The organism is Jannaschia formosa (assembly GCF_003340555.1).
In the GTDB taxonomy this organism is placed as follows: Bacteria; Pseudomonadota; Alphaproteobacteria; order Rhodobacterales; family Rhodobacteraceae; genus Jannaschia; species Jannaschia formosa.
In genome coordinates, this window is record NZ_QPLJ01000014.1 from 56,124 (window position 1) to 109,692 (window position 53,569).

Sequence of the window (53,569 nt, forward strand, 5' to 3'; positions counted from 1 at the left end):
CCCAGATCGCGCCAGAGCCGCGCCGGATGGCGCGCATGCACCGCCCAGGTCAGGACATAGCCCTTCATCCAGCGCGACCGCTGGCGGATCCATCCGAGGGGATGGGCATTCGCCTCCTCCAGAGTGGTCGTGTCGAGGATCTCGGTGCGGAAGCCGCGCCGCGCGAGGCGGATGCCGAGATCGGCGTCCTCGGTGACATTGTGGGCGTCCCAGGCGCCGATGGATTCGAGCGCCGCGCGCCGGAAGAACAGCGTGGTGCCGCCCAGCGGCACCACCAGGCCGAGGCGCGCGATGCCGGGCAGGACCAGCCGGAACCAGTTGGCGTAGTCGATCGTGAAGCAGCGCGACAGCCAGTTGCGCGTAGGGTTGTAGTAGTCGAGCAGCCCCTGCAGACAGGCGACGTCGGGCGGTGCCGTGCGGAAGCGGGCGGCGACGCGGCGCAGCTGGTCGGGCGCGGGCGCGTCCTCGGCGTCCCAGACGCCGACGATCGAGCCGCGCGCGAAGGTCAGCGCGTAGTTGAGCGCCCGCGGCTTGGTGCGGGGCTGGCCGTCGGGCACGGGGATCACCCGCATCCAGGGAGGCAGGCCGGCGGCGGCCAGCGCGGCGCGGGTCGTGACGTCCCCGGCCTCGACCGCCAGGATGACGTCCAGCCGCTCCCGCGGGTAGTCGATGCGCGACAGCCGCGCGGTCAGGGCGGGCGCGATGGCCGGCTCGTCGTGGAGCGGGACCAGCATCGAGATCGTCGGCAGGTGCCGCGCCGCCCCACGCGCGGGACGGACCGAGACGAAGGCGCCCCCCTCCCGCCGCGCCCGGCGCATCGCCAGCCCGGCGGCGAGCCGGAGCCCGGTGTTGCAGACCAGCACGACGACGCCCACCGCCGTGGCCCAGCGCAGCGCCGCCGCCGGCTGCGCCAGCACCAGCGCCAGCAGCGCGATCAGCCCCAGAGCCAGCATCGTCGCGCCGCCCCGCGCGGTCAGGCTCCGACAGCTCTCGCCGCGGGCGACGCGGCATTCCGCGGCGCGCGCCAGGGCCGCGCCGTGAAGCTGGCCCAGCCGCGCGTCGAACTCTGTATCCGAGACGATGGCGAAGAGGCACGGGCCATAGCAGTCCGGCAGCGCCGCGCGGAGCGGGTCGATCCGGTCGGGGCGGGTGACGGCGATCAGGCTGCGCCCGCCGACGCGCGCCCAGGGCAGGGCGCGATGGGCCAGCACCGTGCGCAGGGGCAGCCGCGCGGCCCAGGCGTCCAGCCCCGGCTGGTCGGAGGGGACGGGGCCGACCTCGCCCATGCCGTAGCGCGCGCCGCGCGCCCGGGTGACGCGCGCCTCGGTGACCTGCCCGGTCCGGACCAGCAGCGCGGCGAGATCGACATTGGTTTCGCCCAGCGCCAGCCGGGCGCGGGCCAGCGCCGTATCCGACAGCGCCTTCTGGGCTTCCAGCACGCTGGCGAGCGAGGGTCGGCGCGCCGGGGGCGTCTCCGGCGCCGTGGGGCGGGCCAAGACGTTGGGGCGGCGCGGCTCGGCCGGGAAGGAGAAGACCGCCCGCTTGCCCGCGTCGCCGGTGGGCGCGTCATTTGGCGGCCCGGAGGGACCGCGGGGGGCGGTGAAGGACGGCGAGGACATGGGCGCCCTGCGGTTGAGACGGCGCCACTATCCCGCGAGCAGGGTTAACCGCCGGTTAACGCCCCCGGTTCAAAAGGTGGAAGCGTCAGCCCTTCGCCGCCGCCATCGCCGCGGCGAACTCGTCGAACAGGTAGGCGCTGTCATGCGGCCCCGGACTCGCCTCCGGGTGGTACTGGACCGAGAAGACCGGCCTGCCCGACAGCCGGATCCCGCAATTCGACCCGTCAAACAGCGAGACATGCGTCTCCTCCACGCCCGCGGGCAGGCTCTGGGCATCGACGGTGAAGCCGTGGTTCATCGAGGTGATCTCCACCTTGCCGTCGGCGCGCCGCTGGACCGGGTGGTTGGCGCCGTGATGGCCGTGGTTCATCTTCACCGTGCGCGCGCCCAGCGCCATGGCCAGCATCTGGTGGCCGAGGCAGATCCCGAAGACCGGCAGCCCGCTCTCGACCATCTCGCGGATGGCGGGCACGGCGTATTCGCCGGTCGCCGCCGGGTCGCCCGGTCCGTTTGACAGGAACAGGCCGTCGGGTTCCAGCGCCTTGATATCCTCGGCGGTGGCGGTCGCGGGCAGGACGGTCACGTCGCAGCCGACATGGGCGAGCGATCGCAGGATGTTGCGCTTGGCGCCGTAGTCGATGGCGACGACCTTGAACTTCGGCGCATCGAGCGTGCCGAACCCGTCGGGCCAGGCCCATTTCGTCTCGGACCAGCGATAGGACTGCGCGGTCGTCACCTCGCGCGCCAGGTCCATCCCCTCCAGCCCCCGGAAGGCGCGGGCCTGCCGGACCAGATCCTCGATGTCGAACCTGCCATCCGGGTCGTGGGCCAGCGCGACATGCGGCGCACCCTGCTGGCGGATGGCGCGGGTCAGGCGGCGGGTGTCGACGCCGCCCATCCCGATCCGGCCGCGCGCGGCCAGCCAGTCCTCCAGATCGCGGGTGGCGCGCCAGTTCGACGGCTCGGTCGGATCCCACTTCACGACCATGCCGGCGGCGACCGGGTCGGCCGTCTCGTCGTCCTCGGGGGTGATGCCGGTATTGCCGATATGCGGGAAGGTGAAGGTCACGACCTGCCCCGCATAGGAGGGGTCGGTCATGATTTCCTGATAGCCGGTCATCGCGGTGTTGAAGCACAGCTCCGCCACCGCCGTGCCGGCCGCGCCGAAGCCTCGGCCGAGGAAGATCGTCCCGTCGGCGAGGGCGAGGCAGGCGGTCGGGGTCTTGGCCATGGTCGGATCCTGTAGGCAGCGGGCGGGCAAACGCCCCCGCGTTTAGGAGCGTGGCCCGGGGGCGTCAAGGCGCCGCCGCCTCGCGGAGATTGCGGGCCGGGCGCGCTTCGGGTAAGGCGGCGTTTCGATCCGCGTCATGAAGGACGATCCATGGAACTGCGCGACAGGCTGAATTCCGGGCTCAAGGCCGCGATGCGCGACAAGGACGCGCTGCGTCTGGGTACGCTGCGGCTGATCAACGCCGCGATCAAGGACCAGGACATCGCGCTTCGGCCGCAGTCGCAGACGGTGGGCAATGCCGAGATCACCGCGATCCTCGCGAAGATGGTCAAGCAGCGGCTCGAAAGCGCCCGCGCCTACGAGGAGGCCGGCCGGCTGGAGCTCGCCCAGCAGGAGCAGGACGAGATCAAGGTCATTGAGGAGTTCCTGCCCCGGCAGCTCTCCGAGACCGAGGTCGAGGCCGCCGTCTCCGGCGCCATCTCCGAGACCGGCGCGAGCAGCCTGCGCGACATGGGCCGCGTGATGGCGGTGCTGAAGGACCGGCATCCGGGGCAGATGGATTTCGGCAAGGTCGGTCCGATGGTGAAGGCACGGCTGGCCTGAGGCCCGCGGCGGGTGCGCCCGCCGGGCTTGCGTCCCGTTCCGAACGTCGCCATCTCCTTGCGGGGACCACGGAGGACAGGGTCATGGCGCTGCCGGTTCGGCAACAGGTGACGTATTGGGGGCTGGCGGCGGTAGCCTTCCTCGCCATCCTCTGGGTGCTGGGCCCCATCCTCCTTCCCTTCCTCGTCGGCGGCGCCATCGCCTACATCCTCGACCCGCTTGCCGACCGGCTGGAGCGGCTCGGCCTGCCGCGCTGGGCCGCGACGGCGGCGATCACGCTGGTCGCCGTCATGGGGCTCGTCCTGCTCGTGGCCTTCGTCATCCCGACCCTGATCCAGCAGGCCTCCGCGCTGGTGCGCGCCGCCCCGGACTACTTCGAGGCGCTGCGCGACTGGCTCACCCTGCGCTTCCCGGACCTCGTCGAGGAAGGGGGCATCGTCCGCACCGGCCTGGCCGACCTGGGCGAGACCCTGCGCGCCCGCGGCGGAGAGCTGGCGCAGCAGCTGGTCGCGGGTGTCTTCGGCGTCGTCAACGCGCTGCTCTTCATCGTCGTCGTGCCGGTCGTGGCCTTCTACCTGCTGCTCGACTGGGACGACATGATCGCCCGCCTCGACGAGATGCTGCCGCGCGACCATGTCCAGACGATCCGCGCCCTCGCGCGCGAGGTGGACGACACGCTCGCCTCCTTCGTGCGCGGGCAGGGGACGGTCTGCCTGATCCTCGGCACCTTCTACTCGGTCGCGCTGATGGCGGTGGGCCTGCAGTTCGGACTGGTCGTCGGCGCGGTCGCGGGGCTCATCACCTTCATCCCCTATGTCGGGGCGCTGGTGGGCGGCGGGCTCGCCATCGGGCTCGCGCTGTTCCAGTTCTGGGGCGAGTGGACCTCGATCGGCATTGTCGCCGCGATCTTCGTCGCGGGCCAGTTCCTCGAAGGCAACGTCCTGACCCCCAAGCTGGTCGGGGACAGCGTCGGGCTGCACCCCGTCTGGCTTCTGTTCGCGCTGTCGGTCTTCGGGTCGATCTACGGCTTCGTCGGCATGCTGGTCGCCGTCCCGGTGGCGGCGGTGCTGGGCGTGCTGACGCGCTTCATGATCCGGAACTACAAGGAGAGCCTGCTCTATCTCGGCCAGGACGTCCCGCCCGACCCCCAGGCCGACCTGCCGCCCTCCGCGCCTCGCGCCGAGACGAGGGACGCTGCCGAGTGACCCCGCGCCAGACCGCCATCGACCTGCCGCGGCTCAACGCGCGCGGGCGCGCGGACTTCATGTCCTCGCCCGCCAACGAGACGGCGCTGGCGCTCGTCGACCGTTGGCCGGACTGGCCCGACGGGCGGCTGGCGCTGACCGGTCCCGAGGGCGCGGGCAAGTCCCATCTCGCCGCGGCCTGGGCCGAGACCGCGGTCGCCCGGCTCGTTGCCGCGCAGGCTCTGCGCGTCGCCGACGTGCCCGCCCTGGCCGAGGCGCCCGTGGCCGTCGAGGATGTGGACCGCGCCCTGTCCGACGAGGCGGAGCGCGCGCTCTTCCACCTCTGGAACGCGCTGGCCGCGGCCGGCCAGGGCCTGCTCGTGACCGGCCGCCGGGCGCCGTCCGACTGGGGCGTGCGGCTGCCGGACCTCGCCTCGCGGCTCGCCTCGCTGACGCCCGCCCGGCTGGGCGAGCCGGACGAGGCGCTCCTGCAGGCGGTGCTGCTGAAGCTCTTCGCCGACCGCCAGATCGCGCCGCGCCCGGCGCTGGTGCAGTATCTCCTGCCGCGCATGGAGCGCAGCTTCGCCGCCGCCCACAGCCTCGTCGACCGGCTCGACAGCGAGGCACTGGCCCAGGGGCGCGAGGTCGACGTCCCGGTGGCGCGGCGCCTGCTCGAGGGCGGCTAGCCCGACGCACCGGTGCGAGCGCCCGCGCCCGGCGCTCTAATGCCGGACCTGGCGCTTCGCGAAGCCAGACCCCCGACCGGGCCGCCTCTCAGGTGCCGACCCGCCCGGACATCCGGCCCCGACGGCCATCGACCCGTCCGGCAGGCGGGCTAGCTCCGCCCCATGACCCGCCGCGACCTCCTCACCTTCGCCGCCGTCTCGACCCGGCCGGGCGCCGTGCCCGCCGCCGAGGCGACGACACCCCTCGCGCTCGACTGGGGCTACGTGGCCGACGGCGTGATGGGCGGCGTCTCGACCGGACGGATGACGCGCGAGACCCTGGCGGGGGTCGACGCCACCCGCCTCACCGGAGATGTCTCGACGGAGAACGACGGCGGCTTCATCCAGCTCGCCGCCGACCTGCCCGACGGCTCGGACCCCGCCGCCTGGGCGGGGCTGGAGATCGACGTGCTCGGCAACGGCGAAGGCTACGACCTCCGCCTGCGCACCACGGCCCTGACCCGGCCGTGGCAGAGCTTCCGCCTCGCCTTCGACGCGTCGCCCGAATGGCGCACCCTCCGCGCTCCTTGGTCCGCCTTCGCGCCTCACCGGACCGAAGCCGCGTTCGACCCGGCCCAGCTCCGCCGCCTCGGCATCCTCGCCGTCGGCCGGGCCTTCAAGGCGGACATCGCGGTGGGCGCCCTGCGCCTCTGGCGCTGACCCCCAGGATCGTCTCGAACCGCGCGTCCCTTCCTGTGGCCGAAAATACTCCGGGGTCCGGGGCGGAGCCCCGGCGCCCGACCCGTGCACCGCAGCAGGCGGCCGCGCGCCAACGGTCTAATAGGGCGCCGGATGCGCCCGATGCAACTCGTCGATGGCCGCGACAAGCTCCTCCGACAGATCCATGCCGGCGGCCTTCAGCCCGTGCTCCAGCTGCGCCACCGTCGTCGCGCCGAGGATCGCCGAACAGACGAAGGGCCGGGTCTGCAGCCAGGCCAGCGCCATGTGGACCGGGTCCAGCCCATGCTCCCGGGCGAGGTCGAGATAGGCCGCCACGGTCGGCTCCACCCGCTCGGACCAGCGCCCGCCCAGCCCCTCGTTGATCGACCTGCGTGACCCCTCGGGGATCGCGCCGCCCTGGTACTTGCCCGTCAGAAGCCCGGTGGCGAGCGGCGAGAAGGCCAGCATCGTGACCTGGTCGTGATGCATCAGTTCGGCCAGGTCGGTATCGGCGAGGCGGCAGAGCAGCGAGTATTCGTTCTGCACCGCGACGGGCCGCGCGCCGCCATCCCCGGCGAGCCGCAGCCATTGCGCGAGCCCCCAGGTGGTCTCGTTCGACAGGCCGAAGGCGCGGATCGTGCCGCGCGCGACCTCCCTCTCCAGGGCGCCCGTGCAGTCGGCGAGGTTCTGCAGGATCGCGTCGCGGTCCCCCTCGGGCCGGTAGCTCCAGTTCTGGCGGAAGTGATAGGAGCCGCGATTGGGCCAGTGCAGCTGGTAGAGGTCGATGGTCTCGGACTGCAGGCGCTTCAGACTGCCCTCGATGGCGGCGGGAATGGTCTCGGCGGTGATCTGGCCTGCATAGCCGCCGGGCCCCAGATGCTTCGTCGCCAGCCGCAGCCGCCCGGCCCCGCCCTGCGCGCACCAGCGGCCGACGATCTGCTCGGTCAGGCCGAGCGTCTCCTTCGTGACGGGGTTGACGGGATACATCTCGGCGGTGTCGAGCCAGGTCACGCCGGCCTCGGCAGCCATGTCCATCTGCCGGTGAGCATCGGCCTCGGATGTCTGCGTGCCGAAGGTCATGGTGCCGAGCATGATCTCGGAGATGCTGTCGTTCGGGCCCAGGGGGACGATGCGCATGCGGTGCCTCGGAAGGTTGCGGTCGCGCGCACAGTAGGGGTCTCGCGCCCGAGGTAAACCCGCCGTCAGCCCCGGGGCGCCAGGGGGCGCCCCCCTGACCCCCGTCGAGTGCCGGAACGCCTGCGAGGCGGCCGATGCGCCCGGCCCGACGGCGCTGCGCGGCCGATCCCGGCTTGCCGGCGCGCGCTGGGGGCAGGGGCCTTCCGGACGGAAAATACCTTCAACGACTCGCGCGAGTCGGAGCCGCCGCGATCGGGAAACGAGCGTCCTCCCACGGGAGCGCAGAAGCGGAACCCGTCGCGCCCGGCTCCGAGCGCCGGGGGACGCCCCCGGACCCCCGGCCGCAGGCTGGGCGCTCTGCCGCGTCGGGACGCGCCCGGTCGGGAACAAGCTTGCGTATCCCGGACACCGCCACGTCAGCAGGGCGCACGGATTGTCCGGAGCTCGACCGGGATCGGATGGTGCGGCGTCCTCGCGCGTCGCGGGGCCAGCCTGGGCCGGGTCTCGGGGCCGCCGGACGTCGGCGCCGGTCTCCGCGACTTGATCTGCCGCTTCGGGGGCGGCGGAAATCGGACGTCTGCTCCCCGCTCGGGGCCTTGCGCCCCTGGCGCGGCTTCGTTATGGCCGGACCCGTGCCGGCGTAGCTCAGTTGGTTAGAGCGCCTGATTGTGGATCAGGAGGTCCCCCGTTCGAGCCGGGGCGCTGGTACCATCCCCCTCCGCAGATGCGGGCTCAACAGGGCCGCGACGTCCACCCGGGCGCGCAGCTTCGTGCAGATCAGGAACAGCCCCGCGATCTTGCGCTGCAGGAACAGCGCGTCGACCGGCAGGGGCGGGGGGACGAAGCCGCTCTCGGCCAGGGCCATGCCGTCGCGCTGCAGCTGCCGTGACAATGTCGGATCGGCGAAATCGTAGCTGCCGGCGCGCAGCGGCGCGAAGACCGTCTCCATCATCCCGAGGATATGCGCCGCGTCCGCGGGCCGCACGGTGTCGTCTAGGAACCCGATCCCGCGCGCCGCGACCTCCAGCGCCGCCGCGTCGCCCGCAAGCCCGGCGCCGAGCAACTCGCCGTAGAGCGCGACCGTCCGTGGCCCCAGCGCCCGCGTCGCCCCGAAGTCGAGCAGCGCGATCCGGCCCCCGTCCGGCTCGACACGGTAGTTGGCAAGGTTCGGGTCGGTCTGCATCAGCCCGAACTCGAACAGCTCCCGGAAGAGCAGGTCGAGCAGCGCGCCCGCCGCCGCGTCCCGCGCCGCCTGCGGCGCCGTCTCGAGCGTCTCCAGCGGACGGCTGTCGAGATAGGACATCGTCAGCACGCGCCCCGTCGTCCAGTCCTCGTGCCGCTCGGGCACGACGAAGCGGGAATCGCTGGCGAGCAGACCGGCGAAGCGCGCCATATGCGCTCCCTCCGCCCCGTAATCGGTCTCGGCATGGAGCTGCAGCCGCGCCTCCTCGACGTAAGGACCGAGGTCGAACCCCTTCGGGACGAGGCCCGACATCCGGACCAGCGCCGCGACATTCGCCACGTCGCTGTCGATGCTGCGGGCGACGCCGGGATACTGCACTTTCACCGCCACGTCGCGCCCGTCCTTCAGCCGGGCGCGGTGGACCTGGCCGATCGACGCCGCCGCGATCGGCCGCACGTCGAACCGCGCGAAGTGCCGCAGCCAGTCCGACGGCCACTCGGCCGCCAGCGCGCGCTTGAGCTGCGCGGGCGGCATGAAATCGGCCTCGGCCCGCAACCGGGCCATGATCTGCGCCAGCTCGGGCGGCAGCATCTCGCCGGTGTCCATCGACAGCAGCTGCCCCATCTTCATCGCCGCTCCGCGCATCCGCGCCAGCTCGTCGGCGATGCGCCGCAGATTGGCGGGCGTCAGCAGCAGCTCGCGCGAAACGGGGCGCCGGCCGCGCGCCAGCTCTGCGGCACCGCCCGCCGCCATCGCCCCCGCCACGCCGAGCGTCATGCGCCCCAGCCGCCCCATCCGGCTCAGCCGGCCCGAGGGCACGGCGACGGGCTTTCCGAAATCGGGCGTGTCGGGCAAGGCAGGCTCCTCCGGGCGGGTGCCGGAGAACTAGGCCTGCGCGCGACCGAACCCAGAGGAGGCGCGGCGTAAAGGCGCGGTCATTGCCGAGTCCGGGGCGATTGGCATGGCCCCTATTGCAGGTCGCCGAACGCCCTCTGCATCCGCGCCACCGCCTCCTCGACCCGGGCGCGGGGCGTGGCGATGTTGAACCGCAGGAAGCTGTCGCCGCCCTTGCCGAAGGTCGGCCCGTGGTTGACGGCGATCTTCGCCTCCTTTTCGACCCGGGCGGTGAAGTCCTCGCGCGGCAGGCCGGTGTTCTCGAAATCGACCCAGCTCAGATAGGTCGCCTCCAGCGGGACGGAGCGCAGGCCGGGGATCGCGCCGATGCCTTCGTCGAACAGCTTCCGGTTGCCGTCGAGATAGACCATCAGGTCGTCGACCCAGGCCGCGCCCTCGGGCGAGTAGGCGGCCATCGTCATGAACAGCCCGAAGGAGTTGGGCGAGAGCCCGAGCCCCAGCATCTTCTGCGCGAACTGCGCCCGCAGCCGCTCGTCATGGACGATGACCTGGCCCGTGTGCGAGCCGGCGATGTTGAAGGTCTTCGTCGGCGCCGTCAGCATCACCAGCCGGTCGGCGATGCCCTCGATCCGCGCCATGGGGATATGGGCCTGGCCCGGATAGGCCAGATCGTGGTGGATCTCGTCCGAGACGAGGGTCAGGTCGTGCCGCTTCGCCAGCGCGGCGAAGCCCTCCAGCTCGTCGCGCGTCCAGACCCGGCCGTTCGGGTTGTGCGGCGAGCAGAGGATCGCCATCGTCGCGCCCTCGCGCGCGATCACCTCGTCCCAGGCGTCGAAGTCCGGGGTGTAGCGCCCGTCCTCGTAGGCAAGCTCGCATTCGACGACGCGGCGCCCGTTGCCGCGGATCACCTTGGCGAAGGCGTGGTAGACCGGGGTGAACAGGACGACCCCGTCCCCCGGCGCGGTCCAGGTATCGACGCAGAGCGCGGTGCCGTTGACCAGCCCGTGGGTGGTGAAGATCGCGTCACGGTCCACCTCCCAGCCGTGCCGCTCCTTCATCCACCAGCGGATCGCGTCGCGATAGGGGACGTCATTGCCGAAATAGCCGAAGATCCCGTGCTCGGCCTGCTTCTGCACCGCCTCGATCACGCAGTTCGGCGGGCGGAAGTCCATGTCCGCGACCCACATCGCCAGCCCGTCCTCGGGCGAGACGCCGTAGATCGTCTCCATCCCGTCCCACTTGACGCAATGGCTGCCGCGGCGGTCGATGATCTGGTCGAAACGGGGATCGGCGGTCATGGGGCTCTCCTGCGCTTGCCCGGAGGGTTTGGCATCGCCGCGCCGGGGTGACAAGCTGGCATGGTCCGCGCCCCGTTGCGCCCCCGGCCCGGCGCGACTATCTGGCCCGCACGATGAAGCGCCCGATCCTGATCCATCCCGACCCGCGCCTGAAGCAGGTGGCGAAGCCCGTGCCCGACCTGTCGGACGAGCTGCGCAGGCTTGCCGCCGACATGCTCGAGACGATGTACGACGCCCCCGGCATCGGCCTCGCCGCGCCGCAGATCGGAGTCGACACACGTCTGATCGTGCTCGACTGCGTCAAGGAGGAGGGGGCCGCGCCGCGCCCGCTCGCCATGTTCAACCCCGAGATCCTCGCGTCCTCGGACGAGACCAGCACCTACGAGGAAGGCTGCCTCTCGATCCCCGACCAGTATGCCGACGTGACCCGCCCTGCCGAGGTCACGGTGCGCTGGATCGACCCCGAGGGGCGCGAGCGGACCGAGGACATGGCGGGGCTCTGGGCGACCTGCGTCCAGCACGAGATCGACCATCTCCAGGGCAAGCTCTTCATCGACTACCTCAAGCCGCTCAAGCGCCAGCTCATCACCCGCAAGATGGTGAAGCTGAAGCGGGAGCGCGCCCGGGGCTGAGCCCCAGGCGTCCCGGCGCGCCGCCTGACAGCCCCCCGGCACAGGCTCGGGCGATCGCGGGTCGACCCGCGATCCGCCTCCGGTCGACCGGAGTCTTGCCGACCCCATCGCGATGCGCCACGATCCGGCCCATGCGCCCCATCCGCCTTCTCCCCGACCCGATCCTCCGCGCGACCTGCGCGCCCGTAACCGGCGACCCGACCGCGCTCGCCCGCGAGATGCTGGACGCGATGTATGCCGCGCCGGGCCGCGGCCTCGCCGGGCCCCAGATCGGCGAGAGCCTGCGGATCTTCGTGATGGATGCGAGCTGGAAGGACGGGCTGCCCGACCCCCGCGTCTTCGTGAACCCGGAGATCGTCGCCCGCGAGGGCCGGCAGGTGAACGACGAGGCCTGCCTCTCGATCCCCGACACCACCCGCCGCGTCGCCCGCGCCGCGACCGTCACCCTGGCCTTCGACGGCCCCTCCGGCCGTCGGGAGGAGCGATTCGCAGGCTTCGCCGCCGCCTGCATCCAGCACGAGATGGACCATCTCGACGGCGTGCTGATCCTGGATCACGATCCCGCGCCCTGAGAAAGCGGCGAAGTTCGGGCGAATTGTCGGCTTTCTCACGGCGGTCTTAGGCGTTCGTTATCATCCGATCCGCTATCCCCGTGGCCGAGGCAGGCGGAGATGAGGGCGGCGATGAGGACGCGAGGACGCATCACGGGCGGCGACGCGCGCACGCGCGGGCTGATCGTGACCGTCCTGATCGCGACCATGGCCATCGTGCTCGCGGTCGACATGCTGTTCGGAGGGATGATCTCCGCCGCGCTCGAGCGCGATGCGAAGGCCGATGCGCGGCGCTGGGCCGACGCACTCGCCGCCGAGGCCACGATGCTCGACGGCGTTGACCCGGCCGACGGACCGGACCCCGCCGGGGCCGTCGCCGCCGCGGCCTCGCGGGCGCTGCACCTGGACATCCGCTTCTTCGACGCGGCGGGGCGCCCGGTTCCGGCCCCGGGCGCCACCCCGCCCGCCATCCTCCCGCCAGTCGAGTCCCATGCCCGCCGCGCCGTCGAGACCGGCCTGCGCAGCGTCGCGCTGACGGGGCCGGAGCAGGGGCAGGGCGGCGGCCTGCGCCATGCCGTGGCCTACATGCCTCGGCGCGACGCCTCGGGCGCCGTCGTCGGCGCGGTCGCGGTCTCGGTCGACCAGCCGGGCCAGCGCGCCGCGATCACGCGCACGGTCCGGCTGATCGGGCTCGGCCTGCCGATCCTCTGCGCGCTGCTTTTCCTGCTGCCCGCCCTCGCCGTGCTGCTGAGCGCGGAGCGCGCCCGCGCGCGGAAAGTGGCGGCCGGCCGGCTCGCCCGGATCGACCCGCTCACCGGAACGCTGAACCGCGCCAGCCTGCAGGAGGCCTTGGCGCGCGCGCTCGGTGCGGCGGGCGTGACGGGCGATCTCGTGGGCATCCTCGCCATCGACGTGGACCGGCTCAAGGCGATCAACGACGAGCATGGCGCCGCCGCGGGCGACCGGCGCCTGCGCGAGGTGGCCGACATCCTGCGCGGCAGCCTGCGCCCTGGCGACGCGCTGGGGCGCATGGCCGGGGACAGGTTCGTCGCTGTGCTGCCCGCCATCGAGGCGCGGCGGCTGGCCGCCATCGCGGGCGACGCGCTGTCGGCCGCGCGCCGCCCCGCCGGGGCCCGCGACCGGGCCGAGCCCGGAAGCCTCAGCATCGGCAGCCATCTCGCCCATCCCGCGGAAGAGGCGGTCCGCAGCCTCCGCGCCGCCGACCTGGCGCTGCGCCAGGCCAAGATGCAGGGCCGCAACCGCGTCGTGTCCTACAGCCCGTCCTTCGACGAGGAAGACCGGCGGCAGCGACTGGTCGCCTGCGCGCTGCGGAACGCCTGGTCCTCGGGTCGGATGGAGCTGCATTTCCAGCCCCTCGTCGCCGCCCGCGACGGCCGCGTTCTGGGCCACGAAGCGCTGCTGCGCCTGAACGCCCCCGACGGCAGCCCGATCTCTCCGGCGGAGTTCATCCCCGTGGCCGAGCGGACCGGCCTGATCCACGACCTCGGCATCGAGACGCTGGAGCGGGCGCTACGCACCGCCGCCGGCTGGCCCGCCGACCGCTTCGTGTCGGTCAACCTCTCGCCCGAGCAGTTCCGCCGCCCCGACCTGGCCGACCGCATCGCCGCCGTGCTGGACGCGACCGGCTTCCCGCCGGGCCGGCTGGAGCTGGAGGTGACCGAAAGCGTCCTGATCGGCGAGCAGGAGAGGGTGGCCGAGCAGCTCATCCGCCTGAAGGCGCTGGGCCTGGCGCTGGCGCTGGACGATTTCGGCACCGGCTATTCCAGCCTCGGCCACCTGTTCAGGTTCAGCTTCGACAAGCTCAAGATCGACCGCGTCTTCCTCGAAGGCTACAGCTTCGACAGCCCCAAGCACCGCGAGATCATCGAGATCATCGTCCTGCTGGGCCACAAGCTCGGCATGAAGGTCGTCGCCGAGGGTGTCGAGACCGAGGCGCAGCGCGCGATGCTGGCCCGGCTCGACTGCGACCAGCTCCAGGGCTTCCTCTTCGGCCGCCCCGTCCCGGCGGAGGAGGTGGCGGGGGCCGAGCGCCGCAACCCCTCGGCCGCCTGACCCGCCGCGGGGGCTGGACCCGGACGGCCGCCTGGCGCAGACCGGGGCCATGGCCCACCGTCCCTTCCTCCTCTGGCCCGACCCGCGGCTGACCCGCCCCGCCGACCCGGTGGCCGAGGTCACCGACGAGACCCGCGCGATCTGGGCCGAGATGGTCGAGGCGATGCGCGCCATGCCCGGCGTCGGCCTCGCGGCGCCGCAGCTCGGCATCCCGCAGCGGCTCGCCATCGTCGACGACGGCAGCGGCGTCACCTACCTCGCCAACCCCCGCATCCTCCACGCCTCGGGCCAGCTGCGCGAGCACGAGGAGGCGTCGCCCAACCTCCCTGGCGTCAGCGCGAAGGTCAAACGCCCCCGTGCCGTCACCGTCGCCTATCTCGACGAGACCGGCGCCGAGACCGAAGGCGAGTTCGTCCTGCTGCGCGCCACCTCGGTGCAGCACCAGATCGACCATCTCGACGGCAGGCTCTACATCCACAGGCTCAGCAGGATGCGGCGCGAGATGATCCTGAAGAAATACCAGAAGCTACGAGGGGCCTGAGATGCGCGTGATCTTCATGGGAACGCCGGAGTTCTCGGTCCCTGTGCTCGACGCCCTGGCCCGCGACCACGAGATCGCCGCCGTCTACAGCCAGCCCCCGCGCCCCGCCGGGCGCGGCAAGAAGCTGCGCCCGTCCCCCGTCCAGGCCCGCGCCGAGGCGCTGGGGCTGGAGGTGCGCACGCCGACCTCGCTCCGCTCCGCCGAGGCGCAGGCGGCCTTCGCCGCGCTGCAGGCCGACATCGCCGTGGTCGTGGCCTATGGCCTGATCCTGCCGCAGCCCGTGCTGGACGCGCCGCGCCTCGGCTGCGTCAACGTCCATGCCTCGCTTCTGCCGCGCTGGCGCGGGGCGGCGCCGATCCACCGGGCGGTGCTGGCGGGCGACGCCCGCACGGGCATCTGCCTGATGCAGATGGAGGCCGGGCTCGACACCGGCCCGGTGCTGATGCGCGAGGCCACCGATATCGGCCCGACCGACACGACCGGCGACCTGCACGACCGCCTGTCCGCGATGGGCGCGCGGATCGTCGCGCAGGCGCTGCCCGACATCGAAAGCCTGTCGCCCGTGGCCCAGCCGGCCGAGGGCGTCACCTATGCCGACAAGATCGACAAGGCCGAGGCGGCGCTCGCATGGGACCGCCCGGCCGAGATCGTCGCGCGCCAGATCAACGGCCTGTCGCCGTTCCCCGGCGCCTTCGTCCAGCACGACGGCGCCCGGCTGAAGCTGCTGCGCGCCCGCGCGACCGAGTGGCAGGGCGCGCCCGGCACGCTGATCGCTACCGAGCCGCCCACCGTCGCGGCCGGGCAGGGCGCCGTCGAACTGCTGGAGGTCCAGCCCGCCGGCCGCCCCCCGATGGCGGCCGAGGCCTGGCTCAACGGCGCGCGGTTGGGCTTGGGCGAACGATTGGGCGAGGCGGGATAAGCCCTTGACACGCGCCCCGCTCTCCTCATCCAAGACGTTGACAGAAAACACATGTTTCGCATGCGAAACGCTCCCAGGCGCGGAGGTTCCATGTTCCCGGTCCTGATCGGCACCGTCGTCGTTGCAGGCCTCGTCGGCTACGTCTCCGAACGGACGGGCTTCACCCATAACGGCTATCTGCAGAGCATCATCATCTGCGTCGGCGGCGCGTTCCTGTTCTACTTCGTCACGCTGATGTTCGGCATCGGCTTCCGCGCGCCGGGGCTGAACGCGATCCTCGCCTCGATCGGGGCGCTGATCATCGTGCCGACCCATTGGCGGCGGTAGCCACCCTTTACCGCCCGGGGCCCGGCGCATAGATCGGAGGCGACCCGGACGGAGCCTGCCCCATGACCAAGCCGCCCCTGACACTCCACCTCGCCGCGCCGCGCGGCTTCTGCGCGGGCGTGGACCGCGCCATCAAGATCGTCGAGATGGCGCTCGAGAAATGGGGCGCGCCGGTCTATGTCCGCCACGAGATCGTCCACAACCGCTACGTGGTCGATGGCTTGCGTGAGAAAGGCGCCGTCTTCGTCGAGGAACTCGACGAATGCCCCCCCGACCGCCCCGTCATCTTCTCGGCCCATGGCGTTCCGAAATCCGTGCCGCAGGCCGCGAAGGCGCGCGAGATGGTTTATGTCGACGCGACCTGCCCGCTGGTGTCCAAGGTGCATATCGAAGCTGCGCGCCATCACGAGAACGGCCTCCAGATGGTGATGATCGGCCATGCCGGCCATCCCGAGACCGTGGGCACGATGGGCCAGCTGCCCGAGGGCGAGGTCCTGCTGGTCGAGACGTCCGAGGACGTGGCCAGGCTCGCCCCCCGCGACCCGGAGCGGCTGGCCTTCATCACCCAGACGACGCTCTCGGTGGACGACACGGCCGATATCGTCGCCGCGCTGAAGGCACGGTTCCCGGCCATCGTCGGGCCGCACAAGGAAGACATCTGCTACGCCACCACCAACCGGCAGGAGGCGGTGAAGGCGATGGCGCCCGACTGCGACGCGATCCTGGTCGTGGGGGCGCCGAACTCGTCCAACTCGAAGCGCCTCGTCGAGGTCGGTGCGCGCGCCGGCTGTGCCTATGCCCAGCTCGTGCAGCGCGCCGCAGACATCGACTGGCGCGCGCTGGAGGGAGTCCGCTCGGTCGGCATCACGGCGGGCGCCTCGGCGCCCGAGGTGCTGATCGCCGAGGTCATCGACGCCTTCCGCGCCCGCTACGAGGTGACCGAGGTGCCGGTCGTCACGGCCGAGGAGACGGTCGAGTTCAAGGTCCCGCGCGTCCTCCGCGAACCCGCGTGACGCAGGGTGAAACGCGCCCCCGTTCGTGGTAGTCTGTGCAGGCGATCGAACGGAGGAGGGATGCGATGACCAAGGTTCTCGAATGCGGCACGCTGGTGCCCGGCTGCACCTGGCGGGGCGAGGCGGCGACCGAGGACGAGCTGCTGGCCAAGGCCGCCGTCCATGCGCAGGAGGCGCATGGCATGGAGGTGACGCCCGAGCTCGCCGAGAAGGTGCGCGGGGCGATCCACGACCAGCGCGCCTAGGGCGGCTCCGCCCGTCGCGGCGTCGCGATCCGTCCCTGCCGGTCCGGACGGTGGATACCGGGAGCCGGGGTCCAGATGGCCCGTCTCCCGCGCCCATGCGCGCGCGGCCCGCGTCCACGCGCCCCCTTTCGCAATGCGCCCGCGCGTGGCATCCCCCGGCCCATGTTCGACGCGCGCATCCCGACCTCCGCCCTGGCGCTGGGCCTCGCGGGGCTTCTGCCCTTCGCCTGGGGCCTGGTCACGATCTGGGTCCCCGCCGCCGCCGGGCTGACGGCGGCCTATGTCGGGCCGCGATTCGTCGGGCCCTATGTCGGTCTCTCCTACGGAACGGTGATCCTTTCCTTCATGTCCGGCGTGCTCTGGGGGTTCGCCACGAAGGCCGAGGGGCGGGTCGCGGCTTCGGGCTACGCGCTCTCGGTGCTGCCGGCGCTCTGGGCCTTCTTCATGGTCGGCGGGGGGCCGGTCGCGGCAGCAATGGCGCTGATCGCGGGGTTCGTCGGGCTTCTCGCGCTCGACTGGATGTTCTGGAACCAGGGGCTCGCGCCCGACTGGTGGATGAAGCTGCGCCTGATCCTGACGGCGGGCGTCGTGCTCTGCCTGCTTCCGGTGACGCTGTGAGCGACCCGGAGACCCTGCGCGTCTATGCCGAGAAGGCGGGCGACTATGCCGCGGCCTTCGACGAGAAGGTCCCGCGCGACCTGCGGGATTTCGCGGCGCTGCTGCCGCCGGGCGGGCGCGTGCTGGACCTCGGCTGCGGTCCGGGGGGCATGGCGGGATGGCTGGCCGCGCAGGGCTTCGAGGTCGAGGCCTGGGACGCTTCGCCCGAGATGGTCGCGATCGCCGCCCGCCAGCAAGGGGTGCGCGCCCGGGTGAAGGCGTTCGAGGATCTGGACGGAGAGGCGCTGTTCGACGGCATCTGGGCCAGCTTCTCGCTGCTCCATGCCCGCCGCGCCGAGCTGCCCGATCTCGTCGCCCGCATCGCCCGTGCGACCCGGCCCGGCGGCGCGGTCCATATCGCGATGAAGCTGGGCGAGGGCGAGGGGCGCGACGCGCTCGGCCGGTTCTATGCCTATGTCTCCGAGGCGGAACTGACCGGCTGGCTGGAGGCGGGGGGCCTGACCATCCACGTGCTGCGCACCGGCAAGGCGAAGGGCCTGGCCTGGACCGAGGATCCCTTCGTCACGGTGACCGCGCGTGCCTGAGCTTTATGCCTATACCGACGGCGCCTGTTCGGGAAACCCGGGCCCGGGCGGCTGGGGCGCGCTGCTCGTCGCGCGCGAGGGCGATGCGGTCGTCAAGGAGCGGGAGTTGAAGGGCGGCGAGGCCGACACGACGAACAACCGGATGGAGCTTCTGGCCGCGATCAACGCGCTGGAGGCGCTGGAGCGGCCTTCGAAGCTGACCGTCATCACCGACAGCGCCTATGTGAAGGGCGGGATCACGGCCTGGCTCTATGGCTGGAAGCGCAACGGCTGGAAGACCTCGACCCGCAAGCCGGTGAAGAACGAGGACCTGTGGCGCAGGCTCGACGCCGCGCAGGCGCGCCACAAGGTCGTCTGGGAATGGGTCAAGGGCCATGCCGGCCATCCCGAGAACGAGCGCGCCGACGAACTGGCCCGCGCCGGGATGGCGCCGTTCAAGAAGAGGCGCTGATGGTCACGCTGTCGGTGCCCCTTGTCGCTGTCTTCGCCCTGCGGGGCGTGGGGGAGGCGACCGAGGTGCTGCTGATGCGCCGCACCGCGCCGCCCGCCGGAACCTGGGCGCAGGTCTCGGGCAAGATCGAGGCGGGGGAGACGGCGTGGCAGGCCGCCCTGCGCGAGCTGGTGGAGGAGACGGGGCTGGTCCCCGATTCGCTCTGGGCCGCGCATTGCCAGGAGATGTTCTACGAACCCGAGGCGGACAGGCTGACCGTCGCGCCCTGCTTCGTCGCGCGCGTCGCGCCCGCGGCCGAGCCGCGGCTGAACCCGGAGAACGACGCCTTCCGCTGGCTGTCCTTCCCCGAGGCCGTGGCCGCCGTTTCCTTCGCGGGGCAGCGCCGGGTGCTGCGCGCCATCGCCGAGGAGTTCGCCGAACACGATCCCCACCCGTATCAGCGCTGCTGGCCGTGACTCTGGTCCAGGCGTTCGACCTGGCGGCGGTGCTGGTCTTCGCGGTGACCGGGGCGCTGGTCGCGGCGCGGGCGCTTCTGGACGTGGTGGGCTTCGTCTTCGTGGCCTGCCTCACGGCGGTCGGGGGCGGCACGGTGCGCGACCTGATGCTGGGGCGGGAGCCGGTCTTCTGGATCGCGGAGCCCGCGCCGGTCGCCGTCGCGGCCTCGGTCGCCTGCGTCGTCTTCTTCACCCATCACCTGATCGCCTCGCGACTGACCGCGATCGTCTGGCTGGACGCGGTGGCGCTGTCCGTCGCGGTGGCGGCGGGGGTCGCGGTGGCCGACGGGCTGGGCCATCCGGTCTGGGTGCAGCTTGTCATGGGGATCGTGACCGGCTGCGTCGGCGGGCTGATGCGCGACGTGGTCTGCAACGAGGTGCCGCTGGTGCTGAAGGCCGGCGAGCTCTACGTGACCGCCGCCCTGGCCGGGGGCGCGGCGGCGGTGCTGGCGCGGGAGGCGGGCGCGCCCGGTCTCTGGCCGCTGGCGGCCTGCGCGGGCGTCACCTTCCTGCTGCGCGCCGGGTCGATCCGGTTCGGCTGGCGGTTGCCCGCGTTCCGGCCGAGGCCGCCGCGGGCCTGACCCTCAGCTGGCCACGACCTGCGCCTCGTCCTCGCGTTCGCGCGGCTCGCGCGGGGGGCGGCCGATGACTTCGCGCAGCTCGTCGAGCTCGATGAAGTTGTCGGCCTGGCGGCGCAGATCGTCGGCGATCATCGGCGGCTGCGAGCGGATCGTCGAGCAGACCGAGACGCGCACGCCCCGGCGTTGCAGCGCCTCGACCAGCGGGCGGAAGTCGCCGTCGCCGGAGAAGAGCACGATGTGGTCGACATGGGCCGCCGTCTCGAGCGCGTCGACGGCGAGCTCGATATCCATGTTGCCCTTGACCTTGCGGCGGCCCTGGCTGTCCGTGAACTCCTTCGCGGGCTTCGTCACCATGGTGAAGCCGTTGTACTGGAGCCAGTCGACCAGCGGCCGGATCGGCGAGTATTCCTCGTTGTCGAGCAGCGCCGTGTAGTAGAATGCCCGGAGCATCTTGCCCCGGCGCATGAATTCCTGACGCAGCAGCTTGTAGTCGATGTCGAACTGGAGCGCTTTCGCGGCGGAATACAGATTCGACCCGTCAATGAAGAGCGCAAGGCGCTCGTCCCGGTAAAACATCTAATTTTCCTTTCGGGAGGGGCGCCTGATGAGTGCGAGAACCGGCGGCTGACTTCCGTGCCCCGATATGTAATCCGATTTGAAATGGGCGCAATATAGAGACATTCATGACGATGACGTTACACCTCGTCGCACTGGGCGCAAATGCCGGCGTCAGCCGGGCCGCCAACGCGAGGCGGGTCTCACGGGCGATGGGGGTGCTGGCGGCGCTTTTCCCCGGCCGTGTCGCGGGCTCCGCGCTCTATGCGACACCGGCCTGGCCGCCCGCCTCGGGACCGGAATTCGTCAACGCCGCCATGTCGATACGCGCGCCGCTGCCGCCCGCGCGGATGCTTGCCCTGCTGCACCGGGTCGAGGCCCGGCTGGGCCGTGTCCGGGGCCGGCGTTGGGGGGAACGAAAGTTGGATCTGGACCTGCTGGCGAGCGGCGCGGCGGTGCGCCCCGACGAGGTGACGCAGTCGCGCTGGCGGCGGCTTGCGCCGGACCGGCAGCGCGTCGAGACCCCGCAGCAACTGATCCTGCCGCATCCGCGCCTGCAGGACCGCGCCTTCGTGCTGATTCCCCTGGCCGAGATCGCGCCCGGCTGGCGCCATCCGCTGACCGGGCGCAGCGTGGCGGAGATGGTGGCGGCGCTGCCGGCCGCGGCGCGGCGGGACATCCGGCCGCTGCCTGCTGCGAAAAAGGCACTTGTCAAGAGGTCAGGCGTCGCCTAGGTCACGATTTCCCCTCACACCAATGCCCGAGGTGCGCTCATGGCCCGCGTGACCGTAGAAGACTGCGTCGACAAGGTTCCGAATCGTTTCGATCTGGTGATGCTCGCCGCGCATCGCGCCCGCGAGATCGCGACCGGCTCGCCGCTGACGGTGGACCGCGACAACGACAAGAACCCGGTGGTGGCGCTTCGCGAGATCGCCGAGGAGACGCAGTCCGCCGAGGAGCTGAAGGAACGGCTGATACAGTCGAACCAGACCCAGATCGAGGTCGACGAGCCCGAAGAGGATCGGATGCCGCTTCTGATGGGCGCCGAGAAGGACGCCCCCGCCGAAGACGATCTGAGCGAGGAGAAGCTGCTGCGCGCCCTGATGGAGGCGCAGGGCCAGCGCTGACATGGGCGGCCCGGCGGCGATGATCGGGGCGGACGACCTCGTCGATCTGGTCCGGGCCTACAACCCCCGAACGGACGCGACGTTGCTGCGCGAGGCGTATGCCTACGCGGTGCATGCGCATGAAGGGCAGTTCCGGCGCTCGGGCGAGCCCTACATCACCCACCCGGTCGCCGTCGCCCGCCTGCTGACCGAGCAGCGGCTCGACGACTCGACCATCGTGACCGCGCTGCTGCACGACACGATCGAGGATACCGGCTCGACCTATTCCGAGATCACCGCCCTTTTCGGGCAGGAGATCGCGGAGCTGGTCGACGGCGTCACCAAGCTGACAAACCTGGAACTCACCTCGCACGAGACCAAGCAGGCGGAGAATTTCCGCAAGCTGTTCATGGCCATGTCCAAGGACATGCGGGTGATCCTGGTCAAGCTGACCGACCGGCTGCACAACATGCGCACGATCAAGCACATGGCGCATCACAAGCAGGCCCAGAAGGCGCACGAGACGATGGAGATCTATGCCCCGCTCGCCGGGCGCATGGGCATGCAGTGGATGCGCGAGGAGCTGGAGGATCTGGCCTTCTCGGTGCTCAACCCCGAGGGGCGCACTTCGATCCTGCGGCGGTTCGTCAGCCTCCGGCAGGAGACGGGCGATGTCATCGCCCGCATCCAGACCGACATCCAGAAGGAACTGGCGCGCGCGAAGGTCGAGGCGGAGGTCTTCGGCCGCGCAAAGCGCCCGTTCTCGATCTGGCGCAAGATGGAGGAGAAGGGGGTCGGCTTCTCGCGGCTGTCGGACATCTACGGCTTCCGCATCCTGACCGGATCCGAGGCGGACTGCTACCGCGCGCTGGGCGCGGTGCACCAGCGCTGGACCGCGGTGCCGGGGCGGTTCAAGGACTATATCAGCCAGCCGAAGTCGAACGGCTACCGCTCGATCCACACGACCGTTTCGGGGCGCGACGGCAAGAAGGTCGAGATCCAGATCCGCACCCTGGAGATGCACGAGGTGGCCGAGCGCGGGGTCGCCGCGCACTGGTCCTACCGCGACGGGGTCCGGGCCGAGAACCGCTTCGCCGTCGATCCGGTGGAATGGCTGCGCTCCATGACCGAACGCTTCGAGGAAGCGGAGAACCACGCCGAGTTCATGGAAGCCGTGAAGCTGGAGATGTATACCGACCAGGTCTTCTGCTTCACGCCGAAGGGAGAGGTCATCAAGCTGCCCAAGGGTGCGACGCCGATCGACTTCGCCTATGCGATCCACACCCGGCTGGGCCACCGGACGGTCGCGGCGCGGGTCGACGGGATGCGCGTGCCGCTCTGGACGCGGCTGCGCAACGGGCAGTCGGTCGAGATCGTCACCGCCGAGGGGCAGACCCCGCAGGCGACCTGGATCGACATCGCCACGACCGGGCGGGCCAAGTCCGCCGTGCGCCGCGCGCTGAAGGCCCAGCGGCGGTCGGGCCATATCCGCCTCGGGCGGGAACTGGCGCGCGCCGCCTTCGCGCAGATCGGCAAGCGCGCCACCGAGAAGGCGCTGGCCACGGCCGCGAAGGCCCACGGGCTGGACAGCGAGGAGGACCTGCTGGCCGCCATCGGCGCCTCGGAGATCAGCGCGCGCAGCATCGTCCGCACCCTCTATCCCGAGCAGGTCGGGGCCCATCCCGATCCCGATGTCAGCGCCGACCATGCCATCGTCGGCCTCGACCCCAAGGCGCATTACGACCGCGCGCCCTGCTGCCAGCCAGTGCCCGGCGAGCGCATCGTCGGCATCACCAATCGCGGCCACGGCGTCACCGTCCACGCCATCGACTGCCCCCGCATGATCGAGTTCGAGGATCAGACCGACCGATGGGTCGACCTGTCCTGGAGCCCCGGCCACCACGCGCCGCGCAACGCGGTGACGCTGGAGATGACCATCTCGAACAACCCGGGCGTGCTGGGACGGATTTGCACGTTGATCGCCGAGCAGAACGCCAATATCTCCGACCTGCGTTTCGTCGACCGGAAGCCGGACTTCTTTCGCCTTCTTATCGACGTGGATGTGCGCGATCGAGAGCATCTGCACGCGGTCGCGATGGCCGCCGAGACCGACAGCGACGTGGCCCAGCTGCGCCGCCATCGAGAGGAAAGACCCGCACGGGTCCCGGCCTGACCGGGACCGGATAGGAAGGAAGGCGGCCAGGTGTTCAAGCGCCGCGACAGATTGCCGATATGGCAAAGTGCGCTGCGCTTCCTCTGGCCCCGGGGCGGCTGGGGCCGGGCGGCGATCTACGTCAAGCACCGGCTGCGGCGCCTGCCGGACACGCCGCGCAAGATCAGCCGCGGCATCATGGTCGGCGTGTTCACGACCTTCACCCCGCTCTATGGCGTGCATTTCGTGCTGGCCGCGCTGCTGGCCGTCCTGGTCCGCGGCAACGTCATGGCGGCGCTGCTTGGCACGTTCTTCGGCAACCCGCTGACCTATGTGCCGATCGCGGTCGTGTCGCTGAACCTCGGCCACTGGATGCTGGACACCGAGATCGACCCCGAGGTGGACGAGACCATCTTCGACAAGTTCTGGGGCGCGGGTGAGGACCTGCTCTGGAACAGCTGGTACGCGGTCACCGGCCAGCCGGTGAACTGGCAGGCGACGCAGACCTTCTGGTCGGACGTGTTCCTGCCCTGGACGGTCGGCGGGCTGCTGCCCGGCATCTTCACCGGCATTGCGGCCTACACGATCAGCCTGCCGCTGATCGAGGCCTATCAGCGGCGCCGGCGCGGGGCGATCAAGAAGAAGCTCGACGCGATCCGCGCACGCGCCGCCGAGAAGGCGGCCGCCAAGAAGGCGGCGGGCCAGACGCCGCAGGTCGGACCGGGGCGGCGGCAGGACCAGACCTGATATGGTCAGCGCCGGCGCGATGCCCTAGCTACGTCACCGACAGGGAGGTCGCCGATGGAAAAGCTGCGTCTGGGCGTCAACATCGATCACGTCGCCACGCTCCGGAACGCGCGGGGCGGGGCCGCGCCGGACCCGGTGCGCGCCGCGCTTCTGGCCGAGGCGGCGGGCGCCGACGGGATCACCGCCCATCTGCGCGAGGACCGGCGCCACATCCGCGACGCCGACATGGCCGCCCTGCGCGCGGCGCTGTCGATCCCGCTGAACTTCGAGATGGCCGCAACCGAGGAGATGGCGCGAATCGCGCTCGACATCCGCCCGCATGCCGTCTGCCTCGTGCCCGAGAAGCGGGAGGAGCGGACGACCGAGGGGGGGCTGGAGGTCGCGGGCGACCAGAACCGGCTGGCTGACTACATCACGCCCCTGCGCGAGGCGGGGGCGCGGGTGTCGCTGTTCGTGGCGCCCGATCCGCGCCAGATCGAGGCCTCGGCCAGGGTCGGCGCCGCCGTGGTGGAGCTGCATACCGGGACCTATTGCGACGCCGTCGACGCGGGCGAGACAGACGCCGCCGCAGCCGAACTTGCGCGGCTGGAGGCTGCCGCGGCGCAGGCCGCGGGGCTCGGGCTGGAGGTCCATGCCGGCCACGGGTTGAGCTATGACAGCGTGACGCCCATCGCCGCGATCCCTGAGGTGGTGGAGCTCAATGTCGGCCATTTCCTGATGGGCGAGGCGCTGTTCCGCGGCCTGCCCGCCGCGATGGCCGAGATGCGGCGGCTGATGGTCCTGGCGCGGGGCGCGGCCTGATGAAGCGAGCCGGTCCGGCACTGGCGCTGGCGCTTTGCCTCGCGCAGGCGGCGCAGGCGCAGCAGATCGGCGATTGCGACAGCTGGCAGGCCAGCGCCCGCAACGTCGACTGGTCCGACCCGACGCGGACCTTCGCCAATGACGAGGTCCGGCTGGTCGGGCTCCGCACCGGAGAGCCCGCCTCCGCCGCCTTCCACATCCTGCTGACCTTCCCGCATCCCGAGGACCCGGTATCGGGCTGCCACCTGATCTCGGCCGGGGAGGGGCTGGGCTATGGCTCGATCTCGCTGCGCCGGGCCACGGCGCGCTACGACAGCCTGCGCGGCCTGACGATCGGGGTGCCGGGCACGGATCCGGCGGGGGACCCGGTGCTGATCGAGTTCGTGCTGAACCGCACCACCGGAGAGGTCACGCTGCCCTGACGCTGGAAAGGAGCCTGCAATGGAGACCTTGCTGATCGGATTGGCCACCTTTGCCGTGGTCTGCGCCTCGCCCGGGCCGGCGGCCCCCGGCTTGATCTGCGACGGGTTGCTCTCGGCCCTGCGGCGGAGCCCGGCGTCATGATCCTCGGCATCGGCACCGACCTTGCCAATATCGACCGGGTCGCGGGCGTGCTCGACCGCTTCGGCGACCGCTTCCGCAACCGCGTCTTCACCGAGCGCGAGCAGCGCAAGGCGCTTCACCGCGCCAAGGCCGAGGGCGGCGAGGCCTCGACCTACGCCAAGCGCTGGGCCGCGAAGGAAGCCTGCTCCAAGGCGCTGGGCACGGGGCTGCGCATGGGCATTGCCTGGAAGGACATGGCGGTGAGCAACCTGCATACCGGCCAGCCCGTCATGACCGTCACCGGCTGGGCCGCCGAGCGGCTGGAGCGCATGACACCTGACGGGCACGAGGCCATCATCCACGTCTCGCTGACCGACGATCACCCCTGGGCGCAGGCCTTCGTCGTGATCGAGGCGCGCCCCTTCGCCTGAACCCCGTCCGGCGACCCCGGAGCGCCGGTTGACAGCATCCGGGGCAGGGTCCACAGCACGAAAAAGCCGGAACACGAGGCAGACGGGCATGGCGTCGAAGGTCGAGAAGAAGGAAGGCCCCTGGGAAACCGTGAAGACGGTATTCTGGGCGCTGCTGATCGCGGGCATCTTCCGCACGCTCTTCTTCCAGCCGTTCTGGATCCCGTCCGGGTCGATGAAGGACACGCTGCTGATCGGCGATTTCCTCTTCGTCAACAAGATGGCCTACGGCTACTCGCGCCATTCCTGCCCGTTCTCGATCTGCCCGATCTCGGGTCGCATCCTGGGCCAGCAGCCCGAGCGCGGCGACGTCATCGTCTTCCGCCACCCTGTCACCAACGACGACTTCATCAAGCGGCTGATCGGCCTGCCCGGCGACACCGTGCAGATGCGCGACGGCCGGCTGTGGCTCAACGGCGCGCCTGTGCCGGTCGAGGAGGTCGCGCCCTTCGTCGAGACGATGGAGCCGCAGGGGCCGCAGCAGATCCTGCCGCGCTGCGAGAACTCTCCGGTGGGGCAGGGGGCCGACTGCATCAAGTCGCGCAGCCTGGAGACGTTGCCCAACGGCGTGACCCATTCGGTGCTCAACATCGGCAGCTTCCGCACCGACACGACGCCCGTCTTCACCGTGCCCGAAGGGCAGTACTTCTTCATGGGCGACAACCGCGACAACTCCTCCGACAGCCGCGTGCCCCGGTCGATCGGCGGCGTGGGCTTCGTGCCCTTCGAGAACCTGATCGGGCGCGCGGACCGGGTGATCTTCTCGTCCGCGGGGTCGCGGATGCTGTTCTTCTGGACCTGGCGCCTCGACCGCTTCTTCGAGGAGATCGTGTGACGGAAGACGCACTGCGCCGCCCCTTCACGCTGTCGGGGACCGGCGGGCGGCGGGGGCTGCTCGGCTGGACGGTGGTCTATCATGTCGCCGCGCTGGCGATCCTGGCCTGGGGACCGCTCGAAGCGTCCCCGACGTGGATCCGTCTCCTCTGCTACGCGGCGTTCGGGCTGGCCTCGGCGGCCTGGCTCTGTGCGATCGTGCGGCGGCTGCACGACATGGGGCGCAGCGGCTGGTTCGCCCCGCTCTTCGCGATCCCGGTCGTGGGGCTCGCGCCGCTGGCCTGGGCGCTGACGGCGCCGTCCCGGCCGCTGGACCCGGCGCGGTTCAGCCCCGCGCCGCGCTACACCATCGCCACCGCCTTCCTTCTGATCCTGGTCGCGCTGTTCGCGTCGCGCGCCTTCTGGACGCCGCACCGCATGGTCTCGGTCGCCATGGCGCCGACGCTGGACCAGGGCGCCCCGTTCCTGAGCCATCGCATCGGCCTCGGCCGGATCGACCCCGGAGACGTCGTGCTCGTCGGGACACGCGGGGCCGATGGCGAGATGCGGCGGCTGGTGGCGCGGGTCGTGGCGACCGGGGGCCAGACCGTCGCGCTGGAGGACGGCGTGCCGATCTTGGATGGCACCCCTGCGGCGCACGCGCCCTGTCCCGAGGCGGCCTGTACGGTCGAGCGGCTGCCGGGCGGCACCGCCTACCGCGTCCGCCTCGACCCGGCACGGACCGAGATGGCAGCGGTGACGGTGCCGGAGGGCATGCTGTTCCTGCTGGCCGACAATCGCTCCGCCCCGCGCGACAGCCGCCTGCCGGTCGACGAGGGCGGGCTGGGCCTTGTCCCGGTCGCGGCGGTCGAGGGCCATGTGCTGGCTGCCGGGTCGCTGCACGAATGAAGCTGTCCCGCGACCTCCAGGCGTTTCAGCAGCGCATCGGCCATGTCTTCGCCGATCCGGAGCTGCTGATCCGGGCGATGACCCATTCCTCGCTCGGCTCGGCCACCCGGCCCGACAACCAGCGGCTGGAGTTCCTGGGCGACCGGGTGCTGGGCCTCGTGATGGCCGAGGCGCTGATGTCCGAGGATCGCACCGCCACCGAAGGGCAGCTCGCCCCCCGCTTCAACGCGCTGGTCCGCAAGGAGACCTGCGCCGATATCGCGCGCCAGATCGATCTCGGCGCCGTGCTGAAGCTCGGCAAGTCCGAGCAGGTCACCGGCGGGCGCCGGAAGGAGGCGCTGCTGGGCGACGCGATGGAGGCTCTGATCGCGGCGATCTACCGCGACGCGGGGCTGGAGGCGACGCGCGCGGTGGTGCTGCGGCTCTGGGCGGAGCGGCTCGACCGGGTCGAGGCCGATGCCCGCGACCCGAAGACGATGCTGCAGGAATGGGCACAGGCCCGCGGAATGGCCCCGCCCCGCTATGTCGTGCAGGACAGGTCCGGCCCCGATCATGCGCCCGTCTTCCGCATTGAGGCGCAACTCGAGGACGGCCGCGCCGCCTCGGGCGAGGCCCGCGCCAAGCGCGCCGCTGAACAGGAGGCGGCCCGGGCGCTGCTGGCGAAGGTCCAGGGCTGAGGGCCGGGCCGGCGGTCCCCAAGCGGGGGCCGCGGCTTCTCGCCCGGCGCGATCCGGCCCGATCCTGCGCGGGCTTCGTGCCGCGGGCGGCGGTTTGGCGTTTTCAAACGCGCCGTCACCGCCTATCTGCTCCTCCATGACCGACCCATCCCCCCGCGCGGGCTTCGTCGCCCTGATCGGCGAGCCGAATGCCGGCAAGTCCACGCTCCTGAACCGGATGGTCGGGGCGAAGGTCTCGATCGTCACCCACAAGGTCCAGACGACGCGGGCGCGCATCCGCGGCATCGCCGTGGAGGGCGCGGCGCAGATCGTCTTCATCGATACGCCCGGCCTGTTCCGGCCGAAGCGTCGGCTCGACCGCGCGATGGTCGCCGCCGCCTGGACCGGCGCCGCCGACGCGGACGTGGTCTTGCTGCTGATCGAGGCGCATCGGGGCCTGACGGCGGGCGTCGAGGCGATCCTCGGCGGATTGGAGGAGCGCGGCGCCGGGCAGCCCGTTCTGCTGGCGATCAACAAGATCGACCGGGTCGAGGCGCCCAAGCTGCTCGCCCTGACCGAGAAGATGAACGCCCGCTACCCCTTCGCCGCGACCTTCCTGATCTCGGCCGAGAAGGGGCATGGCGTGGGCGACCTGCGCGCCGATCTCGCCGCGCGCCTGCCCGAGGGGCCGTGGCTCTATCCCGAGGACCAGATCGCCGACGCGCCGTTGCGCGCCATCGCCGCCGAGATCACCCGCGAGAAGCTGACCCTGCGCCTGCACCAGGAGTTGCCCTACCAGCTGACGGTGGAGACCGAGGGCTGGGAGGACCGCGAAGACGGCTCCGCCCGCATCGACCAAGTGATCTATGTCGCGCGCGAGGGGCACAAGGGCATCGTGCTCGGCCGCAAGGGCGAGACGACCAAGGCCGTGGGGCAGGCTGCCCGAGCCGAGATGGAAGCCTTCCTCGGGCACCGGGTCCACCTGTTCCTGACGGTCAAGGTCCGGCCCGGCTGGCTGGAGGAGGCCGAGCGCTTCGACGCGATCGGGCTCGACTTCAAGGATGGCTGAACGCCCCGCCCTGCGCGGACGCCCGGGTCCGGCGTCGCGTCGTGAGTATTTGTGGCCACAGGAAGGGGAGCGGGCGCGCATTAACCTTAACGCGCCGTCAATGCCCTTCCTGTGGCCCGAAATACTCCGGGGGGAGTCGCCCGCAGGGCGGCGGGGGGCAGAGCCCCCCTCCGGCCGATGACCCCGCGCCTCGCCGCCGGGATCTGGGTCGCAGCCTACCGCAAGCGGCTGGAGAGCCTGGGCATCCCCTGCTTCGTCACGCGGCGCGGCGACGCGACGGCGGGCGCCGTGCTGGTCAAGCTCGCCACGCTGGACGGGCGGGCGCAGGTCTTCCAGCGCAGCTTCGACCTCATGACAGGAGAGCGGGCCTGGGTCACCCTGGCCGAGGGCGAGGAGCGGGACTGCGATGCGGCCTGCGCGAAGCAGGCTCAGTTCGACCCCGACCTCTGGGTGCTGGAGGTCGAGGACCGCCATGGCCGCCACCTGCTGGGCGAGGAGGGGCTGGCGTGATCAGCTGGCGGGACCGGGGGCTGGTGCTGGCCGTCCGGCCCCACGGGGAGACCGCGGTCATCCTGGAGCTTCTGACGCGCGAGCATGGCCGCCATCTGGGCATCGTCCATGGCGGGCGCTCCCGCCGTCGCGCGCCGGTGCTGCAGCCCGGCAACGAGGTCGAGGCGAATTGGCGCGCCCGGCTCGACGCGCATCTCGGGACCTATGCGGTGGAGCCTCTGCGGACCCGCGCCGGCGACGTGCTGGGCGATCCGCTTCGGCTGTCCGCGCTGACCGCGGTCTGTGCGCTGGCCGCCTTCGTCCTGCCCGAGCGCGAGGCCGTGCCCGGCTTCCAGGCCCGGACCGAGGCGCTGGCCGATGCGCTGGCCGACGGGGAAGGCTGGCTGCGCGACTATGTCTTCTGGGAGATGGCGCTGCTGGAGGAGGCCGGGATCGGCCTCGACCTTAGCGCCTGCGCCGCGGGGGGCGGGGCCAACGACCTCGCCTATGTCTCGCCGCGCACGGGGCGCGCGGTCAGCCGGGCGGCTGCGGGGGACTGGGCGAGCCGGTTGCTGCCGCTGCCCGCGATCCTGCTCGGCGGTCCCGCGACGCTGGAGGACGCCCTCGCCGCGCTGGAGGTGACAGGGCATTTCCTAGAGCGGCGGCTCGCGCCGATGCTGGGCGACCGTCCGCTGCCGCCGGCGCGGGCGCGGCTGGTCGCGGCGCTGCGGCGCGAGATCGGATAGGCGGGTCAGGGCGCGGCGCGGAAGACCATCTCACCGCCCGCGTCGTTGCCGAGGATCAGGACGCTGTCCGACGCCTCGACCAGGGTCATCGAAAGCAGCGCGGAGAAGAACGCGCTCTCTGCGGGGAGGTCTGGGCAGGCGCGGCGGGTGGCGACGAACCGGTCCATGCCGAGCCAGGGATAGGGCTGCGTCTGCTGCGCGGTGTAGAGGTTGCACGGCCCCTCGCCGCGGACCGCGCCTTCCTCGGGGAAGGTCAGCGTCGCGCGGGCGGTGAAGGGCGTGCCGTCAATCTCCTGCAGGAGCCAGGTGGTCGACGGGTCCGACCATCCGCTGACGGTTTCGTCCTTGCAGGCCATCAGCAGGAGCGGGAGCAGGAGAGCGATGCGGAGCATGTCCCCTTGTGCCCGATCCGCGCGCCCGCGTCACCTGCCGCCGAGGCGCGCTGGCCGCCTCTCAGTTCCCTCCTCCGAGCAGGCGTCTCGCGATGACCTGCGCCTGGATCTCGGCTGCGCCCTCGAAGATGTTGAGGATGCGGGCGTCGCAGAGGATGCGGCTGATCGGGTATTCCAGCGCAAAGCCGTTGCCGCCGTGGATCTGCAGCCCGTTATCGGCCGCGGCCCAGGCCACGCGGGCGCCGAGCAGCTTGGCCATGCCGGCCTCGACATCGCAGCGGCGGTCGGCGTCCTTCTCACGGGCCGAGTAGTAGGTGAGCTGGCGCGCGACCATGATCTCGACCGCCATCAGAGCGATCTTGTTGGCGACGCGCGGGAAGGCGATCAGCGGCTTGCCGAACTGCTTGCGCGACTCGGCATAGGACAGGGCCTCGTCCAGCGCGGCTTGCCCCACGCCGATGGCGCGGGCGGCGGTCTGGATGCGCGCGCTCTCGAAGGTCTGCATCAGCTGCTTGAAGCCTTGGCCTTCCTCCTGCCCCAAGAGGTTGGCGCCGTCGACGCGGAAGTCGTCGAAATTGACGGTGTATTCCTTCATCCCGCGATAGCCGAGCACCTCGATCTCGCCGCCCGAGATGCCGGGGTCCTGCCAGGGCGCCTCGTCGGTGCCGGGGGTCTTTTCGGCGAGGAACATGCTGAGGCCACGGTAGTCGGTCGTGTCGGGCACCGTGCGGGCCAGCACGGTCATGACATGGGTGCGGGCGGCATGGGTGATCCAGGTCTTGTTGCCGTTCAGGATCCAGTCGCCGTTCTCGTCCTTCACGGCCTTGGTGCGCAGCGATCCGAGATCGGAGCCGGTGTTCGGCTCGGTGAAGACCGCCGTGGGCAGTGTCTCACCGGAGGCGAGCTTCGGGAGCCAATGCGCCTTCTGCGCGTCGGTGCCGCCGGCCAGCACCAGTTCGGCCGCGATCTCGGAGCGGGTGCCGAGGGAGCCGACGCCGATATAGCCGCGCGACAACTCTTCGGAGACGACGCACATCGCGGCCTTGGGCATGCCGAGGCCACCGAACTCCTCGGGGATGGTCAGGCCGAAGACGCCCATCTCGGACATCTCCTCGATGATCTCCATCGGGATCAGCTCGTCCTTCAGGTGCCACTCGTGGGCGTGGGGGGCGACCTTGTCCTGCGACCAGCGGCGGAACTGGTCGCGGATCATCTCCAGCTCCTCGTCGAGGCCGGAGGCGCCGTAGGTCGTGCTGCCCGCCCGCTCGCGCATCAGCTCCACCAGGCGGGTGCGGGCGGCCTGGCTGTTGCCCTCGTTGCACAGCGTCATGACCTCGGGGACCATCAGGTCGCGCTGGTCGTCCTGGCCGAGCCCCATGTCCTGCGGGCGCAGGATCTCGGTCTGGCTCATGGGCAGGCCGCCGGAGAGCTGCCACAGATACTCGCCGAAGGCGATCTGGTGGATCAGCGCCTCGATCTCGCCGAAGCGGCCGTCCCCGGTCAGGCGCTCGGCCCAGTGCTGCATCTGCGCGAGGGCTTGGGAATAGGTGGCGAGCCAGGCGAGCCCGTGGGCGGCGGTCTGCTCGGCCTCGAGCAGGGCGGCGTCGACGCGGCCCGAGGGGGCGACGCGGGCGCGGACGGACTCCTTCGCCCTGACCTCGAGGGACTGGACGGCGCCGACCGCGGCGCGGGTCAGGTCCAGAAGGTCGGGGAGAAGGGCCTCGGCCCGGGGCATCGTCTGTCCGTCATGGGGCATCGGCCGCCTCCTTGATAGGTGAATCATCCTTCGCAGTTGCAGCGAAACTTAATTCCACCACCCACCCCCGGCAAGGGAAGAAAGTGACCATGCGACTTTGTGTGGTGCCCGTCCCGCCGCAGGCGTAAGGGCAGGCGCATGGACTCGCTGACGCCGCTTTTCTGGACCCTGTCTCTCGGCATCGCCTTCTTCGCGGGGATCGTGAAGGGCGCGATCGGCTTCGCCGTTCCGCTGATCATGATATCGGGCCTGTCGAGCTTTCTCCACCCGCATCTGGCGCTGGCGGGCATGATGATCCCGGTGCTGCTGACCAACCTGTGGCAGGTGTCGCGGTATGGCTGGGTGCCGGCGAAGGAGGGCGCGAAGCTGCACTGGCGCTACATCGTCATCGTCATGATCGCGATCTTCGGGGCGGCCCAGCTGGTGACATCGATCCCGCGGGAGACCTTCTACTTCGTCCTCGGCATCCCGGTGATCGTCCTGTCGCTGATCCAGCTCGTCGGCGTGCGTCTGCACGTCCCGCCCCACCGGCGGGTGCCGGCGGAATGGGCCGCAGGGCTCGTCTCGGGCCTGCTGGGCGGGCTGGCGGGCACCTGGGGGCCGACGACGGCGCTGTATCTGCTGGCGGTGGACACGCCCAAGGCGCGGCAGATGGTGGTGCAGGGCGTGATCTATGGCGCGGGGTCCGTGGTGCTGGTGCTGGCGCATCTGCGGTCGGGCATCCTGAACGGTGAGACAGCGCTGTTCTCGGCGGCGCTGCTGCCTGCGGCGCTCGCGGGGATGGGGGCGGGCTTCCGGCTGCAGGACCGGATGGACCAGGACCTGTTCCGGAAGGCGACGCTGGTGGTGCTGGTCGTGGCCGGGGCGAACCTGCTGCGGAAGGGCCTGGTTGGCTGAGCGGCGGCGTGGGGCCTGACGGGGACCCGGCCTCACCGTCCGGCCGGGCGGTGGTCAGGACATGAACCGGAAGCAGGCCGCCTCGACCGGGCCGCGGCCGCCTTCCGCGGTGACGTCGAAGGGCACCTCGACGACCGGCGCGCCGTCGATCTCGACGCCGAAGGTCCAGGGGCCGGGGACCTTCTCGTAGTCGAACTCGAAGGTGAAGACGTTGATGTTGTCCTCGCCGGGGATGAGGTCCGTCGCCCAGGACTGGCGGGTGACCTGCCGTTCACCCATCGGCGGATGGGTAACGGTGACGCGCACGTCCTGCGCCGGGGTGCCGGGCTTCAGCCCGACGCGGATGCCGAAGCTGAGGTTGGACATGGTCGGCACGGTGCGGGCGTTCAGGTCGAAGACGATCCCGGACTCGATCTGGCGGATCGCGCCGACCTCGGTGTCGGGCGCCTCGACCAGCTCGCCCGTCACGATCCGGGGGCAGACGATGCCCGCCTCCAGGAGCTGCACCTGCGCCGGGGCCTGGGTGGCGATTAGGGCGAGGACGAAGGCGAGGCGCATCGGTGTCTCCCGAATGGAGGCGGGCCGCCCCGGAGGACGGCCCGTCGAGCAAAGCACCCCGGCAGCAGGGGTGCAAGCATCCCCCGGGGGCAGGTCTCAGCCCAGCGCAGCCTGCCGCACGTCGTCGTCGATGTGGTCGACATATTGCGCGAAGTTGTCGGCGAACATGCCGACCAGCTTGGCGGCCTGCGCGTCGTAGGCGGACTTGTCGTCCCAGGTCCGGCGCGGGTCGAGCAGCATGTCCGCCACGCCCGGGCAGCTCAGCGGCACGTCGAAGCCGAAGTTCGGGTCGCGGCGGAACTGGCCACGGGCCAGCGTGCCGTCAAGCGCCGCCGTAAGCAGCGCCCGGGTCGCCTTGATCGGCATCCGGGAGCCGGTGCCGTAGGCGCCGCCCGTCCAGCCGGTGTTCACCAGCCAGCAGTCGGAGCCGTGCTTGGCGATCTTCTGCTGCAATAGCTTGCCATAGACTTCGGGCCGGCGGGGCAGGAAGGGCGCGCCGAAGCAGGTCGAGAAGGTCGGCTGCGGCTCGGTCACGCCGCGCTCGGTCCCCGCCACCTTGGAGGTGAAGCCCGAGAGGAAGTGGTACATCGCCTGCGCGGGCGTCAGCCGCGCGATCGGGGGCAGCACGCCGAAGGCATCGCAGGTCAGCATGACGACGTTCTTCGGATGGCCGCCCAGCGCCGTGGCCGAAGCGTTAGAGATGTAGTCCAGCGGATAGGCGCAGCGCATGTTGGCGGTGATGCTGTCGTCATCGAAGTCGAGCTCCAGCGTCTCGGGATCGAAGACCATGTTCTCGACCACCGTGCCGAACTTGGAGGTCGTGGCGTAGATCTCGGGCTCGGCCTCCTCGCTCAGGTTGATGGTCTTGGCGTAGCAGCCGCCCTCGAAGTTGAAGGTGCCGGTTTCGGACCAGCCATGCTCGTCGTCGCCGATCAGGACGCGGTCCGGAGCGGCCGAGAGCGTGGTCTTCCCGGTGCCCGACAGGCCGAAGAAGACGGCCGTCTCGGTCGGCTTGCCGATGGCGTGGTTGGCCGAGCAGTGCATCGGCATCACGCCCTTCTCGGGCAGGATGTAGTTCAGGAGCGAGAAGACGGATTTCTTGTTCTCGCCCGCGTATTCGGTGCCCGCGATCAGGATCTCCTTCGCCTCGAGGTTCAGGGCGATGACCACGTCCGAGCGGCAGCCGTGGCGCGCGGGATCGGCCTTGAACGAGGGGCAGTTGATGACCGTGAACTCGGGCTCGAAGGTGGCGAGCTCAGACGCCGCGGGCCGGCGCAGCATGTGGCGGATGAAGAGTGAGTGCCAGGCAAGCTCCGTCACGACCCGCACGTCCAGCCGGTGCGCCGGATCGGCGCCGCCATAGAGGTCCTGCACGAAGTAGTCGCGGCCCTTCATGTGCTCGAGCAAGTCGGCGCGCAGGGCGGCGAAGGCCTCGGGCGACATCTCGGCATTCGTCTCCCACCAGATATCGGCCTCGGTGCCGGGCGTGCGGACGACGTGCTTGTCCTTGGGGGAGCGGCCCGTGAACTTGCCGGTCGTCACCAGGAACGATCCCCCGAGGCCCAGCGTGCCCTCGTCGCGGGCGAGCGCTTCCTGGATGATCGCCGGCTCCAGCAGGTTGTAGTAGACCCGACCCAGTCCCGTGATGCCTTGGGCTTCGAGCGTGCGCTGAGGGTTCACGCGGGGATGGGTCATAGAGGCCTCCTACCTGTGCATGACGTAACGGGACAGGGGTCACAAAGGTTCCTCTGCCGTCCCCTCTAGGTAACATGATTGCCAAGCCGTTAAAGTGACGGTTAGCGCAACCATGCCCGGCTGTTTGCGTTATCAGGCCCCGGTCCGGAGCCCGTCCGCCTTAACCCCGCCTTAATGGCGGGGGAGCCACAGTTCGGGGCGCGAATCACCCCGGTCACGAAATGAGTTGATTCCGTCGCGCATTTTCGGAGACTTGGCGGAAAAAACACGGCAGCAATGCAGGCAACAAGAAGGGCAGTCACATGTCGCGGATCGCGCTCGTCGACGACGACAGGAACATCCTGACGTCGGTCTCCATGACTCTTGAAGCGGAAGGCTTCGAGGTCGAAACCTACAATGACGGCCAGTCGGCGCTCGACGCCTTCAACCGTCAGATGCCCGACCTGGGCGTCTTCGACATCAAGATGCCGCGGATGGACGGGATGGACCTGCTGCAGCGGCTGCGGCAGAAATCCTCGGTCCCGGTCATCTTCCTGACCTCCAAGGACGACGAGATCGACGAGGTTCTGGGCCTGCGGATGGGTGCCGACGACTACGTCCGCAAGCCGTTCAGCCAGCGCCTTCTGGTCGAGCGCATCCGCGCCATCCTGCGCCGGCAGGAGGCGATCGCCTCCGACGAGACCGAGGCGCCGGAAGAGACGCAGGTGATGATCCGCGGCGACCTGTCGATGGACCCGCTGCGCCACGCGGTGAAGTGGAAGGGGCGCGACGTGACCCTGACCGTGACCGAGTTCCTGCTGCTGCAGGCGCTTGCCCAGCGGCCGGGCTTCGTGAAGTCGCGCGACCAGCTGATGGACGTCGCCTATGACGACCAGGTCTATGTCGACGACCGCACCATCGACAGCCACATCAAGCGTCTGCGCAAGAAGATGCGCTCCGCCGATCCCGAATTCTCGGCGATCGAGACGCTCTACGGTATCGGCTACCGCTACAACGAGGAATAGGCCGGGCTTATGGCATCGGCGACGGACATGGACATGGCCCCGGAGCGGGCGCCGCGCAGCCGCAACGCGCTCGACGGAGAGGTCGTCCTGGGCGAGGACTGGGAACGGCCCGAAGGCACCGAGGCGGAACTCGCCTCGGCGCGGGAGCGGCGGGGCCTTCTGTCGCTCGACCGCTCGCCGCTGGCGCGGAAGATCATCCTGTTCAACCTGCTCGCGATCCTGCTGCTGGTCGCGGGCGTCCTGTTCCTGAACCCGACCCATGAAAGCCTGGTCATGCAGCGCGAGCGGGGCCTCGTCACCGAGGCCCGGCTCGTCGCCGACGTGCTGGAAGCCTCGCTGCCCGCCGGCGGTCCCGTCAGCTTCGGCGCGGGCGACGGTGTCGACGTGCCCGACCTGCTGTCGCGGATGGACCTGCCGCGCGGCGTCGAGGTCCATGTCTTCGACACTCAGGGCGCGCTGATCGCGCAGGCCGTGGGCGAGACCGAGTCGCGCCCCGTACGCGGGCTGGAGACGCAGGTCCAGCAGACGACGGTCATCACCAGCCTTCTGAACGCGGTGTGGGAAGGGGTCTCGGCCGTCTTCTCGCCCACCCCGGACGAGGCGCCGCGGCCGCTGGCCGTCGCGCGCGACCTCGTCGCGACGGCGCTGCCCGACGAAAGCCAGATCCGCGGCTATCACGGCGAGGCGGGGCAGCTCTACACGGTGACGACGCCCGTCACCGTCGGGGGCCAGGTGATGGGCACCATCGCCGTGACCACCCCCGCCGGCGAGATCGACTCGCTGGTCCGGGCGGAGCGGGAGCAGCTTCTGCAGATGTTCATGATCGCGCTGACGGTATCGATCCTGCTCAGCCTGCTGCTGGCCTCGACCATCGCCAACCCCCTCTCGGACCTGGCCGCCGCGGCGGAGCTCGGGCGCGACAAGCACGCCCGGAAGATGTCGCCGCAGCGCGTGCGCATCCCCGACCTGACCGCGCGACCCGACGAGATCGGGCGCCTGTCGGGCGCGCTGCGCGGGATGATCTCGGCGCTCTACGACCGGATCGACAGCAACGAGCAATTCGCGGCCGACGTCGCGCATGAGATCAAGAACCCGCTGGCGAGCTTGCGCTCGGCCGTGGGCACCATGGCACTCGCCAAGACCGACGAGCAGCGCACCCGCCTGCTGGAAGTGATCGAGCACGACGTGCGCAGGCTGGACCGCCTCGTCTCCGACATCTCCAACGCGTCGCGGCTCGACAGCGAGCTTGTCAAGGAGGAGGAGGAGCCGTTCGACCTCGTGAAGATGCTGCGCAACCTGACCGTCTACCACTCCCAGGAGGCGGAGCTGGAGGGGATCGACTTCATCACCGACCTTCCGAAGGAGCCCATCGTCATCATGGGGCTGGAGGCGCGGCTGGCGCAGGTCTTCGTCAACCTCGTAAGCAACGCGCTGTCCTTCTGCGAAGAGGGCGACGCGGTGCGCGTCTGGCTGCGCCGCCGCGCCAACCGTGTGCTGGTCGTTGTCGAGGATACCGGCCCCGGCATCCCCGAGGCGGCGCTGACCAAGGTCTTCAACCGTTTCTACAGCGAGCGGCCGATGCAGGATTTCGGCAACCACTCGGGCCTGGGCCTCGCCATCTCCAAGCAGATCGTCGAGGCCCATGGCGGCGTCATCTGGGCCGAGAACATCCGCCCCACGGACCTGGACGTCACGTCGGAGCCGCTGGGCGCGCGCTTCGTCGTCGGCCTGCCCGTCTGAGCGCGTGTCCGCGTGGCGGCCCGAAACCCATCGGGTTGGCACCGGCATTCACGCGATCCACGCGACCGCCGTGTCGGTGGCCGGGCGCGGGCTCCTCATCCTCGGGCCGTCGAGGGCGGGGAAGTCGTCGCTCGCCTGTCAGATGATCGCGCTGGGCGCGGCGCTCGTCTCCGACGACCGGGTCGAGATCGGGCCGGGCCCCCGGCTGCGCCGCCCGCCGGAGGGACCCGCGATGATCGAGCTTCGCGGCCTCGGGCTGGTCGCCTGCGCGACCGAAGAGGCCGCGCTCGCCGCCGCACTCCTGCTCGGGCCCTCCGCCGCGCGCCTGCCGGAGCGGGAGACGATCGCGCTGGCGGGTCACGACGTCCCGCTGCTGCGCCATCCTGCCATGCCGGAGCTCGCGGCGAAGCTGATTCTCTGGCTCCGCGCCGCGGCTTGACCGGCCGCGATCACCATTCCGCGACCGTCAGGCGCATTCCTTCAAACTGCCGCGGCGCAGCATTATTTCTGCGGCCTGTCCCCCTTGCCGGAGCCCGAACTTGACCGCTACCGATGCCGCCCCCGATCTGCTGCTCGTGACCGGGCCCTCCGGGGCCGGGCGCACGACTGCGCTGCGCGCGCTGGAAGACAGCGGATGGGAGGTGATCGACAACCTGCCGATGTCGCTGCTCGACCGCCTGCTCTCGACGACGCAGGCGGAGCCGCAGCCGCTTGCCCTCTGCTTCGACGTGCGCAACCGCGACTTCACCGTCGACGGCCTGCTGGCGCGGCTGGCGGCGCTGCGCGCCGATCCGGACATCGCGGCGCGGATGCTCTATCTCGACTGCAGCGCCGACAAGCTGATCGCCCGGTTCTCCGAGACGCGCCGCCGCCACCCGATGGCCCCTTCCGAGGATGCCGAGACCGGCGTCCGGCGCGAGCTCGACCTGATCTCGGACCTGAAGCCGCAGGCCGACATCGCCATCGACACCACGAAGATGACCGTTCACGACCTGAAAGCGGAGGTGACGCGGCTCTTCGGACGGGACGCCGACCTGTCGGTCTCGGTCCAGTCCTTCAGCTACAAGCGCGGCCTGCCGCGCGGGCTGGACATCGTCTTCGACCTGCGTTTCCTCGCCAACCCGCATTGGGTGCCGGAGCTTCGCGCCCATACGGGGCTGCATCCGGACGTCGCCGCGCATGTGACCGGCGACCCCCGCTTCGCCGAGTTCTACGACCGGATGACCGGCCTGATCCTGTCGACGCTGCCCGCCTATCGCGACGAGGGGCGGGCGCATCTGACCATCGGGCTGGGCTGTACCGGGGGCAAGCACCGCTCGGTCGCCGTGACCGAATTGCTCGCGGCCACTCTTGCAGAGGCCGGGTGGCGGGTGTCTAGTCGCCACAGGGAACTGGACCGTCGCGACGCGAGAGGCGACGGTGAAGCCGGGCGGCCCGACTCTCGGGCCGGCGGAGGGAAGACCTTTTGATCGGGATTGTGATCGTCGCCCATGGTGGGCTTGCTGACGAGTATCTGAAGGCCGTCGAACACGTGATCGGGCCGCAAGACGGGGTGCGGGCCATCGCCGTCTCGGCCGCCTGCGACCGGGTCGCCAAGGAGCAGGAGATCTGCCGCGCCGCCGACGCCGTCGACGACGGAGCCGGCGTGGTGGTCGTGACCGACATCTACGGCGGCTCTCCGTCGAACCTGTCGATGAGCGCCTGCCGCCCCGCGAACCGCGTCATCTTCTACGGCGCGAACCTGCCCGCTCTGATCAAGCTGGCGGTAAGCCGCGCCAAGCCGGTCGCCGAGGCCGTGGCCTTGGCCAAGGCCGCCGGAACGCGCTACATGGACATCGCACAGGGACCGGCCGCCTGACTGGCGGTGCGGGAGGGGACATGGCGCGGCGGATACTGGACATCGTGAACGAGAAGGGGCTGCATGCGCGGGCCTCGGCCAAGTTCGTTGAATGCGCGGAACGTTTCGACGCGACCGCCACCGTGAGCCGCAACGGCATGCAGGCCAGCGGCGACTCGATCATGGGCCTGCTGATGCTGGTCGCCGCCTGCGGCACGAAGATCGAGGTCGAGACCCGGGGCCCCGAGGCCGATGCGCTGATGGATGCGCTGGCGGCCCTGGTCGCCGGCAAGTTCGGAGAGGACATGTGAGCGATATCAGCCTTCTGCGGGAGCAGCCCGACCCGCCGAAGGTGGATGCCGCCCCTGGCCCGCCCGACGACTACGTCCCCTACGACCGCACCAAGCTGAGCTATGCGGGCACTTTCACCGATCCGCGCCGCGCCGCCGTGATCCGAACGATGGAGTGGCTGACCGGCAAGGCTCGGCTGCTCTACCTCATCCGCAAGTTCGAGCGGGAGGGCGTCGAGGAGGGCCAGGCCTTCTTCACCCACGCCCTGCGCGTCATGGGCATCCGCATCGACACTCCGAAAGAGCAGATCGCCCGCATCCCCGCCACCGGCCCCCTGGTCGTGGTCGCCAACCACCCCCACGGGCTGGTCGACGGGATGGTGCTGGCCGAGCTGATCGGCCGGGTGCGGACCGACTACAGGATCCTGACCCGGTCGCTGCTGACCGGAGTGCCCGAGATCGGGCAGTTCATGATCCCGGTTCCTTTCCCGCACGAGGCCGACGCGCGGGAGCGGAACCTGGACATGCGGCGGGCGACGATGGCGCATCTGTCGGACGGGGGCGCGATCGTGCTGTTCCCCTCTGGCTCCGTCGCCTCGTCCGAGACGGCCTGGGGCCCGGCCGTCGAGAAGGAGTGGAACCCCTTCACCGCAAAGATCATCCGGCTCAGCGGCGCGACGATCCTGCCGATCCATTTCGCAGGCGCGAACTCCCGCGCCTATCAGGTCGCCAACCGGCTGTCGGCGACACTGCGCCAGGGGCTGCTTCTGCACGAGGTCGTGCACGCGCTGAACCGCCCGCAGGCGCCGGTGATCCGCAAGGCGATCCGCCCGGCGGAATGGGGGCCGCAGGCGGGCCAGCCGACGGAGTTCATGGCCTGGCTGCGGGCGCGGACGCTGGACGGCTGATCGCCGCCGGGTCCGCGTCCCCGATCTAGCGGGTCGGGACGGGATCGCCCTCGCCGCGGTAGTCATAGAAGCCGCGCTGCGTCTTGCGACCCAGCCAGCCGGCCTCGACATATTTCACCAGCAGCGGGCAGGGCCGGTACTTGGTGTCCGCCAGCCCGTCATGCAGCACGTTCATGATCGCAAGGCAGGTGTCGAGCCCGATGAAGTCCGCAAGCTCCAGCGGTCCCATCGGGTGGTTCGCGCCGAGCTTCATCGAGGTGTCGATCGAGCGGATCGTGCCGACGCCCTCGTAGAGGACATAGACCGCCTCGTTGATCATCGGCATCAGGATGCGGTTGACGATGAAGGCCGGAAAATCCTCGGCCGAGGCGGCCTGCTTGCCCAGCCGGTCGACCACCGACTTGCAGGCGGCGAAGGTTTCCTCGTCGGTGGCGATGCCGCGGATCAGCTCGACGAGCTGCATCACCGGCACCGGGTTCATGAAGTGGAAGCCCATGAACTTCTGCGGCCGATCGGTGCGCGAGCCGAGCCGCGTGATCGAGATGGACGAGGTGTTCGAGGTCAGGATCGTGTCCGGCCCGAGATGCGGGACGAGCTCCTCGAAGATCGCCTGCTTGACGGTCTCGCGCTCGGTCGCGGCCTCGATGATGAGGTCGCACTTGGCACAGTCGATCAGGGTCGGGGTGGTGCGGATGCGGGCGAGGGCGGCGTCGCGTTCCGCGCTCTCGATCTTCTCGCGCGAGACCTGGCGGTCGAGGTTCTTCTCGATCAACTCCATGGCGGCGCGCAGCGCTTCTTCGCTGACATCCGTCAGGACGACGTCGTAGCCGGCCAGGGCGCAGACATGGGCGATGCCGTTGCCCATCTGACCGGCGCCAACGATGCCGATGCTGCCGATCTCCATGATGGTCCCTCCGGTTCGAACGCGGCGACCATATCAGCGGGGCGGGTCGCCGCAAGCGCCGAGCATTCGAGACGAATGCACGCGTCAACCACTCGTCAACCCGCAGGTGCGCAGGGTGGCCAAGGCCATGCGAATCGCCGCGATGATCGGGAAGGATGATGAGCTACGACCGGGACGACCTGCCGCTCGACTATTACCCGTGCCGCTACGGGGCGTCCCGGATCGCGTTCCGCGGTCCCCGGGTCGAGCTGAAGCAGCCCTATACGGTGGTGCTGGGCGGAAGCGAGGTCTACGGCAAGCATGTCGAGGACCCGTTCTGCGACCGCGTGGCGGAGCTGACGCGCCGCCGCATCGTCAACCTGGGCGTCCATAATGGAGGGCTCGACGTCTTCGCCCGCGACGACGCGCTGCATCCCGTGATCGCCGGGGCCGAGACGGTCGTCCTTCAGGCGATGGGCGCGGCGAACCTGTCGAACCGCTTCTACACCGTGCATCCACGTCGCAACGACCGGTTCCTGCGCCATTCCGTCCTGATGGAGACCCTGTTCCACGAGGTCGATTTCAGCGACTTCGCCTTCACGCGGCACATGCTGACGACGCTGCGGCTGTGCAGCCCCCAGAGGTTCGCCGTCGTCACCCGCGAGCTGGAGGAGGCCTGGATCGCCCGCATGCGCCTGCTGCTGTCGCGCATCCCGGGGCAGAAGATCCTGCTCTGGATCGAGGACGCGAGCGGGGACGATCTTGCTGCGGCGCCGTGCTTCGTCTCGGTCGACATGATGCAGAAGCTGACGCCGATGGTCGACAAGCTGGTGCATTGCGACGTGACCGACGACATGGCCGGGCGTAGGCTGGATGGCCTTCTCTACGCGGAGGAGGAAGAGGCGGCGGCGCTGGCTGCCTTCCCCTCTGCCGCGCATGAGCGGGTCGGCGTCGCGCTGGCCAAGGCGCTGGGCTGGCGCGGCCAGGTCGCGGCCTGAAACGGACATCGCCGCGACCCCGGGCGGGACCGCGGCGATGTGGATCCTGTCGCCGAGACGGCGTCAGAGCTTCTCGGTCAGTTCCGGCACGATGGTGAAGAGGTCGCCGACCAGGCCGTAATCGGCGACCTGGAAGATCGGCGCCTCTTCGTCCTTGTTGATCGCGACGATGATCTTCGAGTCCTTCATCCCCGCGAGGTGCTGGATCGCCCCCGAGATGCCGACCGCGATGTAGAGGTCGGGTGCGACGACCTTGCCGGTCTGCCCGACCTGCCAGTCGTTCGGGGCATAGCCCGAGTCGACCGCCGCGCGGGACGCGCCGACGGCGGCGCCCAGCTTGTCGGCCAGCTTCTCGACGATCTTGAAGTCCTCTTCGGAGCCGATGCCGCGCCCGCCGGAGACGACGATCCCGGCTGAGGTCAGTTCGGGCCGGTCGCTCTCGGCGACCTTGTCCTCGACCCACTCGCTGAGGCCCGGGTTCTGGGCGGCCGACACGATCTCGACCGGGGCGGAATTGCCGGTGCCTGCCGCGTCGAAGGTCGAGGTGCGGATCGTCATCACCTTGGTCGCGTCCGAGGACTTGACCGTCTGCACGGCGTTGCCCGCATAGATCGGACGCTCGAACGTGTCGGCATCGACGATGCCGGTGACGTCCGACAGGATCATCACGTCCAGCAGGGCGGCGATGCGCGGCATCACGTTCTTGGCGTCCGTCGTCGAGGGCGCGAGGATGTGGCTGTAGTCGCCCGCGAGCGACACGACCAGTGCCGCCGTCGGCTCGGCCAGGCGGTGGCCCAGGGACGGATCCTCGGCGACCAGCACCTTCGAGACGCCGTCGAGCGTCGCCGCCGTCTCGCCCGCCGCCGCGGCCGAGGCCCCGGCGCAGAGCAGCGTGACGTCGCCCAGCTTCACCGCCGCCGTCAGCGCCTTGGAGGTCGCGTCGACGTTGAGCTCGCCATTGGTCACTTCACCGATCAGAAGAACCGCCATCAGACCGCCCCCGCTTCCTTGAGTTTCGCCACCAGCTCGTCCACGTCCTTGACCATTTCGCCGGCCTTGCGGACCGGGGGCTCTGCGGTCTTGACGATCTCGAGCCGGGGAGTGACGTCGACGCCGTAATCGGCAGGTGTCTTCTCATCCAGAGGCTTCTTCTTCGCCTTCATGATGTTCGGCAGCGAGGCGTAGCGCGGCTCGTTCAGGCGCAGATCGACGGTGACGATCGAGGGCATCTTCACCTTGATCGTCTGCAACCCGCCATCGACCTCACGGGTGACGACGGCATGCTCGCCCTCGACATTGACCTCGGAGGCGAAGGTCGCCTGGGACCAGCCCAGCAGCGCGGACAGCATCTGGCCGGTCGCGTTCATGTCGTTGTCGATGGCCTGCTTGCCCGCGAGCACGAGGCCCGGCTGCTCTTCCTCGATCACGCCCTTGAGGATCTTGGCCACGGCGAGCGGCTCGATGTCCTGATGGACGTCGTCGGTGGCGACCACCAGGATCGCGCGGTCCGCGCCCATGGCGAGCGCGGTACGCAGCGTCTCCTGCGCCTGCTTCACGCCGATCGAGACGGCGACCACCTCATCGGCCACGCCCTTCTCCTTCAGGCGGATGGCTTCCTCGACGGCGATCTCGTCGAAAGGGTTCATCGACATCTTCACGTTGGCGAGGTCCACGCCGGACCCGTCGGCCTTGACCCGGACCTTCACGTTGTAGTCGATCACCCGCTTCACGGGCACGAGCACTTTCATGGCGTTCCTCCTTCGCGATCTTTGGCGCGGGTCTAGCGCGTCGTCGCAGGGGCGGACAGTCTCAAAACGACGCGGCGGGGCCATCTGACGCAATGTCTTGACGTGCACGTCACGAATCCCGCCCCTCCTGTGCGTGGACTGGGGGGAGGGGGCTCTGCCCCCGCTCGCTTCGCTCGCCCCCCGGCATATTTGAGGAGCATCGAAAGGGAAACCGGCGCGACGCGCCCCCGCCGGGCTAAGTCCGGTTCGCCCCCGGAACCCACAAGACGTCCGCGCGGCCGTCGTCGTTGGCGATGCGCGAGGCGACGAAGAACCAGTCGGACAGGCGGTTGAGATAGCGCACCGCCGCCTCGTTCACGTCCTCGGTCCCGGCGAGTGCGACGCAGAGGCGCTCGGCCCGGCGCGTGACCGTCCGGCAGAGATGCAGATGTGAGGAGAGCGCGCTGCCGCCGGGCAGGACGAAGCTGCGCAGCGGCTCCAGCGCCTCGTTCATCGCGTCGATTTCGGCTTCCAGCCGGTCGACCTGGCCGGCCGTCATGCGCAGCGGCGGGTATTCCGCCTCGGCGTCTTTCGCCATGTCGGGGCGGCAGAGATCGGCGCCGAGGTCGAAGAGGTCGTTCTGGATCGCGGCCAGAAGCGCGTCCATTTCACCGCCGGCATGCAGCCGGGCCATGCCAATCGTGGCGTTTGCCTCGTCCACGGTCCCGTAGGCCTCGACCCGGGGGGAGGTCTTCGGCACGCGGACGCCATTGCCCAGCGCGGTCGTCCCGGCGTCGCCGGTCCTGGTGTAGATCTTCGACAGGACGACCATCTCAGGCCCCCCGCCCGCGCAACCAGACGAAGCCCAGAAGCAGCGCGACGGCGATGAACTGCGCGATGATCCGCCAGCGCATCATCCGGTTGCCGTGCTTGGCGTTGAACGCGCCGCCCTTGGCGAAGCCGCCGATCCCGACGAGCAGGATCACGACCACCGCGAGGCAGGCGGCGGCCACGACGTAGAAGAGGGGATCGTCGGTCATGAGGTCTCCTTGTGTCCGTCCTCCGAAACCTAGGGGCCTCGGTCAGCGTTTCGAGAGGATTCGGTCCAGCGCCTGCGTCGGCAACAGCCGCTTCATCGCCCCCGCGAAATGGGTCGGCGTCGTGACGTAGTAGCGCGCGCGGGGCCGGGGCGCCTCGACGGCGTGGATCAGCTTCGCGGTCACGGCGGAGGGCGGAAGCTCGAACCGGTCGACCTTGTCCGAGCCGAGCCGCGCGATCTGCGCCTCGTAGTCGCGCGCGCGCGGGGCGCCCTTCCAGTCGATCCATCTCTCGAACTGGCGCCGGGCGTTGCGCCGGAACTCGGTGGTGATCGGGCCGGGCTCGATCAGCGAGACATGGATGCCCGTGCCTGCCATCTCCATCCGCAGCGTGTCCGTCAGCCCCTCCAGCGCGAACTTCGTGGCGTTGTAGCTGCCCCGCCAGGGCATCGCGGTGATGCCAAGGACGCTGGAGCATTGCACGATCCGCCCGCCGCCCTGCGCCCGCATGATCGGGAGGACGCGGCGGGTCAACGCGTGCCAGCCGAAGAAGTTGGCCTCGAAAATGGCGCGCAGCGCGTCGGTCGGCAGGTCCTCGACCAGCCCCGGAATGGCATAGGCCCCGTTGTTGAAGAGCGCGTGGAGCGTGCCGCCCGTCTCGTCGGCGATGCGGTCGAGCGCGGGGCCGAGGGTGCGGCCGTCCTCGTAGTCGATCCGCGGCGACGACAGCCCCTCCGCCTCCAGGCGTGCGCAGTCCTCGGCCTTGCGGCAGGCGGCGAAGACCTTCCATCCGCGCGCGGCCATCGTCCGTGCCGCGTCGAGCCCGATACCGCTGGAACAGCCGGTGATGAGAATGCTGCGCCTGTGCACCGCCGCCTCCGATTCGTGGATCTCGGCGGTGCTATGGGCCATGGGCCGGGTACACGAAAGGGCGCCCGGTCCCGGACGCCCCCGCCTCGCTGCGGCGATCAGCTCTGTTCGAGGAAGCGGGCGGCCATGAAGCCGGTCAGGCCGGTCGAGACGTCGCGGATCTCCTGCCAGCCATCGACCGGCTCGCCGATGGCTTCGGCGAGCGTGCCGCGCGGCAGGCTGTCGACCACGTCGTTCGAGGTGGACGGGCCGGAGCGCATGTTGACCCGGCTGCCGGTGACGCGCAGCAGGCCCTCGGTGCCCGGCTCCGCTGCCGCGGCGGTCTCGGGGGTCGCGGCCGCTGCCGGGGCGACGAGGCTTACAACGACCGGCTCGCCGATCAGGCGCGGGGTGGGGGCGCTGGGAGCGGGCGCCGAGGCGGCGACCACAGCCGGATCGGGCGCGGCGACCACGGTGCGGGTCACCTGCGGCTCGGACGGACTGAGGCCGAGGATCGTCGGGCGGTCGAACTCGGCGGTCTCGGTCGGGACGACGGAGGCGATCACGGGCGTCGCCACGTCCCTTTCGAGGTCGTTCTCGATCGGCTGGCCCCAGATGACGAACCCGACATAAAGCGCCGCGGCGAGCGTGAAGGTCAGTTTCATCATGGTGGAATCCTCCGGCAGGAAAACGCGAATCTGCTAATCAAACACCGACCGCTCTAGCCGGTTCCCTCGGGGCTGAGCCAGTCGCATTAACCATACCACGGAGGGGCGGCAATTCGAACCCGTGTTCTTGTGATGTTTCGGCCTCAAGGCTAAGTCCTGCGCCATGACCCCGCCAGACGACGACCCAGATCGGACCCCGACCGATCCCGCCCCCGAGGACAGCGTCACCGCCGAACCGCTGTCGCGGGCGATCGGTGACCGCTACCTGACCTATGCGCTCAGCACGATCATGCACCGCGCGCTGCCGGACGCGCGCGACGGGCTGAAACCCGTGCATCGCCGCATCCTCTACGCCATGCGCGAGTTGCGGCTGGCCTCCAACGGGGGGTTCCGCAAGTCGGCCAAGATCTCGGGCGACGTGATGGGGAACTACCACCCGCACGGCGACGCCGCGATCTACGACGCGATGGCGCGGCTCGCGCAGGATTTCGCGGTTCGCTATCCGCTGGTGGACGGGCAGGGGAACTTCGGCAATATCGACGGCGACAACCCCGCCGCCGCCCGCTACACCGAAGCCCGGATGACCGCCGCCGCCGAGGCCCTGCTGGAGGGGCTGGCCGAGGACGCGGTGGACTGGCGCGACAACTACGACGGCACCTTGCGAGAGCCGGTCGTCCTGCCCGCCGCCTTCCCGAACCTGCTGGCCAACGGCGCCGCCGGCATCGCCGTCGGGATGGCGACCAACATCCCGCCCCACAACCTCGACGAACTGATCGCGGCCTGCCTGCACCTCATCAAGGCGCCAAACGCCCGCGACGAGACTCTGGTGGAGCATATCCCCGGCCCCGACTTCCCCACCGGCGGCATCATCGTGGAGCCGCGCGAGGCGATCCTGGAGGCCTACCGCACGGGCCGCGGCGCCTTCCGGCTGCGCGCGCGCCACGTGATCGAGGATCTGGGCAAGGGCCAGTGGCAGATCGTCGTGACCGAGATCCCCTATCAGGTGCAGAAGGGGAAGCTGATCGAGAAGCTGGCCGAGCTTGTCCTGCAGAAGAAGGTCCCGATCCTGGCCGATGTCCGGGACGAGAGCGCCGACGACATCCGCATCGTGCTGGAGCCACGGACGCGCAACGTCGATCCGGACGTGCTGATGTCGACGCTCTACCGCCTGTCGGAGCTGGAGACGCGCTTCCCGCTCAACATGAACGTGCTGATCGACGGGGTCACGCCGCGCGTCTGCAGCTTGCGCGAGGTGCTGCAGGCCTTCCTCGACCACCGCCGCGACGTGCTGCTGCGGCGGTCGCGCCACCGGATCGGCAAGATCGACCACCGGCTGGAAGTGCTGGAGGGGTTCATCCTCGCCTATCTCAACCTCGACCGGGTCATCGACATCATCCGCTACGACGACGCCCCGAAGGAGGCGCTGATGGCGGAGCAATGGTCGTCCGCCTACCGCCGCGCGACGGACGAATCCGACTATGTCTCGCCGCTGCCCGCGAAGGGCGAGCCGCAGCTTTCGGACGTTCAGGCCGAGGCGATCCTCAACATGCGCCTGCGTGCGTTGCGGAGGCTGGAGGAGATGGCGCTTCTGAAGGAGCGGGACGCGCTGATGGAGGAGCGGGCAGGGCTTCAGGACCTGCTCGACGACGATGACCTGCAGTGGAAGGCTATCTCGGCCGAGCTGCGCGAGGTCCGCAAGCTGATGGGCAAGTCGACCGAGGCCGGGCGCCGCCGCACCGATTTCGCCGAGGCGGTCGAGGTGGCCGATGTCCCGCTGGAGGCGATGATCGAGCGCGAGCCGATCACCGTCGTCTGCTCCCAGATGGGCTGGATGCGCGCGCTGTCGGGCCACCAGCCGCTCGAGAAGGAGCTGAAATACAAGGACGGCGACGGGCCCGCCTTCGTCTTCCACGCCGAGACGACCGACAAGCTGATCGTCTGGGGCTCGGACGGCCGGGCCTATACGCTGCAGGCCAGCCAGCTTCCGGGCGGGCGCGGCATGGGCGAGCCCTTGCGGCTGATGGTCGACATCCCGCAGGAGACGCGGATCGTCGACCTGTTCATCCACGCCCCCGGCCGCAAGCTGTTGCTGGCATCCACGGCGGGGGACGGGTTCGTCTGCCCCGAGGACGAGATGCTCGCCTCCAAGCGGGCGGGCAAGCAGGTGCTGAACGTGCGCGGCGACGTGAGCGCCCTGCGCCCCGTGACGGCCCAGGGCGACCACGTCGCCACCATCGGCGACAACCGCAAGATGCTGGTCTTCCCGCTGTCCGAGCTGCCGGAGATGCCGCGCGGCAAGGGCGTGCGGCTGCAGCGGTTCAAGGACGGGGGCCTTGCGGACCTGACCTGCCTGACGCTTGCCGATGGCCTGCGCTGGGTGACCGAGAAGGGCCAGAACCGCCACCAGCAGGACCTGTCGGAATGGGTGGGCGCGCGGGCGCAGGCGGGGCGGATGGCGCCCCGCGGCTTCCCGCGGGACAACCGGTTCCAGGCGCCGCCTGCCACCGCCACGCCCGATGGCTGACGGCACCGCCCTCGACCGGATGGGGGCCGAGGTGCTGGGTTCCCGCGGGGCGCTGTTTTCGCTGGTATTCCGGACGACCGGCCTGACGGTGCTGACCCTGGGCGTCTATTCGTTCTGGGCGCGCACGCGGGTGCGGCGCTGGCTGTGGTCGGCGCTGCGGGTGGGCGGCTCGCCTTTCGAATACGTGGGCCAGCCGCTCGAGAAGCTGATGGGCTTCGTCATCGCGGCGGTGATCGTGGCGGTCTATCTGGGCCTGATCGTAATGGTCCTGATCTTCGTCTCGCTCAACCTTTTCGAGAGCCCGGGGCCCGGCACCGCAGCGGCCTTCGCGCTGCTGCTGCCGGTCTACTGGTTCGCGCAGTACCGGGGCATGCGCTACCTGCTCAACCACACCCGCTGGCGCGGCATCGCCTTCTCGATGAAGCCCGGGGCGTGGCGCTACACGGGGCTGGCGCTTCTCTGGACGCTGCTGTCGATCCTGAGCCTCGGCCTGCTCTGGCCCGTGCGCCAGCAGCGGCTCTGGCGCTTCCGCGCGCGCCGCAGCTTCTACGGCGACGACCACTTCCGCCTGACGCTGCCCGCGCGGCGCCTGATCCCGCCCTTCCTGCCCGCGCTGGCGGGCATCTGGGGGCTGGTCGCCACGACCTATATCGTCGGCGGGATGGAGCGGGAGGATCACGCCTGGCTCTACCTCCTCTTCGGGCCGCTCGCCTTCTTCGGCTGGGTCCACTGGAAGGTCGTGTCGTTCCGCCTGCTGGCCTCGTCGCTGGTCTTCGCGTCCGGTGCGGGCCTGACGGTGCAGCCCCGCACCGGACGCGTCATCGGCATTCATCTGGGCGGCTGGCTCGCCGTTTGCGCAGTGCTGATCGCCGCGGCCTTCGGCGCGGCCATGGCTTTCGGCTTCCTCGCCGTCAGCGCCCTGCCGCAGCTCGAGGACATCGAGAACCTCGACCCGGCCTGGTTCGTCGCCTTTGGCCTGCTGTTCTATTTGACCTTCTTCCTCGGCCGCGGCGCACTGCGCCTCGTCTTCGTGACCTATCCGCTGATCCGCCATGTCGGCGATACGCTGCAGCTGCGCGGCGCCGCCGAGGTCAACGCCGTCCGCAAGGGGGAATCCGCGCATATGCACGATGCCGACGGCTTCGCGAACCTGTTCGACATGGGGTCGGGGATATGACCGGCCCCTGGGCCAGGCCCGCGCCCGAGCCATCGCTCGCGCCCGACCCGGACGCGCCGGTCTTCGCCGACTATTTCGACGGCGCCCGCGCCCTGCGCCAGCGGGCGCAGATTCGGGCCGAGACCGGCGATCGCGGCCGCGTCCTGCTGATCGAGACCCCTTCGGGCGAGCAGGTCCGCTGGCCCGTCCGCCGCATCCGCCTGCTGCCCGACCAGGCGCCGGGCGGCGCGCTGTCCTACGGGCTTTCGACCGGTGACGCCGCCCGGCTCGTCGTCGAGGACCCGGAGGCGCGGGAGCTGATCCACGATCTCGACCCCGCGACCCGGAACCGGCTGCCCGGCCCGCCGCTCTGGCGGCGCGCGCTGCTCGTCTCGGCGGCGGGGGCAGGGGCGCTGGCGCTTCTGCTGTTCGTGGTGCTGCCGGGGCTTGCGGGCCTGCTCGCCCGCTTCATGGATGCCGAGGCCGAGGCCGCCATGGGCGAGATCCATTACGAGCAGACCCGCCTGATGTTCTCGCAGGATTTCGAGCCTCTGCGCGAGTGCGACGACCCGGCCGGGACCGCCGCGCTGGAGGCGATGACCGCGCGCGTGGCCGAAGGGGTCGAGCTGCCCTATCCCCTGCGGGTCGAGGTGCTGGACGACAGCGCCAACCCGACGCTCAACGCCTATGCGGTGGCCGGGGGCCGGATCACCTTCTTCAACTCGATGATCGAGGCGGCGGAGCGCCCGGAGGAGATCGCCGCAGTGCTCGCGCACGAGCTGGGCCATGTGGTCAACGACGATCCCGTCCGGCACACCCTGCAGGCCGCGTCCGGCCTCGCCGTCATCTCGGTGCTGATCGGCGACGTGACCGGCGGCGGCATCCTCGGCGGCACGCTGGGCCTCGCCGTCGCCTCGGGCTATTCCCGCGACGCGGAGCTTGCCGCCGACGCCTTCGCCGCGCGGCAGCTGCGCGAGGTCGGCCTGCCGCCCTCGGCCCTGGGCACCATGTTCGAGCGGCTGCGCGACCGCTACGGGGATGTCGAGGGGCTGCTCGCCCATCTCAGCACCCATCCCGCGCTCGCCGACCGGATCGAGAGCGCCGGCGCGGCGGGCGACCCGCCGCCGGGGGTGCCAGCGCTGACGCCGAAGGCATGGGCGGCGCTGAAGGGCATCTGCGGCTGAGTTGCCAGCGGCGGGCGCCTCGACTATCCCGCCTCCGACCCGCAGGGAGAGAGACATGACACGACTGACGCGCCGCGCCTTCTCCGGCCTGAGCCTTGCGGGCGCTGGGGCGCTGGCGGGCTGCGCCGTGCCCGACCCGCTCGAGTCCGAGATGCGCCCGATGGGCGATTTCGAGCTGGCCTATACGGTCGTCGTCACCGACAACATCAAGAAGGTCCCGCCGTCCCGCGACGCAGACCCCGCCGCGTGGCAGCGGGTGATGACCTCGGAGCTCGAACGTCGTTTCGGCCGCTACCGCGGGGGCAAGCAATATGTCGTGGCTCTGGCCATCGACGGCTATGCGCTGGCGCCGCCGGGCATCCCGATCGTGCTGACGCCGAAGTCGATCCTGATCGTGACCGCCAATGTCTGGGAGGCGGATCCCCAGCGCAAGATCGCCGGGCCCGAGCAGATCACCGCCTTCGAGGGGGCCAACACGCTGTTCCTCGGCTCCGGCATCATGAAGGACGCGGACGAGCAGATGGTGACGCTCGCGCGCAACGTCGCCTTCAAGATCCAGTCCTGGATGCTGCGCAACGGCGAGCTCTTCGGCCTGCCGCCCGGGTCCGGCGGCCCAGCCCCGGACGCCTGAGGGCCTTCGAGAGTGCGGCAGGCGTCTTGCGCTTGGCCGACGGCCCCGCTAGACGGCGCGCGATACGGAATCCGGGTCTCCGGGACCGGCGCCAACCACGTAGGGGCGTGCCCGTCACGCCCCGCCCAGACGAGAGGAGACCTTCGATGGCGAAGGCAAAGTTCGAACGCACGAAGCCGCACGTGAACATCGGGACGATCGGCCACGTGGACCACGGCAAGACGACGCTGACGGCGGCGATCACGAAGTATTTCG

General features: G+C 70.5%; 61 protein-coding genes and 1 tRNA gene (1 of these 62 running past the window's edge). 45 read left to right on the forward strand and 17 right to left on the reverse strand.

Annotated elements, in window-relative coordinates; genetic code table 11:
* Positions 1-1,619, reverse strand: the 5' portion of a protein-coding gene (locus DR046_RS14620; RefSeq protein ID WP_115383139.1) for a glycosyltransferase. The gene continues 433 nt to the left of window position 1, outside the view; 1,619 of the gene's 2,052 nt are visible here — the first part of the coding sequence; the start codon lies at positions 1,617-1,619; the stop codon falls past the left edge of the window.
* Positions 1,620-1,704: 85 nt separating this feature from the next.
* Positions 1,705-2,850 (reverse strand): glutamine-hydrolyzing carbamoyl-phosphate synthase small subunit, encoded by a 1,146-nt coding sequence (carA, locus tag DR046_RS14625; RefSeq protein WP_115383140.1) that lies wholly within the window; start codon positions 2,848-2,850, stop codon positions 1,705-1,707.
* A gap of 150 nt (positions 2,851-3,000) precedes the next feature.
* Here carA and DR046_RS14630 point away from each other — a divergent pair, with 150 nt between their 5' ends.
* The 4 genes from DR046_RS14630 (at position 3,001) to DR046_RS14645 (ending at position 6,022) form a co-directional block, all read left to right on the forward strand.
* Positions 3,001-3,453, forward strand: a complete 453-nt coding sequence (locus tag DR046_RS14630) for a GatB/YqeY domain-containing protein (RefSeq protein WP_115383141.1) — start codon at positions 3,001-3,003, stop codon at positions 3,451-3,453.
* A gap of 83 nt (positions 3,454-3,536) precedes the next feature.
* Positions 3,537-4,658, forward strand: coding sequence for an AI-2E family transporter (locus DR046_RS14635; RefSeq protein ID WP_115383142.1), 1,122 nt, complete (start codon positions 3,537-3,539; stop codon positions 4,656-4,658).
* The gene (locus DR046_RS14640) at positions 4,655-5,323 is read left to right on the forward strand and encodes a P-loop NTPase family protein (RefSeq protein ID WP_245190952.1); all 669 of its coding nucleotides are present in this window, start codon (positions 4,655-4,657) and stop codon (positions 5,321-5,323) included. The genes DR046_RS14635 and DR046_RS14640 overlap by 4 nt, the downstream gene beginning before the upstream one ends.
* Positions 5,324-5,485: 162 nt before the next feature.
* Positions 5,486-6,022, forward strand: a complete 537-nt coding sequence (locus DR046_RS14645) for a CIA30 family protein (RefSeq protein ID WP_115383143.1) — start codon at positions 5,486-5,488, stop codon at positions 6,020-6,022.
* A 117-nt stretch (positions 6,023-6,139) separates the two neighbouring features.
* Here DR046_RS14645 and DR046_RS14650 read toward each other — a convergent pair whose 3' ends face one another.
* The gene (locus DR046_RS14650; protein ID WP_115383144.1) at positions 6,140-7,159 is read right to left on the reverse strand and encodes an aldo/keto reductase; all 1,020 of its coding nucleotides are present in this window, start codon (positions 7,157-7,159) and stop codon (positions 6,140-6,142) included.
* Positions 7,160-7,793: 634 nt separating this feature from the next.
* Between DR046_RS14650 and DR046_RS14655 the strand changes: the two genes are divergently transcribed.
* A tRNA-His gene (locus DR046_RS14655) sits at positions 7,794-7,870 on the forward strand.
* On the opposite strand, the gene DR046_RS14660 is transcribed toward DR046_RS14655, so the two are convergent.
* Both DR046_RS14660 and DR046_RS14665 read right to left on the reverse strand, forming a co-directional pair.
* Positions 7,833-9,197 carry an ABC1 kinase family protein gene (locus tag DR046_RS14660; protein ID WP_245190953.1) on the reverse strand — a complete coding sequence of 455 codons (1,365 nt, stop codon included), beginning with the start codon at positions 9,195-9,197 and terminating at the stop codon, positions 7,833-7,835. The genes DR046_RS14655 and DR046_RS14660 overlap by 38 nt on opposite strands.
* 113 nt (positions 9,198-9,310) lie before the next feature.
* Positions 9,311-10,495, reverse strand: coding sequence for a MalY/PatB family protein (locus tag DR046_RS14665; protein WP_115383145.1), 1,185 nt, complete (start codon positions 10,493-10,495; stop codon positions 9,311-9,313).
* Between the two features lie 113 nt (positions 10,496-10,608).
* Between DR046_RS14665 and def (DR046_RS14670) the strand changes: the two genes are divergently transcribed.
* From def (DR046_RS14670) to DR046_RS14730, 13 genes are all read left to right on the forward strand, one after another.
* Positions 10,609-11,127, forward strand: a complete 519-nt coding sequence (gene def / locus DR046_RS14670) for a peptide deformylase (protein WP_115383196.1) — start codon at positions 10,609-10,611, stop codon at positions 11,125-11,127.
* 131 nt (positions 11,128-11,258) lie between these two features.
* Positions 11,259-11,699 carry a peptide deformylase gene (locus tag DR046_RS14675; protein ID WP_115383146.1) on the forward strand — a complete coding sequence of 147 codons (441 nt, stop codon included), beginning with the start codon at positions 11,259-11,261 and terminating at the stop codon, positions 11,697-11,699.
* Between the two features lie 111 nt (positions 11,700-11,810).
* Positions 11,811-13,751, forward strand: a complete 1,941-nt coding sequence (locus DR046_RS14680; protein ID WP_167767126.1) for a putative bifunctional diguanylate cyclase/phosphodiesterase — start codon at positions 11,811-11,813, stop codon at positions 13,749-13,751.
* Between the two features lie 49 nt (positions 13,752-13,800).
* Positions 13,801-14,292, forward strand: a complete 492-nt coding sequence (def, locus tag DR046_RS14685; protein WP_115383148.1) for a peptide deformylase — start codon at positions 13,801-13,803, stop codon at positions 14,290-14,292.
* A 1-nt stretch (position 14,293) separates the two neighbouring features.
* Positions 14,294-15,211, forward strand: coding sequence for a methionyl-tRNA formyltransferase (gene fmt / locus DR046_RS14690; RefSeq protein ID WP_115383149.1), 918 nt, complete (start codon positions 14,294-14,296; stop codon positions 15,209-15,211).
* 90 nt (positions 15,212-15,301) lie between these two features.
* Positions 15,302-15,538, forward strand: a complete 237-nt coding sequence (locus tag DR046_RS14695) for a hypothetical protein (RefSeq protein ID WP_115383150.1) — start codon at positions 15,302-15,304, stop codon at positions 15,536-15,538.
* 62 nt (positions 15,539-15,600) lie between these two features.
* Entirely contained in the window at positions 15,601-16,551 is a 951-nt protein-coding gene (ispH, locus tag DR046_RS14700; protein WP_115383151.1) for a 4-hydroxy-3-methylbut-2-enyl diphosphate reductase, read from the forward strand.
* A gap of 65 nt (positions 16,552-16,616) precedes the next feature.
* Positions 16,617-16,796, forward strand: a complete 180-nt coding sequence (locus DR046_RS14705; protein ID WP_115383152.1) for a DUF1059 domain-containing protein — start codon at positions 16,617-16,619, stop codon at positions 16,794-16,796.
* Between the two features lie 162 nt (positions 16,797-16,958).
* Positions 16,959-17,414: a DUF3429 domain-containing protein gene (locus DR046_RS14710; protein WP_115383153.1), complete on the forward strand. Its 456-nt coding sequence runs from the start codon at positions 16,959-16,961 to the stop codon at positions 17,412-17,414.
* Positions 17,411-17,998: a class I SAM-dependent methyltransferase gene (locus tag DR046_RS14715; RefSeq protein ID WP_115383154.1), complete on the forward strand. Its 588-nt coding sequence runs from the start codon at positions 17,411-17,413 to the stop codon at positions 17,996-17,998. Before DR046_RS14710 ends, DR046_RS14715 begins: the two co-directional genes overlap by 4 nt.
* Complete coding sequence (gene rnhA / locus DR046_RS14720) at positions 17,991-18,449, forward strand: ribonuclease HI (protein ID WP_115383155.1); 459 nt, start codon at positions 17,991-17,993, stop codon at positions 18,447-18,449. Before DR046_RS14715 ends, rnhA begins: the two co-directional genes overlap by 8 nt.
* Positions 18,449-18,904: an NUDIX hydrolase gene (locus tag DR046_RS14725; protein ID WP_115383156.1), complete on the forward strand. Its 456-nt coding sequence runs from the start codon at positions 18,449-18,451 to the stop codon at positions 18,902-18,904. Before rnhA ends, DR046_RS14725 begins: the two co-directional genes overlap by 1 nt.
* The gene (locus DR046_RS14730) at positions 18,901-19,524 is read left to right on the forward strand and encodes a trimeric intracellular cation channel family protein (RefSeq protein WP_115383157.1); all 624 of its coding nucleotides are present in this window, start codon (positions 18,901-18,903) and stop codon (positions 19,522-19,524) included. The genes DR046_RS14725 and DR046_RS14730 overlap by 4 nt, the downstream gene beginning before the upstream one ends.
* A gap of 3 nt (positions 19,525-19,527) precedes the next feature.
* Here the strand turns inward: DR046_RS14730 and DR046_RS14735 are convergent, their stop codons facing one another.
* Positions 19,528-20,100 carry a LabA-like NYN domain-containing protein gene (locus DR046_RS14735; protein ID WP_115383158.1) on the reverse strand — a complete coding sequence of 191 codons (573 nt, stop codon included), beginning with the start codon at positions 20,098-20,100 and terminating at the stop codon, positions 19,528-19,530.
* Positions 20,101-20,213: 113 nt separating this feature from the next.
* On the opposite strand from DR046_RS14735, the gene folK reads away from it, so the two are divergent.
* The 13 genes from folK (at position 20,214) to recO (ending at position 30,580) form a co-directional block, all read left to right on the forward strand.
* Positions 20,214-20,813: a 2-amino-4-hydroxy-6-hydroxymethyldihydropteridine diphosphokinase gene (gene folK, locus DR046_RS14740; RefSeq protein WP_115383197.1), complete on the forward strand. Its 600-nt coding sequence runs from the start codon at positions 20,214-20,216 to the stop codon at positions 20,811-20,813.
* Between the two features lie 39 nt (positions 20,814-20,852).
* Complete coding sequence (gene rpoZ / locus DR046_RS14745; RefSeq protein WP_115383159.1) at positions 20,853-21,206, forward strand: DNA-directed RNA polymerase subunit omega; 354 nt, start codon at positions 20,853-20,855, stop codon at positions 21,204-21,206.
* A gap of 19 nt (positions 21,207-21,225) precedes the next feature.
* On the forward strand, positions 21,226-23,358 hold the full coding sequence (locus tag DR046_RS14750) for a RelA/SpoT family protein (RefSeq protein ID WP_115383198.1): 2,133 nt from the start codon (positions 21,226-21,228) through the stop codon (positions 23,356-23,358).
* A 30-nt stretch (positions 23,359-23,388) separates the two neighbouring features.
* Positions 23,389-24,084, forward strand: coding sequence for a DUF2062 domain-containing protein (locus DR046_RS14755; RefSeq protein ID WP_115383160.1), 696 nt, complete (start codon positions 23,389-23,391; stop codon positions 24,082-24,084).
* 54 nt (positions 24,085-24,138) lie between these two features.
* Positions 24,139-24,885 (forward strand): pyridoxine 5'-phosphate synthase, encoded by a 747-nt coding sequence (locus DR046_RS14760; RefSeq protein ID WP_115383161.1) that lies wholly within the window; start codon positions 24,139-24,141, stop codon positions 24,883-24,885.
* Positions 24,885-25,307, forward strand: a complete 423-nt coding sequence (locus tag DR046_RS14765) for a hypothetical protein (protein WP_115383162.1) — start codon at positions 24,885-24,887, stop codon at positions 25,305-25,307. Before DR046_RS14760 ends, DR046_RS14765 begins: the two co-directional genes overlap by 1 nt.
* Positions 25,308-25,445: 138 nt before the next feature.
* A complete protein-coding gene (acpS, locus tag DR046_RS14770; protein ID WP_115383163.1) occupies positions 25,446-25,859 on the forward strand; it encodes a holo-ACP synthase in 414 nt (137 codons plus the stop codon).
* An 88-nt stretch (positions 25,860-25,947) separates the two neighbouring features.
* The gene (gene lepB / locus DR046_RS23985; protein ID WP_115383164.1) at positions 25,948-26,733 is read left to right on the forward strand and encodes a signal peptidase I; all 786 of its coding nucleotides are present in this window, start codon (positions 25,948-25,950) and stop codon (positions 26,731-26,733) included.
* Complete coding sequence (gene lepB, locus DR046_RS23275) at positions 26,730-27,620, forward strand: signal peptidase I (protein ID WP_209313594.1); 891 nt, start codon at positions 26,730-26,732, stop codon at positions 27,618-27,620. The genes lepB (DR046_RS23985) and lepB (DR046_RS23275) overlap by 4 nt, the downstream gene beginning before the upstream one ends.
* Positions 27,617-28,297, forward strand: coding sequence for a ribonuclease III (gene rnc, locus DR046_RS14785; RefSeq protein WP_115383165.1), 681 nt, complete (start codon positions 27,617-27,619; stop codon positions 28,295-28,297). Before lepB (DR046_RS23275) ends, rnc begins: the two co-directional genes overlap by 4 nt.
* A 136-nt stretch (positions 28,298-28,433) precedes the next feature.
* Positions 28,434-29,345: a GTPase Era gene (gene era, locus DR046_RS14790; protein ID WP_115383166.1), complete on the forward strand. Its 912-nt coding sequence runs from the start codon at positions 28,434-28,436 to the stop codon at positions 29,343-29,345.
* A 177-nt stretch (positions 29,346-29,522) separates the two neighbouring features.
* Positions 29,523-29,855 (forward strand): DUF1491 family protein, encoded by a 333-nt coding sequence (locus DR046_RS14795; RefSeq protein WP_115383167.1) that lies wholly within the window; start codon positions 29,523-29,525, stop codon positions 29,853-29,855.
* A complete protein-coding gene (gene recO, locus DR046_RS14800) occupies positions 29,855-30,580 on the forward strand; it encodes a DNA repair protein RecO (protein WP_115383200.1) in 726 nt (241 codons plus the stop codon). The genes DR046_RS14795 and recO overlap by 1 nt, the downstream gene beginning before the upstream one ends.
* Positions 30,581-30,585: 5 nt before the next feature.
* Here the strand turns inward: recO and DR046_RS14805 are convergent, their stop codons facing one another.
* Both DR046_RS14805 and DR046_RS14810 read right to left on the reverse strand, forming a co-directional pair.
* Positions 30,586-30,972 carry an META domain-containing protein gene (locus DR046_RS14805; RefSeq protein ID WP_115383168.1) on the reverse strand — a complete coding sequence of 129 codons (387 nt, stop codon included), beginning with the start codon at positions 30,970-30,972 and terminating at the stop codon, positions 30,586-30,588.
* Positions 30,973-31,033: 61 nt separating this feature from the next.
* Positions 31,034-32,728 (reverse strand): acyl-CoA dehydrogenase family protein, encoded by a 1,695-nt coding sequence (locus tag DR046_RS14810; protein ID WP_115383169.1) that lies wholly within the window; start codon positions 32,726-32,728, stop codon positions 31,034-31,036.
* Between the two features lie 138 nt (positions 32,729-32,866).
* Between DR046_RS14810 and DR046_RS14815 the strand changes: the two genes are divergently transcribed.
* Positions 32,867-33,625, forward strand: coding sequence for a sulfite exporter TauE/SafE family protein (locus tag DR046_RS14815; protein WP_115383170.1), 759 nt, complete (start codon positions 32,867-32,869; stop codon positions 33,623-33,625).
* A gap of 54 nt (positions 33,626-33,679) precedes the next feature.
* Here the strand turns inward: DR046_RS14815 and DR046_RS14820 are convergent, their stop codons facing one another.
* Both DR046_RS14820 and DR046_RS14825 read right to left on the reverse strand, forming a co-directional pair.
* Positions 33,680-34,183: a DUF3859 domain-containing protein gene (locus tag DR046_RS14820; protein WP_115383171.1), complete on the reverse strand. Its 504-nt coding sequence runs from the start codon at positions 34,181-34,183 to the stop codon at positions 33,680-33,682.
* 96 nt (positions 34,184-34,279) lie between these two features.
* On the reverse strand, positions 34,280-35,878 hold the full coding sequence (locus DR046_RS14825) for a phosphoenolpyruvate carboxykinase (protein ID WP_115383172.1): 1,599 nt from the start codon (positions 35,876-35,878) through the stop codon (positions 34,280-34,282).
* A gap of 302 nt (positions 35,879-36,180) precedes the next feature.
* Here DR046_RS14825 and DR046_RS14830 point away from each other — a divergent pair, with 302 nt between their 5' ends.
* The 7 genes from DR046_RS14830 (at position 36,181) to DR046_RS14860 (ending at position 41,657) form a co-directional block, all read left to right on the forward strand.
* Entirely contained in the window at positions 36,181-36,882 is a 702-nt protein-coding gene (locus DR046_RS14830; RefSeq protein WP_115383173.1) for a response regulator transcription factor, read from the forward strand.
* A 27-nt stretch (positions 36,883-36,909) separates the two neighbouring features.
* Positions 36,910-38,622: a sensor N-terminal transmembrane domain-containing protein gene (locus DR046_RS14835; protein WP_245190954.1), complete on the forward strand. Its 1,713-nt coding sequence runs from the start codon at positions 36,910-36,912 to the stop codon at positions 38,620-38,622.
* Entirely contained in the window at positions 38,525-39,061 is a 537-nt protein-coding gene (locus DR046_RS14840; RefSeq protein ID WP_115383175.1) for an HPr kinase/phosphorylase, read from the forward strand. The genes DR046_RS14835 and DR046_RS14840 overlap by 98 nt, the downstream gene beginning before the upstream one ends.
* Before the next feature lie 100 nt (positions 39,062-39,161).
* Entirely contained in the window at positions 39,162-40,091 is a 930-nt protein-coding gene (gene rapZ / locus DR046_RS14845; protein WP_115383176.1) for an RNase adapter RapZ, read from the forward strand.
* The gene (locus tag DR046_RS14850) at positions 40,088-40,480 is read left to right on the forward strand and encodes a PTS sugar transporter subunit IIA (RefSeq protein ID WP_115383177.1); all 393 of its coding nucleotides are present in this window, start codon (positions 40,088-40,090) and stop codon (positions 40,478-40,480) included. The genes rapZ and DR046_RS14850 overlap by 4 nt, the downstream gene beginning before the upstream one ends.
* A gap of 20 nt (positions 40,481-40,500) precedes the next feature.
* A complete protein-coding gene (locus tag DR046_RS14855) occupies positions 40,501-40,770 on the forward strand; it encodes an HPr family phosphocarrier protein (protein ID WP_115383178.1) in 270 nt (89 codons plus the stop codon).
* A gap of 5 nt (positions 40,771-40,775) precedes the next feature.
* Positions 40,776-41,657, forward strand: coding sequence for a lysophospholipid acyltransferase family protein (locus tag DR046_RS14860; protein ID WP_370816268.1), 882 nt, complete (start codon positions 40,776-40,778; stop codon positions 41,655-41,657).
* Positions 41,658-41,682: 25 nt separating this feature from the next.
* Here the strand turns inward: DR046_RS14860 and DR046_RS14865 are convergent, their stop codons facing one another.
* Entirely contained in the window at positions 41,683-42,561 is an 879-nt protein-coding gene (locus DR046_RS14865) for a 3-hydroxybutyryl-CoA dehydrogenase (protein ID WP_115383179.1), read from the reverse strand.
* A 158-nt stretch (positions 42,562-42,719) separates the two neighbouring features.
* Between DR046_RS14865 and DR046_RS14870 the strand changes: the two genes are divergently transcribed.
* Positions 42,720-43,538: a DUF6473 family protein gene (locus DR046_RS14870; RefSeq protein WP_115383180.1), complete on the forward strand. Its 819-nt coding sequence runs from the start codon at positions 42,720-42,722 to the stop codon at positions 43,536-43,538.
* 63 nt (positions 43,539-43,601) lie between these two features.
* Here DR046_RS14870 and DR046_RS14875 read toward each other — a convergent pair whose 3' ends face one another.
* The 6 genes from DR046_RS14875 to DR046_RS14900 all read right to left on the reverse strand — a co-directional run bounded on the left by DR046_RS14875 (position 43,602) and on the right by DR046_RS14900 (position 47,819).
* A complete protein-coding gene (locus DR046_RS14875) occupies positions 43,602-44,528 on the reverse strand; it encodes an electron transfer flavoprotein subunit alpha/FixB family protein (protein WP_115383181.1) in 927 nt (308 codons plus the stop codon).
* Positions 44,528-45,286 carry an electron transfer flavoprotein subunit beta/FixA family protein gene (locus DR046_RS14880; protein ID WP_115383182.1) on the reverse strand — a complete coding sequence of 253 codons (759 nt, stop codon included), beginning with the start codon at positions 45,284-45,286 and terminating at the stop codon, positions 44,528-44,530. Before DR046_RS14880 ends, DR046_RS14875 begins: the two co-directional genes overlap by 1 nt.
* Before the next feature lie 235 nt (positions 45,287-45,521).
* Positions 45,522-46,097, reverse strand: a complete 576-nt coding sequence (locus DR046_RS14885; protein WP_115383183.1) for a cob(I)yrinic acid a,c-diamide adenosyltransferase — start codon at positions 46,095-46,097, stop codon at positions 45,522-45,524.
* Position 46,098: 1 nt separating this feature from the next.
* A complete protein-coding gene (locus tag DR046_RS14890) occupies positions 46,099-46,305 on the reverse strand; it encodes a twin transmembrane helix small protein (protein ID WP_115383184.1) in 207 nt (68 codons plus the stop codon).
* 42 nt (positions 46,306-46,347) lie between these two features.
* On the reverse strand, positions 46,348-47,214 hold the full coding sequence (locus tag DR046_RS14895; protein ID WP_370816267.1) for an SDR family NAD(P)-dependent oxidoreductase: 867 nt from the start codon (positions 47,212-47,214) through the stop codon (positions 46,348-46,350).
* Positions 47,215-47,270: 56 nt separating this feature from the next.
* Entirely contained in the window at positions 47,271-47,819 is a 549-nt protein-coding gene (locus DR046_RS14900) for an SH3 domain-containing protein (RefSeq protein WP_115383185.1), read from the reverse strand.
* Positions 47,820-47,982: 163 nt separating this feature from the next.
* On the opposite strand from DR046_RS14900, the gene DR046_RS14905 reads away from it, so the two are divergent.
* The 5 genes from DR046_RS14905 to DR046_RS14925 form a co-directional block, all read left to right on the forward strand.
* Positions 47,983-50,343 (forward strand): DNA topoisomerase IV subunit A, encoded by a 2,361-nt coding sequence (locus DR046_RS14905; RefSeq protein ID WP_115383186.1) that lies wholly within the window; start codon positions 47,983-47,985, stop codon positions 50,341-50,343.
* Positions 50,336-51,520: a DUF898 family protein gene (locus DR046_RS14910; protein WP_115383187.1), complete on the forward strand. Its 1,185-nt coding sequence runs from the start codon at positions 50,336-50,338 to the stop codon at positions 51,518-51,520. Before DR046_RS14905 ends, DR046_RS14910 begins: the two co-directional genes overlap by 8 nt.
* Positions 51,517-52,683, forward strand: a complete 1,167-nt coding sequence (locus tag DR046_RS14915; RefSeq protein ID WP_115383188.1) for a M48 family metallopeptidase — start codon at positions 51,517-51,519, stop codon at positions 52,681-52,683. The genes DR046_RS14910 and DR046_RS14915 overlap by 4 nt, the downstream gene beginning before the upstream one ends.
* A gap of 55 nt (positions 52,684-52,738) precedes the next feature.
* A complete protein-coding gene (locus DR046_RS14920; protein WP_115383189.1) occupies positions 52,739-53,314 on the forward strand; it encodes a hypothetical protein in 576 nt (191 codons plus the stop codon).
* A 146-nt stretch (positions 53,315-53,460) separates the two neighbouring features.
* A partial coding sequence (locus DR046_RS14925; protein WP_135227308.1) for a GTP-binding protein occupies positions 53,461-53,569 on the forward strand: 109 nt, incomplete at its 3' end.

Coding starts and splice junctions, on each gene's coding strand:
- DR046_RS14630 (WP_115383141.1), top strand. CDS start 3,001: ATGGAACTGCGCGACAGGCTGAATTCCGGGCTCAAGGCCGCGATGCGC.
- DR046_RS14750 (WP_115383198.1), top strand. CDS start 21,226: ATGATCGGGGCGGACGACCTCGTCGATCTGGTCCGGGCCTACAACCCC.
- DR046_RS14705 (WP_115383152.1), top strand. CDS start 16,617: ATGACCAAGGTTCTCGAATGCGGCACGCTGGTGCCCGGCTGCACCTGG.
- DR046_RS14765 (WP_115383162.1), top strand. CDS start 24,885: ATGAAGCGAGCCGGTCCGGCACTGGCGCTGGCGCTTTGCCTCGCGCAG.
- def (WP_115383196.1), top strand. CDS start 10,609: ATGAAGCGCCCGATCCTGATCCATCCCGACCCGCGCCTGAAGCAGGTG.
- DR046_RS14710 (WP_115383153.1), top strand. CDS start 16,959: ATGTTCGACGCGCGCATCCCGACCTCCGCCCTGGCGCTGGGCCTCGCG.
- DR046_RS14875 (WP_115383181.1), bottom strand. CDS start 44,528: ATGGCGGTTCTTCTGATCGGTGAAGTGACCAATGGCGAGCTCAACGTC.
- DR046_RS14665 (WP_115383145.1), bottom strand. CDS start 10,495: ATGACCGCCGATCCCCGTTTCGACCAGATCATCGACCGCCGCGGCAGC.
- DR046_RS14695 (WP_115383150.1), top strand. CDS start 15,302: ATGTTCCCGGTCCTGATCGGCACCGTCGTCGTTGCAGGCCTCGTCGGC.
- fmt (WP_115383149.1), top strand. CDS start 14,294: ATGCGCGTGATCTTCATGGGAACGCCGGAGTTCTCGGTCCCTGTGCTC.
- DR046_RS14900 (WP_115383185.1), bottom strand. CDS start 47,819: ATGATGAAACTGACCTTCACGCTCGCCGCGGCGCTTTATGTCGGGTTC.
- DR046_RS14865 (WP_115383179.1), bottom strand. CDS start 42,561: ATGGAGATCGGCAGCATCGGCATCGTTGGCGCCGGTCAGATGGGCAAC.
- DR046_RS14885 (WP_115383183.1), bottom strand. CDS start 46,097: ATGGTCGTCCTGTCGAAGATCTACACCAGGACCGGCGACGCCGGGACG.
- DR046_RS14650 (WP_115383144.1), bottom strand. CDS start 7,159: ATGCGCATCGTCCCCCTGGGCCCGAACGACAGCATCTCCGAGATCATG.
- ispH (WP_115383151.1), top strand. CDS start 15,601: ATGACCAAGCCGCCCCTGACACTCCACCTCGCCGCGCCGCGCGGCTTC.
- DR046_RS14645 (WP_115383143.1), top strand. CDS start 5,486: ATGACCCGCCGCGACCTCCTCACCTTCGCCGCCGTCTCGACCCGGCCG.
- folK (WP_115383197.1), top strand. CDS start 20,214: ATGACGTTACACCTCGTCGCACTGGGCGCAAATGCCGGCGTCAGCCGG.
- DR046_RS14840 (WP_115383175.1), top strand. CDS start 38,525: ATGGCGGCGTCATCTGGGCCGAGAACATCCGCCCCACGGACCTGGACG.
- DR046_RS14805 (WP_115383168.1), bottom strand. CDS start 30,972: ATGCTCCGCATCGCTCTCCTGCTCCCGCTCCTGCTGATGGCCTGCAAG.
- DR046_RS14675 (WP_115383146.1), top strand. CDS start 11,259: ATGCGCCCCATCCGCCTTCTCCCCGACCCGATCCTCCGCGCGACCTGC.
- DR046_RS14890 (WP_115383184.1), bottom strand. CDS start 46,305: ATGACCGACGATCCCCTCTTCTACGTCGTGGCCGCCGCCTGCCTCGCG.
- rpoZ (WP_115383159.1), top strand. CDS start 20,853: ATGGCCCGCGTGACCGTAGAAGACTGCGTCGACAAGGTTCCGAATCGT.
- DR046_RS14855 (WP_115383178.1), top strand. CDS start 40,501: ATGGCGCGGCGGATACTGGACATCGTGAACGAGAAGGGGCTGCATGCG.
- DR046_RS14820 (WP_115383171.1), bottom strand. CDS start 34,183: ATGCGCCTCGCCTTCGTCCTCGCCCTAATCGCCACCCAGGCCCCGGCG.
- DR046_RS14835 (WP_245190954.1), top strand. CDS start 36,910: ATGGACATGGCCCCGGAGCGGGCGCCGCGCAGCCGCAACGCGCTCGAC.
- era (WP_115383166.1), top strand. CDS start 28,434: ATGACCGACCCATCCCCCCGCGCGGGCTTCGTCGCCCTGATCGGCGAG.
- DR046_RS14910 (WP_115383187.1), top strand. CDS start 50,336: ATGGCTGACGGCACCGCCCTCGACCGGATGGGGGCCGAGGTGCTGGGT.
- DR046_RS14915 (WP_115383188.1), top strand. CDS start 51,517: ATGACCGGCCCCTGGGCCAGGCCCGCGCCCGAGCCATCGCTCGCGCCC.
- rnc (WP_115383165.1), top strand. CDS start 27,617: ATGAAGCTGTCCCGCGACCTCCAGGCGTTTCAGCAGCGCATCGGCCAT.
- acpS (WP_115383163.1), top strand. CDS start 25,446: ATGATCCTCGGCATCGGCACCGACCTTGCCAATATCGACCGGGTCGCG.
- DR046_RS14680 (WP_167767126.1), top strand. CDS start 11,811: ATGAGGACGCGAGGACGCATCACGGGCGGCGACGCGCGCACGCGCGGG.
- DR046_RS14810 (WP_115383169.1), bottom strand. CDS start 32,728: ATGCCCCATGACGGACAGACGATGCCCCGGGCCGAGGCCCTTCTCCCC.
- DR046_RS14815 (WP_115383170.1), top strand. CDS start 32,867: ATGGACTCGCTGACGCCGCTTTTCTGGACCCTGTCTCTCGGCATCGCC.
- DR046_RS14905 (WP_115383186.1), top strand. CDS start 47,983: ATGACCCCGCCAGACGACGACCCAGATCGGACCCCGACCGATCCCGCC.
- DR046_RS14795 (WP_115383167.1), top strand. CDS start 29,523: ATGACCCCGCGCCTCGCCGCCGGGATCTGGGTCGCAGCCTACCGCAAG.
- DR046_RS14635 (WP_115383142.1), top strand. CDS start 3,537: ATGGCGCTGCCGGTTCGGCAACAGGTGACGTATTGGGGGCTGGCGGCG.
- DR046_RS14920 (WP_115383189.1), top strand. CDS start 52,739: ATGACACGACTGACGCGCCGCGCCTTCTCCGGCCTGAGCCTTGCGGGC.
- DR046_RS14895 (WP_370816267.1), bottom strand. CDS start 47,214: ATGGCCCATAGCACCGCCGAGATCCACGAATCGGAGGCGGCGGTGCAC.
- lepB (WP_115383164.1), top strand. CDS start 25,948: ATGGCGTCGAAGGTCGAGAAGAAGGAAGGCCCCTGGGAAACCGTGAAG.
- carA (WP_115383140.1), bottom strand. CDS start 2,850: ATGGCCAAGACCCCGACCGCCTGCCTCGCCCTCGCCGACGGGACGATC.
- def (WP_115383148.1), top strand. CDS start 13,801: ATGGCCCACCGTCCCTTCCTCCTCTGGCCCGACCCGCGGCTGACCCGC.
- DR046_RS14725 (WP_115383156.1), top strand. CDS start 18,449: ATGGTCACGCTGTCGGTGCCCCTTGTCGCTGTCTTCGCCCTGCGGGGC.
- DR046_RS14825 (WP_115383172.1), bottom strand. CDS start 35,878: ATGACCCATCCCCGCGTGAACCCTCAGCGCACGCTCGAAGCCCAAGGC.
- DR046_RS14880 (WP_115383182.1), bottom strand. CDS start 45,286: ATGAAAGTGCTCGTGCCCGTGAAGCGGGTGATCGACTACAACGTGAAG.
- DR046_RS14830 (WP_115383173.1), top strand. CDS start 36,181: ATGTCGCGGATCGCGCTCGTCGACGACGACAGGAACATCCTGACGTCG.
- DR046_RS14870 (WP_115383180.1), top strand. CDS start 42,720: ATGAGCTACGACCGGGACGACCTGCCGCTCGACTATTACCCGTGCCGC.
- DR046_RS14760 (WP_115383161.1), top strand. CDS start 24,139: ATGGAAAAGCTGCGTCTGGGCGTCAACATCGATCACGTCGCCACGCTC.
- DR046_RS14735 (WP_115383158.1), bottom strand. CDS start 20,100: ATGTTTTACCGGGACGAGCGCCTTGCGCTCTTCATTGACGGGTCGAAT.